The organism is Phenylobacterium sp., from assembly GCF_004297125.1.
GTDB lineage: Bacteria > Pseudomonadota > Alphaproteobacteria > Caulobacterales > Caulobacteraceae > Phenylobacterium.
This window is the reverse complement of record NZ_SCVD01000006.1, coordinates 112433-169746: the sequence shown is the minus strand read 5'-3', so window position 1 is coordinate 169746 and position 57314 is coordinate 112433. Positions and strand designations below refer to the sequence as shown.

Annotated in this window: 49 protein-coding genes and 1 pseudogene (2 of these 50 running past the window's edge); 34 read left to right on the top strand and 16 right to left on the bottom strand. The window is 69.4% G+C overall.

What is annotated here, in order from left to right; all coding sequences use genetic code 11:
* From EPO51_RS03810 to EPO51_RS03775, 8 genes and pseudogenes are all read left to right on the top strand, one after another.
* Positions 1-1715 carry the 3' portion of a heme lyase CcmF/NrfE family subunit gene (locus EPO51_RS03810; protein WP_293346128.1) on the top strand. Its footprint begins 253 nt before the window's first position, so only the last 1715 of its 1968 coding nucleotides appear in the window; its start codon lies off the left edge, out of view; its stop codon occupies positions 1713-1715.
* Positions 1712-2248, top strand: a complete 537-nt coding sequence (locus tag EPO51_RS03805; protein WP_293346127.1) for a DsbE family thiol:disulfide interchange protein — start codon at positions 1712-1714, stop codon at positions 2246-2248. The genes EPO51_RS03810 and EPO51_RS03805 overlap by 4 nt, the downstream gene beginning before the upstream one ends.
* The gene (locus tag EPO51_RS03800; RefSeq protein WP_293346126.1) at positions 2245-2709 is read left to right on the top strand and encodes a cytochrome c-type biogenesis protein; all 465 of its coding nucleotides are present in this window, start codon (positions 2245-2247) and stop codon (positions 2707-2709) included. Before EPO51_RS03805 ends, EPO51_RS03800 begins: the two co-directional genes overlap by 4 nt.
* Positions 2710-3903, top strand: a complete 1194-nt coding sequence (gene ccmI, locus EPO51_RS03795) for a c-type cytochrome biogenesis protein CcmI (protein ID WP_293346125.1) — start codon at positions 2710-2712, stop codon at positions 3901-3903.
* Entirely contained in the window at positions 3903-5042 is a 1140-nt protein-coding gene (locus EPO51_RS03790) for an ATP-binding protein (RefSeq protein WP_293346124.1), read from the top strand. Before ccmI ends, EPO51_RS03790 begins: the two co-directional genes overlap by 1 nt.
* An 83-nt stretch (positions 5043-5125) precedes the next feature.
* Positions 5126-5827 (top strand): phosphate signaling complex protein PhoU, encoded by a 702-nt coding sequence (gene phoU, locus EPO51_RS03785; RefSeq protein WP_293346123.1) that lies wholly within the window; start codon positions 5126-5128, stop codon positions 5825-5827.
* Entirely contained in the window at positions 5824-6513 is a 690-nt protein-coding gene (phoB, locus tag EPO51_RS03780) for a phosphate regulon transcriptional regulator PhoB (protein WP_293346122.1), read from the top strand. Before phoU (EPO51_RS03785) ends, phoB begins: the two co-directional genes overlap by 4 nt.
* Before the next feature lie 74 nt (positions 6514-6587).
* Positions 6588-7340, top strand: a pseudogene (locus EPO51_RS03775) (UDP-2,3-diacylglucosamine diphosphatase); the annotation flags it as partial.
* A gap of 254 nt (positions 7341-7594) precedes the next feature.
* Here EPO51_RS03775 and EPO51_RS03770 read toward each other — a convergent pair.
* Positions 7595-9181, bottom strand: coding sequence for a porin (locus EPO51_RS03770; RefSeq protein WP_293346121.1), 1587 nt, complete (start codon positions 9179-9181; stop codon positions 7595-7597).
* Between the two features lie 234 nt (positions 9182-9415).
* Between EPO51_RS03770 and pstS (EPO51_RS03765) the strand changes: the two genes are divergently transcribed.
* Positions 9416-10453, top strand: coding sequence for a phosphate ABC transporter substrate-binding protein PstS (gene pstS / locus EPO51_RS03765; protein ID WP_293346120.1), 1038 nt, complete (start codon positions 9416-9418; stop codon positions 10451-10453).
* 59 nt (positions 10454-10512) lie between these two features.
* Here pstS (EPO51_RS03765) and EPO51_RS03760 read toward each other — a convergent pair whose 3' ends face one another.
* Together EPO51_RS03760 and EPO51_RS03755 are read right to left on the bottom strand one after the other, a co-directional pair.
* Positions 10513-11529, bottom strand: coding sequence for an inorganic phosphate transporter (locus EPO51_RS03760; protein ID WP_293346119.1), 1017 nt, complete (start codon positions 11527-11529; stop codon positions 10513-10515).
* Positions 11530-11533: 4 nt separating this feature from the next.
* On the bottom strand, positions 11534-12175 hold the full coding sequence (locus tag EPO51_RS03755; RefSeq protein ID WP_293346118.1) for a DUF47 domain-containing protein: 642 nt from the start codon (positions 12173-12175) through the stop codon (positions 11534-11536).
* 175 nt (positions 12176-12350) lie between these two features.
* Here EPO51_RS03755 and pstS (EPO51_RS03750) point away from each other — a divergent pair, with 175 nt between their 5' ends.
* The 6 genes from pstS (EPO51_RS03750) to EPO51_RS03725 are packed head-to-tail and all read left to right on the top strand — an operon-like array spanning position 12351 to position 17981.
* Positions 12351-13433 (top strand): phosphate ABC transporter substrate-binding protein PstS, encoded by a 1083-nt coding sequence (pstS, locus tag EPO51_RS03750; protein WP_293346117.1) that lies wholly within the window; start codon positions 12351-12353, stop codon positions 13431-13433.
* Complete coding sequence (gene pstC / locus EPO51_RS03745; protein WP_293346116.1) at positions 13430-14401, top strand: phosphate ABC transporter permease subunit PstC; 972 nt, start codon at positions 13430-13432, stop codon at positions 14399-14401. Before pstS (EPO51_RS03750) ends, pstC begins: the two co-directional genes overlap by 4 nt.
* The gene (pstA, locus tag EPO51_RS03740) at positions 14398-15252 is read left to right on the top strand and encodes a phosphate ABC transporter permease PstA (RefSeq protein ID WP_293346115.1); all 855 of its coding nucleotides are present in this window, start codon (positions 14398-14400) and stop codon (positions 15250-15252) included. Before pstC ends, pstA begins: the two co-directional genes overlap by 4 nt.
* On the top strand, positions 15249-16058 hold the full coding sequence (pstB, locus tag EPO51_RS03735) for a phosphate ABC transporter ATP-binding protein PstB (RefSeq protein WP_293346114.1): 810 nt from the start codon (positions 15249-15251) through the stop codon (positions 16056-16058). Before pstA ends, pstB begins: the two co-directional genes overlap by 4 nt.
* Positions 16059-16068: 10 nt before the next feature.
* Positions 16069-16737 carry a phosphate signaling complex protein PhoU gene (phoU, locus tag EPO51_RS03730; RefSeq protein ID WP_293346113.1) on the top strand — a complete coding sequence of 223 codons (669 nt, stop codon included), beginning with the start codon at positions 16069-16071 and terminating at the stop codon, positions 16735-16737.
* 59 nt (positions 16738-16796) lie between these two features.
* Positions 16797-17981 carry an FAD-dependent oxidoreductase gene (locus EPO51_RS03725; RefSeq protein WP_293346112.1) on the top strand — a complete coding sequence of 395 codons (1185 nt, stop codon included), beginning with the start codon at positions 16797-16799 and terminating at the stop codon, positions 17979-17981.
* Positions 17982-18098: 117 nt separating this feature from the next.
* Here the strand turns inward: EPO51_RS03725 and EPO51_RS03720 are convergent, their stop codons facing one another.
* From EPO51_RS03720 to EPO51_RS03710, 3 genes are read right to left on the bottom strand one after another with little or no spacing between them, the layout of a single operon-like run.
* Positions 18099-19094, bottom strand: coding sequence for a transglutaminase family protein (locus EPO51_RS03720; protein WP_363200046.1), 996 nt, complete (start codon positions 19092-19094; stop codon positions 18099-18101).
* Between the two features lie 14 nt (positions 19095-19108).
* On the bottom strand, positions 19109-20056 hold the full coding sequence (locus EPO51_RS03715; RefSeq protein WP_293346111.1) for an alpha-E domain-containing protein: 948 nt from the start codon (positions 20054-20056) through the stop codon (positions 19109-19111).
* A gap of 31 nt (positions 20057-20087) precedes the next feature.
* A complete protein-coding gene (locus tag EPO51_RS03710) occupies positions 20088-21497 on the bottom strand; it encodes a circularly permuted type 2 ATP-grasp protein (protein WP_363200065.1) in 1410 nt (469 codons plus the stop codon).
* 265 nt (positions 21498-21762) lie between these two features.
* Here EPO51_RS03710 and EPO51_RS03705 point away from each other — a divergent pair, with 265 nt between their 5' ends.
* Together EPO51_RS03705 and EPO51_RS03700 are read left to right on the top strand one after the other, a co-directional pair.
* A complete protein-coding gene (locus EPO51_RS03705) occupies positions 21763-23547 on the top strand; it encodes an autotransporter assembly complex protein TamA (protein WP_293346110.1) in 1785 nt (594 codons plus the stop codon).
* Positions 23544-27743 (top strand): translocation/assembly module TamB domain-containing protein, encoded by a 4200-nt coding sequence (locus EPO51_RS03700; RefSeq protein ID WP_293346109.1) that lies wholly within the window; start codon positions 23544-23546, stop codon positions 27741-27743. The genes EPO51_RS03705 and EPO51_RS03700 overlap by 4 nt, the downstream gene beginning before the upstream one ends.
* Here the strand turns inward: EPO51_RS03700 and phhA are convergent.
* Complete coding sequence (gene phhA / locus EPO51_RS03695; RefSeq protein ID WP_293346203.1) at positions 27740-28612, bottom strand: phenylalanine 4-monooxygenase; 873 nt, start codon at positions 28610-28612, stop codon at positions 27740-27742. The two genes, EPO51_RS03700 and phhA, sit on opposite strands and share 4 nt — an antisense overlap.
* A gap of 153 nt (positions 28613-28765) precedes the next feature.
* Between phhA and EPO51_RS03690 the strand changes: the two genes are divergently transcribed.
* A complete protein-coding gene (locus tag EPO51_RS03690; protein WP_293346108.1) occupies positions 28766-30076 on the top strand; it encodes a tetratricopeptide repeat protein in 1311 nt (436 codons plus the stop codon).
* 26 nt (positions 30077-30102) lie between these two features.
* Here the strand turns inward: EPO51_RS03690 and hspQ are convergent, their stop codons facing one another.
* A complete protein-coding gene (gene hspQ / locus EPO51_RS03685) occupies positions 30103-30432 on the bottom strand; it encodes a heat shock protein HspQ (protein ID WP_293346107.1) in 330 nt (109 codons plus the stop codon).
* 164 nt (positions 30433-30596) lie between these two features.
* Here hspQ and EPO51_RS03680 point away from each other — a divergent pair, with 164 nt between their 5' ends.
* On the top strand, positions 30597-31682 hold the full coding sequence (locus tag EPO51_RS03680) for a Ppx/GppA phosphatase family protein (protein WP_293346106.1): 1086 nt from the start codon (positions 30597-30599) through the stop codon (positions 31680-31682).
* A complete protein-coding gene (locus EPO51_RS03675; protein ID WP_293346105.1) occupies positions 31679-32386 on the top strand; it encodes an RlmE family RNA methyltransferase in 708 nt (235 codons plus the stop codon). Before EPO51_RS03680 ends, EPO51_RS03675 begins: the two co-directional genes overlap by 4 nt.
* Here the strand turns inward: EPO51_RS03675 and EPO51_RS03670 are convergent.
* Positions 32373-33266: a LysR family transcriptional regulator gene (locus tag EPO51_RS03670; RefSeq protein ID WP_293346104.1), complete on the bottom strand. Its 894-nt coding sequence runs from the start codon at positions 33264-33266 to the stop codon at positions 32373-32375. The two genes, EPO51_RS03675 and EPO51_RS03670, sit on opposite strands and share 14 nt — an antisense overlap.
* Positions 33267-33320: 54 nt before the next feature.
* On the opposite strand from EPO51_RS03670, the gene EPO51_RS03665 reads away from it, so the two are divergent.
* The 5 genes from EPO51_RS03665 (at position 33321) to guaA (ending at position 39332) form a co-directional block, all read left to right on the top strand.
* Complete coding sequence (locus EPO51_RS03665) at positions 33321-34511, top strand: MFS transporter (protein ID WP_293346103.1); 1191 nt, start codon at positions 33321-33323, stop codon at positions 34509-34511.
* A 71-nt stretch (positions 34512-34582) separates the two neighbouring features.
* Positions 34583-36046, top strand: coding sequence for an IMP dehydrogenase (guaB, locus tag EPO51_RS03660; RefSeq protein WP_293346101.1), 1464 nt, complete (start codon positions 34583-34585; stop codon positions 36044-36046).
* A gap of 24 nt (positions 36047-36070) precedes the next feature.
* Positions 36071-36475, top strand: a complete 405-nt coding sequence (locus tag EPO51_RS03655; RefSeq protein ID WP_293346099.1) for an MAPEG family protein — start codon at positions 36071-36073, stop codon at positions 36473-36475.
* A gap of 4 nt (positions 36476-36479) precedes the next feature.
* A complete protein-coding gene (locus EPO51_RS03650) occupies positions 36480-37757 on the top strand; it encodes an RsmB/NOP family class I SAM-dependent RNA methyltransferase (protein ID WP_293346097.1) in 1278 nt (425 codons plus the stop codon).
* Positions 37758-37766: 9 nt separating this feature from the next.
* Positions 37767-39332: a glutamine-hydrolyzing GMP synthase gene (guaA, locus tag EPO51_RS03645; RefSeq protein WP_293346095.1), complete on the top strand. Its 1566-nt coding sequence runs from the start codon at positions 37767-37769 to the stop codon at positions 39330-39332.
* Between the two features lie 249 nt (positions 39333-39581).
* Here guaA and EPO51_RS03640 read toward each other — a convergent pair whose 3' ends face one another.
* The gene (locus EPO51_RS03640) at positions 39582-40472 is read right to left on the bottom strand and encodes a phytanoyl-CoA dioxygenase family protein (protein WP_293346093.1); all 891 of its coding nucleotides are present in this window, start codon (positions 40470-40472) and stop codon (positions 39582-39584) included.
* Between the two features lie 223 nt (positions 40473-40695).
* On the opposite strand from EPO51_RS03640, the gene EPO51_RS03635 reads away from it, so the two are divergent.
* Both EPO51_RS03635 and EPO51_RS03630 read left to right on the top strand, forming a co-directional pair.
* Entirely contained in the window at positions 40696-43254 is a 2559-nt protein-coding gene (locus tag EPO51_RS03635) for a TonB-dependent receptor (RefSeq protein WP_293346091.1), read from the top strand.
* Positions 43251-43679 (top strand): hypothetical protein, encoded by a 429-nt coding sequence (locus EPO51_RS03630; protein ID WP_293346089.1) that lies wholly within the window; start codon positions 43251-43253, stop codon positions 43677-43679. Before EPO51_RS03635 ends, EPO51_RS03630 begins: the two co-directional genes overlap by 4 nt.
* Here EPO51_RS03630 and EPO51_RS03625 read toward each other — a convergent pair.
* Positions 43676-44275 (bottom strand): TetR/AcrR family transcriptional regulator, encoded by a 600-nt coding sequence (locus EPO51_RS03625; RefSeq protein ID WP_293346087.1) that lies wholly within the window; start codon positions 44273-44275, stop codon positions 43676-43678. The two genes, EPO51_RS03630 and EPO51_RS03625, sit on opposite strands and share 4 nt — an antisense overlap.
* A gap of 129 nt (positions 44276-44404) precedes the next feature.
* On the opposite strand from EPO51_RS03625, the gene EPO51_RS03620 reads away from it, so the two are divergent.
* Positions 44405-45895, top strand: coding sequence for an MFS transporter (locus tag EPO51_RS03620; protein WP_293346085.1), 1491 nt, complete (start codon positions 44405-44407; stop codon positions 45893-45895).
* Between the two features lie 38 nt (positions 45896-45933).
* Here the strand turns inward: EPO51_RS03620 and EPO51_RS03615 are convergent, their stop codons facing one another.
* Positions 45934-46440, bottom strand: coding sequence for an AMP-binding protein (locus tag EPO51_RS03615; RefSeq protein WP_293346083.1), 507 nt, complete (start codon positions 46438-46440; stop codon positions 45934-45936).
* 164 nt (positions 46441-46604) lie between these two features.
* A complete protein-coding gene (locus EPO51_RS03610; protein ID WP_293346081.1) occupies positions 46605-47060 on the bottom strand; it encodes a BON domain-containing protein in 456 nt (151 codons plus the stop codon).
* A 23-nt stretch (positions 47061-47083) separates the two neighbouring features.
* Here EPO51_RS03610 and EPO51_RS03605 point away from each other — a divergent pair, with 23 nt between their 5' ends.
* From EPO51_RS03605 to EPO51_RS03595, 3 genes are all read left to right on the top strand, one after another.
* Positions 47084-48175 (top strand): lysylphosphatidylglycerol synthase domain-containing protein, encoded by a 1092-nt coding sequence (locus EPO51_RS03605; protein WP_363200038.1) that lies wholly within the window; start codon positions 47084-47086, stop codon positions 48173-48175.
* Entirely contained in the window at positions 48172-50748 is a 2577-nt protein-coding gene (mgtA, locus tag EPO51_RS03600; protein ID WP_293346077.1) for a magnesium-translocating P-type ATPase, read from the top strand. Before EPO51_RS03605 ends, mgtA begins: the two co-directional genes overlap by 4 nt.
* A 419-nt stretch (positions 50749-51167) precedes the next feature.
* The gene (locus EPO51_RS03595; protein WP_293346075.1) at positions 51168-51746 is read left to right on the top strand and encodes a hypothetical protein; all 579 of its coding nucleotides are present in this window, start codon (positions 51168-51170) and stop codon (positions 51744-51746) included.
* Between the two features lie 106 nt (positions 51747-51852).
* On the opposite strand, the gene EPO51_RS03590 is transcribed toward EPO51_RS03595, so the two are convergent.
* The gene (locus tag EPO51_RS03590; RefSeq protein WP_293346073.1) at positions 51853-52812 is read right to left on the bottom strand and encodes a 1-phosphofructokinase family hexose kinase; all 960 of its coding nucleotides are present in this window, start codon (positions 52810-52812) and stop codon (positions 51853-51855) included.
* 167 nt (positions 52813-52979) lie between these two features.
* Here EPO51_RS03590 and EPO51_RS03585 point away from each other — a divergent pair, with 167 nt between their 5' ends.
* Both EPO51_RS03585 and tpiA read left to right on the top strand, forming a co-directional pair.
* Positions 52980-53411: a PAS domain-containing protein gene (locus tag EPO51_RS03585; protein ID WP_293346071.1), complete on the top strand. Its 432-nt coding sequence runs from the start codon at positions 52980-52982 to the stop codon at positions 53409-53411.
* A 9-nt stretch (positions 53412-53420) separates the two neighbouring features.
* Complete coding sequence (gene tpiA / locus EPO51_RS03580; RefSeq protein WP_293346069.1) at positions 53421-54215, top strand: triose-phosphate isomerase; 795 nt, start codon at positions 53421-53423, stop codon at positions 54213-54215.
* 5 nt (positions 54216-54220) lie between these two features.
* Here the strand turns inward: tpiA and EPO51_RS03575 are convergent, their stop codons facing one another.
* Positions 54221-54877, bottom strand: coding sequence for a BON domain-containing protein (locus tag EPO51_RS03575; RefSeq protein WP_293346067.1), 657 nt, complete (start codon positions 54875-54877; stop codon positions 54221-54223).
* Positions 54878-54935: 58 nt separating this feature from the next.
* On the opposite strand from EPO51_RS03575, the gene EPO51_RS03570 reads away from it, so the two are divergent.
* On the top strand, positions 54936-55574 hold the full coding sequence (locus tag EPO51_RS03570) for a TCP-1/cpn60 chaperonin family protein (protein ID WP_293346065.1): 639 nt from the start codon (positions 54936-54938) through the stop codon (positions 55572-55574).
* 296 nt (positions 55575-55870) lie between these two features.
* Here EPO51_RS03570 and EPO51_RS03565 read toward each other — a convergent pair whose 3' ends face one another.
* Positions 55871-57314, bottom strand: partial view of a TonB-dependent receptor gene (locus EPO51_RS03565; RefSeq protein ID WP_293346063.1) — the 3' portion only. 962 nt of this gene lie beyond the right edge of the window; only the last 1444 of its 2406 coding nucleotides appear in the window; its start codon lies beyond the right edge, outside the window — the gene reads right to left on this strand; the stop codon is at positions 55871-55873.

Below are 57314 nucleotides of genomic sequence, written 5' to 3'. Positions count from 1 at the left end.
TCGCCGCCACCTGGGGCAGTCACGAAGGCTCGATGCTGTTGTGGGTGCTGATCCTGGCGATCTACGGCGGCGGGGTCGCGGCCTTCGGCGGCACGCTGCGCGAGACGCTGCAGGCGCGGGTGCTGGGCGTCCAGGGCGTGCTGGCCGCGGCCTTCCTGGGCTTTCTGCTCTTCACCTCGAACCCCTTCCTGCGGTTGTCGCCGGCCCCCGTCGAGGGGACCGAGCTCAACCCACTGCTCCAGGACCCGGGCCTCGTCTTCCACCCGCCGCTGCTCTACCTGGGCTACGTCGGCTTCTCGGTGGCGTTCTGCTTCGCCGTGGCCGCGCTCATCGAGGGCCGCGTGGACGCGGCGTGGGCCAGGTGGGTGCGGCCGTGGGTGCTCGCCGCCTGGATCCCGCTCACCGCCGGCATCACGCTCGGCAGCGCCTGGGCCTATTACGAACTGGGCTGGGGTGGCTGGTGGTTCTGGGATCCGGTGGAGAACGCCTCCCTGATGCCCTGGCTGCTGGGCACGGCCCTGCTGCATTCCGCCTTGGTGCTGGAGCGCCGCGGGGCGCTGGCGAGCTGGACGATCCTGCTGGCCATCCTGACCTTCTCGCTCAGCCTGGTGGGCACCTTCCTGGTGCGCTCGGGCATCCTGACCAGCGTCCACGCCTTCGCGGTGGATCCGAAGCGAGGCGTCTACATCCTGGGTATCCTCGCCGCGACCACCGGCCTGTCGCTGGCGCTCTATGGCTGGCGGGCCCCGGGGCTGCGCTCGGGCGCCCTGTTCCAGCCGCTGTCGCGCGAAGGCGGCATCACGCTCAACAACCTGTTCCTGACCGCGCTGACGGCCACCGTCTTCCTGGGCACTTTCAGCCCGGTGTTCATCGAGATGGTCAACAACGACAAGATCTCGGTCGGCCCGCCGTACTACGCCCGCACCTTCGCGCCCCTGGCGATCCCGCTGCTGGCTCTGGTGGTGTTCGGGCCGATGCTGAACTGGAAGCGGGACGAGGCGCGCAAGATCCTGGCGCGCGTGCGCCTGCCCGCCATCGCGGCCGGCCTGGCCCTGCTGGTCGCCCTGCCGTTCGTCGGGCTCAAGGGCGTCGGAACCGCCGGAGGCCTGGCGCTGGCGGCTTGGCTGATCGCCGGGTCGGTGATGATCCTGGGCCGCCGGTGGTGGTCGGGCCGCGCCTACCTGGGCCGCGCGATCCGCACGACGCCGCGCTCCATCGTGGGCCTGGTGGTGGCGCACGCGGGCCTGGGGCTGCTGACGCTCGGGATCACGGGCGTGACCGCCTGGGACTCCGACAAGGTGCTGAACATGAAGGTCGGCGACAGCGTCGCCTTCGCCGGCCGCACCGTGACCATGACGGGCTACGAACTGGTCGAGGGTGTCAACTACCAGGCCAAGCAGGCGCGCTTCTCCATCAAGGGCCCGACCGGCGCCTATGAGCTGCGCAGCGAGAAGCGCTGGTTCCCCTCCGCCCAGTCGCAGACGACCGAGGCCGGCATCCGCGTCGGGCCGCTGGGCAACCTCTACGTCTCGGTGGGCGAGGAGTCGGAGGCCGGCGTGATCGTACGGATGTGGAACCACCCGCTGATCATCTGGATCTGGATCGGCGGGTTCGCCATGTCGATCGGCGGCGCGATCTCGCTCAGCGACCGGCGCGTGCGGGTTGGCGCGGCGGTGAAGACCCAACCTCTCGCGCAACCGGTGGCCGCGGAATGAGGCGTCTGCTGTTCGTCCTGCCCGTCCTGGGCTTCGTAATCCTGCTGGGGGTGTTCTTCGCCGGCCTCGGCCGCGACCCGCGCGCCCTGCCGTCCGCCTTCATCGGCAAGCCGCTGCCCCCCTTCACCACCGCCCCGGTGCGCCCGGGCGACACGGGGCTCTCGAACACCGATTTCGACCGCGGCGAGCCGGTGCTGCTGAATGTCTTCGCCTCCTGGTGCGGGCCGTGCCGGGTCGAGCACCCGGTGCTGATGCGCCTGCGCCAGCAGGGCGTGGCGATCCATGGCCTGGACTGGAAGGAGGACGCGCCCGCCGGCCTGAAGTGGCTGACCGAGCACGGCGACCCCTACATCCGCGTCGGCAACGACGAGACCGGCCGCACGGGTATCGAGTTCGGCGTGGCCGGCGTGCCCGAGACCTTCGTCATCGATAAGAAGGGCAAGGTCCGCTATCGGCACGTAGGCGCTCTCACGCCCGACGATTGGGAGCAGAAGATCGGCCCGCTGATGGAACAGCTGAGGAAGGAATCGTGAGGCGCTTCCTGTCCCTGGCGCTCGCGTTCGCCCTGGTGGCCGGTCCGGCCGCCGCGGTGAACCCGGACGAACAGCTTCCCGACCCGGCGCTGGAGGCCCGCGCCCACAAGCTTTCGAAGGAACTGCGCTGCGTCGTCTGTCAGAACCAGTCGATCGACGATTCCGACGCCGCCCTGGCCCGCGACCTGCGCATCATCCTGCGCGAGCGGATCAGCGCGGGCGACACCGACGCCCAGGCGGTGGACTATCTGGTCGCCCGCTACGGCAGCTTCGTGCAGCTGAAGCCGCCCATGCGGCTGGACACGCTCGCACTGTGGTTCGGACCGTTGGCGGTGCTGCTGGTGGGCGGCATCGGCGCGGTGGTCTACATGCGGGGCCGCTCGCCCGCCAAGGCGGGCGCGCTGACGGCCGAGGAAGAAGCCGAATTGGCCGAGATGCTAGACTCCGACGAGGTCCGCTGAATGCTCTGGATGATCCTGACCCTGATGACGGTCCTGGCGGCCGTGGGCCTGGCCATCCCGCTCGTGCGCCGGCGCGACGCCGCCCGCACCCAGCGCGCGGACGCCGTCACCGTGCTGAAGGACCAGTTGGACGAGATCGAGGCCCAGGCCGCCGCGGGCGCGCTGCCGCAGCCGGAAGCCGAGGCGCTGAAGACCGACCTGAAGCGCCGCGTGCTGGCCGAAGGCCGCCGGCCCGAGGCCGCCGCCCGCCCGCTGTCGGAGCGCACGCTGCTGATCGTGGCGCTGGGGATCGTGGCGGTGGTCACCCTGGCCGGCACCGGCCTCTACCTGAAGATCGGCCGCCCCGACGTGCCGGGGACGTCGGCGCTGAAGGCCGGTCCCGCCGCCATGGCGACGACCGCCGAGGGCCATCCCCAGGGCGAGGTGGGCGCGATGATCGCCCAGCTCGAGGCGCAGATGCAGCAGCGGCCGGACAACGCCGAAGGCTGGCGGATGCTGGGTTGGTCCTACATGCAGACCGGCCGCAACGCCGAGGCCGCGGCGGCCTATGGCAAGGCCGCCGCGCTGGACCCGAAGAACGCCGAATATCTGTCGGCCCAGGGTGAGGCCACGGTCCTGGCCTCGGACGGGGCGGTGACGCCTGCCGCGGAGGAGGTCTTCCGCCGGGCGGTCGCCGCCGACCCCGGCGACCCGCGCGCCCGCTACTATCTGGCCGTCGCCAAGGATCAGCGGGGGGACCAGGAAGGCGCGATGGACGATTGGGTCGCCCTGCTGAAGTCCGCGCCGCCGGACGCGCCATGGGCGGCCGAGGTGCGCACCTTCGTCGAGAAGGTCGCGGCCGACCGCAAGATCGACCTGTCCGGACGGCTGCCGCCGATGCGGACGGCGCAGGCCCCGATGGCGGAGCCCGCGCGCGGTCCCAGCCAGCAGCAGATGGCCGAGGCCCAATCCATGAGCGAGGGCGATCGCCAGCAGATGATCCAGGGCATGGTCTCGGGCCTGGCCGAGCGCCTGAAGCAGAATCCGAAGGACCGCGCCGGCTGGGAACGCCTGATCCGCGCGCGGATGGTGCTCGGCCAGACGCAGCAGGCCGCGGCGGACTACCGCGACGCCAGCCGCGCTTTCGCGGGCTCGCCGGCGGACCAGCAGGCCCTGCGCAACACCGCCTCTCAACTCGGCGTTCCGGTGGGCTGATGGCTGATCTCTTGGAAAAGGGCGGGGCGGGGACCGCGGCGCAGCTCATCCTGGAACTGTTGCCCGAGCCGGTGATCCTGGTGCAGGGCCGGGAGGGTGAGGCGCCCGAGATCGCCTACGGCAACCGGGCCGCGCGCGAGGTCTTCCGCATAGACCTGGCGGGGGCGCCCCTGGGGGCGGCGCTGCGCCGTCCGGAGGTGCTGGAGACCATCGAGGCCGCCCTGGAGATGGGCGGCTCGGCCGAGGTGGCCTTCGAGACCATCGGCGTGCAGCCGCGATTCTGGCGCGCCTTCGCCCGACCGCTGGAGACCGAAGGGAAGGGGCCTCGCCGATTGGTGGTCATGCTGCGCGACGAAACCGACGCGCGTCGCACCGAGCGCATGCGCGCCGACTTCCTCGCCAACGCCAGCCACGAGCTGCGCACGCCGCTGGCCTCGCTGGCCGGCTTCGTCGAGACCCTTCGCACTCACGCCAAGGACGATCCCGAGGCGCGCGACAAGTTCCTCGGCATCATGGCCCAGCAGGCCACCCGCATGGCCCGCCTGGTGGACGATCTGCTGTCGCTGAGCCGCATCGAGCTGAACGAGCACATCGCCCCGTCCGGCAAGGTCGACCTGGCCCGCACGATCCAGGACGTCACGGACGCCATCCGTCCGCTGACGGAGGAGCGCGACGTCAGCGTGGCGACCAAGTCGGAGCCGGGCGTGAACTCGGTCGTCGGGGATCGCGACCAGCTCGTGCAGGTCATCCAGAACCTGGTCGACAACGCGGTGAAGTACACGCCGCGGGGCGGCAAGGTCTGCGTCAGCCTGGAGGCGGCGCCCAGCCTGGAAGCGGCGCGCGCGTCCAGCCGCTCCGGCGTCGGCCTGTCGCTGCTCTCGCCGGACAGCGGCGAGGGCCAGGCCTATGTGGTGCTCCGTGTCACCGACGAAGGGCCCGGGATCGCCCGCCAGCACCTGCCGCGCCTTTCCGAGCGCTTCTACCGGGTCGAGGGCCAGCGGAGCGGCGGAACCGGGCTCGGTCTCGCCATCGTCAAGCACGTGGTCAACCGCCATCGCGGCGGCCTGATCGTCGAAAGCGCCGAGGGCGAAGGCAGCACCTTCAGCGTCTATCTACCGGCGGCCGGCCCCAGTTCGTGACGCCGCGGGCGGCAAACCGCCGTCGCTGTCGCAAAACTGTCGCGAGATCGCATTAGTTTGCGCCGCAACGGATCGAGGGCTGAGTGACACGTTCTTATCAAGCCGAGTTGCGGCAACTGGTGGCCGAGGTCATTCGCATGGGCGGCCTCGCCGAGGCCCAGGTGGTGGATGCGGTCGACGCCGTCGTGCGCCGCGACGTGCCCCTGGCCCAGGCGCTGATCGTCCGCGACCTGCGTCTCGACACCTTGCAGAGCGAGGTGGAGCGCCGCGCGCTCAGCCTGATCGCCCACCATCATCCTGGCGAGACGGACCTGCGCCGCGCCATCTCGACCCTCAAGCTGGCCATGAACCTGGAACGCTGCGGGGACCTGGCGCGCAACATCGCCAAGCGCAGCCTGGTGCTCTCCGCCGGCGAGCCGCTGCTGCCGCTGACCGGCGCGATCGAACGCATGGGCCGCCTGGTTTCGGCTCGCCTGCGCGAGGTGCTGGACGCCTATGCCGCCGGCGACGTGGAGCCCGCGCTGGACGTCTGGCGCCGCGACGGCGAGGTGGACGAGCACTACGAAAGCCTGTTCCGCGAGCTGCTGGCGCTGATGACCAACCATCCGGGGTCCGTGGCCGCCGGCGCGCACCTGCTGTTCATCGCCAAGAACCTCGAACGCATCGGCGACCACGCCACCAACATCGCCGAAATCCTGCACTTCCAGATGACCGGTCAGGAGCTGACCGGCGAAAGGCCCAAGGTGAGTCTGCCTAGCGTCGAAGTGGAGGGCGCGCCATCGTGACCCCGTACGTCCTGGTGGTGGAGGATGAGGACGCGCTGGCGACCCTCCTCGACTACAACCTCATGAAGGAAGGCTTCCGCGTCGAGCGGGCCGCCGACGGCGAAGAGGCCCTGTTGCGGGTCGCCGAGGAGCCGCCGGATCTGGTGGTCCTCGACTGGATGCTGCCCAAGGTGTCGGGCGTCGAGGTCTGCCGCCAGCTCCGCGCCGGCGCCGAGACCCGCCGCACGCCGGTCCTGATGCTGACCGCCCGCGGCGAGGAAGCCGACAAGGTCCGCGGCCTCGACACCGGCGCCGACGACTACGTCGTCAAGCCCTTCGCGATGAGCGAACTGGTCGCCCGTATCCGCGCCCTGCTGCGCCGGACGCGGCCCGAGCTGGTGGAAGAGCGCCTGGAGTACGCCGACCTGGTCCTCGACCGCGGCCGCCACCGGGTGACCCGCGCCGGCAAAGACGTGCACCTGGGTCCGACCGAGTACCGGCTGCTGGACTTCCTGATGCAGCGGCCCGGCCGGGTGTTCAGTCGCGAGCGCCTGCTGGACGCCGTCTGGGGCGCGAACACCTATGTCGAGGTCCGCACCGTCGACGTCCATGTGGGCCGCCTGCGCAAGGCCTTGCGCCAGACGGACTCGCCGGACCTGATCCGGACGGTGCGGTCGGCCGGCTATGCCCTCGATACCGAGGGCTAGCCGGATACCGCCGTCATCCGAGCGTCACAGACTCGGCTGACGCTCGTCTGCGTCTTTCGCCGTTGGGGGCAGCGATGCACGAGACTTCTCCCGCCGTCCGCTGCCGGACGGCCTTCATCTCCGACATCCATCTGGGCACGCGGGGCTGCCAGGCCGAGCTGCTCCTGGAGTTCATCCGCGAGCTCGAGTGCGAGACGCTCTACCTGGTCGGCGACATCGTCGACGGGTGGAAGCTGCGTTCGGGCTGGTTCTGGCCCCAGGCCCACAACGACGTGGTCCAGAAGATCCTGCGGCTCGCCCGCAAGGGCGTGAAGGTCGTCTACGTCCCCGGCAATCACGACGAGGTGGTCCGTGACTTCTGCGGCGTCCACTTCGGCGGGGTGATCGTGGCGCGCGACGCCGTCCACGAGGCCGCCGACGGCCGGCGCTACCTCGTCACCCATGGCGACGAGTTCGACGGGGTGGTGCAGAACGCCCGCTGGCTGGCCTTCCTGGGCGACTGGAGCTACCGCGCCCTGATCGCCCTCAACACCCACTTCAACCGCGTGCGCCGGATGATGGGCCTGGGCTACTGGAGCCTGTCGGCTTACCTGAAGCACAAGGTGAAGGACGCCGTGGCCTTCATCGACAAGTTCGAGGGCGCCATGGCCGACGAGGCCCGCCGGCGTGGCGTCCACGGCGTGATCTGCGGCCACATCCACAAGGCCGAGATGCGCGACATCGACGGCGTCGCCTACCTCAACGACGGCGATTGGGTCGAAAGCTGCACCGCCATCGTCGAAGGCTTCGACGGGACGTTCGAGATCGTCCACTGGCTGGAGGCGCGCAAGGCGCTGTCCGGCGTCCCCATCCTGCTCCGCGCGCCCATCGCCGCCTGACGACCGGCAAAAAAGGGGCCGCGACCGGGGGGCGGTCGCGGCCGAAACGCGGCCTTCGGGGCGGCCGACTGGAGATTTACGCGAGGGGTTACTGCGCGCGACGCTAGCCGCGCCTCGTGTCGTCCCCATGACGGTCCCGCGACCCAGGAGAAAAAGCCGCCGCGGCGAAACCGCGACGGCCTGAAGTCTCCGGGGGAGGAGCTTTAGAAGGCCACCTGCGCGCGCGCGGCGACGGCGTCGTAGGTCTGGCCGATTTGCACGCCGGTGGCGTTCAGCCGGTCGATCTCGACGTGCTGATAGCCGAGCATCATCCGCATGGCCGGGTTCCAATACCAGTTGACGCCCACGTTCCAGATCTTCTGCTCGCCGCCGCGGACGCCGCCGACCGGCGTGGCGCCCGTCAGGCCCTCGCGATAGTTGAGGTCGAGCACCGAATAGCGTGCGGCCAGCTCGAAGGCGCCCCAGGTGCCGGCCTTCGGATTGAAATTGTAGTTCATGCGCGGCGCGCCGAAGCGGGCCTCGACCGGGTCATACGGCCGGGTTTCGCCCGTCAGCACCCACGACGCCTGCGCGTACCAGCCGTTGAAGTGCGGGTTGGCCAGCGCGCTGTTGCGGCGCTCGATCTTGTATTTGAAGTACTCGCCCTCGACCAGGAAGCTGCCGAAGCCGAACGCCGCTTCGCCGCCATAGACTGTGGCGTGGTCGGCGTCGATCGCGCCGGCGTCCACGAGCCGGGTTCCGTCGAGCCGGAGCTCGGGACGGTCGCGGATCTGGATGGGATACCGCGTCCCGGCGACGCCGGGGCCGACCGCGTCGTTCGGCTGGATCACGTACTGGTAGTTGGCGCCGAAGTGCGCCTGCCAGGTCGTGCCGGAGTAGGGCGCCAGCGCGGCGCGCGCGACCCAGGCGGTCTGCTCGTCGAACTGCTGCGTGCCGCCCAGAGTATTGCCGGTGAAGGCGGTGGCGCCGAACCAGCGGGTGGCGATGCCGGTGTCGTCGTCACCGAACACGCCGGCGGCGGAGAGCTGGATGGCCGTCCGAGAGTCACCGGCCGCCACGTTCCGCGCCGCTTCGGCGGGGGCCGGGCGTTCCAGGATAGGCATGGCGCTGGTCGAGGTCGCCGCGGCCAGGTTCACGTTCGGCTCGAAGGCCCCGACCTTGATCCGCAGCGGCTTCAGCGCCGTGTAGGTGACCGAGGCCTCGTAGAGCCTGCCGGCCTCCTCGGCGCCCGACCCGCCGAACTCGTAGACGAACGAATAGTCGAAGTCCTGGAACAGGCGCCCGTCGAAGCCGATCCGTGCGCGGCGGAAGTTCACGCCTTCGTTCAGGTCGCGGCCGACTACCGCCGGGCCCAGGTCGTTGTCCTGGAAGTACTTGCCGGCGTCCATCATCAGGATCGCGCGGACGTTGGCCGTAAACCGGCCGTCGGCGGTCGCGAAGGTTGGCTTGCCGTTGGGCAGGGTGACGGTGACCGACGTGCCGGCGGGGGCCTGCTTCAGGGTGGCGATGTCGGTGTTGACCGTCTCCTGGCTGGTCTTCATCTCCGCGAGCTGCGCGGCCATCGCGTCGAGCTGCTGCTGGATGGCGGAGAGCTGCGGCGACGGCTGCTGGCCGGCCGCCCTCATGGCGTCCAGCTGGGCGCGCATGTCGTCGAGCTGGCGTTGCATCGTCTGCAGCTTGGTGTCGTTGGCCGACGCCGGGGCGGCCAGGGCGCTGGTCGCGACGCTGCACATGAGCGCGCCGGCCATGGTCGCGGAAAGCCACGCGGTGGCGCCGCGTTTGAGAGACATTCCCATCGTGGAGTCCTTGCTCTTGGCCGCCAGGAGGGCGACGTCGACGGGCCGGTCTCTAGGCCTCGATTGCGACGGTACGGCAAAATTGGCGAGACAGATTCGTGACAGTCGCCGAGCGCTCAGCGATGTCACTCAACTGACATGCAAACGTCACTGCACCTTCGCCGGGGCTCCGTACACCGGCCTCGACCGGGCGCCCGAAGCGCGCCCACGACGAGGGGGTTTCCCAAAATGTTCAAACGCTATCTCACCGCGATCGTGGCCGCCGCGACCCTGGCCGGCCCGGGCGCCGCCCAGGCCGCCGACATTTCGGGCGCGGGCGCGACCTTCCCGGCGCCGGTCTATGCCAAGTGGGCCGAGCTCTATCGGGCGCAGACCAACAACCGCCTGAACTACCAGGCCATCGGGTCGGGCGGCGGCATCCGCCAGATCACCGCCGGCACCGTCGACTTCGGCGCCAGCGACAAGCCGCTGAAGCCGGACGACCTGGCCACCGGCGGCTTCTCGATGTTCCCCACCGTGATCGGCGGCGTCGTGCCGGTGGTCAATATCCCGGGGATCAAGTCGGGCGAGATCAAGCTGACAGGGGCGCTCACCGCCGACATCTTCCGCGGCGTGCTCAAGCGCTGGAACGACCCGCTGATCGCCAAGTACAACCCGGGCGTCCAGCTTCCCAACCTGCCGATCACGGTGGTTCACCGTTCGGACGGCTCAGGCACGACCTTCCTCTTCACCAGCTACCTGTCCATGAAAGCCCCGCGCTGGGCCAGCGAAGTGGGCGCGAACGACGCGGTGAAGTGGCCGACCGGCCTGGGCGGCAAGGGCAACGACGGCGTCGCGGCCTATGTGAAGCAGACGCCGGGCGCCATCGGCTACGTCGAGTACGCCTTCGCCAAGCAGAACAACCTCACTTACACCCTGCTGCAGAACAAGGCGGGCAAGTACGTGGCCCCGGCCGCGGCGAACTTCAGCGCCGCCGCCGCCAACGCCAAGTGGAGCGCCGCCCCCGGCTTCTACCTGCTGCTCCTGGACCAGCCGGGCGGCGAAGCCTGGCCGATCACGGGCGCCACCTTCATCCTGGTGAAGACCAAGCAGGAAGACGCCGCCAAGGGCAAAGAGGTCCTGGCCTTCTTCGACTGGGCCTACAAGAACGGGGACGCCGCCGCCGTCCAGCTGGACTATCTGCCGATGCCGGCCTCGGTGAAGGAGCTGGTGCGCAAGTCGTGGTCCAAGGTCGTCGGGCCGGACGGCAAGCCCGTCTACCGCTAGATCCTGCCTTCCCTTCGGGACGTCGTGGCCGGCCTCGCGCCGGCCACGTGCGTTTCGGCTTAGCCGAACGTCCGGTCGGCCAGGCGGGCCATGGCGTAGAAGGCCGCGGCGATCAGGCCCGAGGCGGGCATGGTGATCACCCAGGCCCAGACGATCCGCCCGGCGATGTTCCAGCGCACCGCCGAAACCCGTCGCGACGCGCCCACGCCGACGATCGCGCCGGTGATGGTGTGGGTGGTCGAGACCGGCACGCCGATATGGGTGGCCAGGAAGATGGTGATGGCCCCGGCGGTCTCGGCGCAGAAGCCCTGCTGGGGCGACAGCCGTGTGATCTTGGACCCCATCGTGTGGACGATCCGCCAGCCCCCGAACAGGGTGCCCAAGCCCAGCGCCGCCTGGCAGGAGATCACCACCCAGAAAGGCACGTGGAATTCGGGCCCCAGTTGGCCGTGCGAAAAGAGCAGGACGGCGATGATCCCCATGGTCTTCTGGGCGTCGTTGCCGCCGTGGCCCAACGAGAACATCGCCGCCGAGACGAACTGCAGCTTGCGGAACGCGGAGTCGGCGATCGACGGCGTCGCCTTCACGAACGCCCAGGACACGATCAGGACCAGGATCAGCGCGAGGCCGAAGCCCAGGGCGGGCGACACCACGATCCCGGCCACAGTCTTCAGAACCCCCGACCAGACGACGCCCTCGAAGCCCGCCTTGCTGATGCCGGCGCCCAGCAGGCCGCCGATCAGGGCGTGGGACGACGACGAGGGGATCCCCGCCAGCCAGGTGATGATGTTCCAGCTGATCGCGCCGCCGAGCGCTCCGAAGATCACCGCATCGGAGATGATGTCGGCGCTGATGATGCCCTTGCCGACCGTGTTGGCCACGTGGAGGCCGAAGAAAAGGAAGGCGATGAAGTTGAAGAAGGCGGCCCAGACCACCGCCCAACGCGGCGACAACACGCGCGTGGAGACGATGGTGGCGATCGAGTTCGCGGCGTCGTGCAGGCCGTTCAGGAAATCGAACGCCAGCGCCACGAAGATCAGGAAGATGAGCAGGTAGCTCGCGCCTGCGAGATCCATGGGCTTAGAGGTGCTCGATCAGCACGCCGCTGATCCGGTTGGCCACGTCCTCGAAGCGGTCGACCACCTTCTCCAGGTGATCGTAGATCTCGGCGCCGACGATGTAGGCCATTGGGTCGGTCTTGCCGACGTTGCGGTAGAGGGCGGCGATCCCGGCATCGTAGAGATGGTCCGACTCTTCCTCCAGCTTCGTCACCTGGTCGGTGAGGCTGTTGAGCTTGGCGGCGTTGTTCTTCATCGACCGCAGCAGGGGCACGGCCTGGAATGTCAGGTCGGCGGTCTTCACGATCACCTCGCCCAGCCGCAGCATGTCGGGCTGGAACTCGCGCTGTTCGAACAGGGCCGTGACCTTGGAGGTCTTGTGCATCTGGTCGATGGCGTCGTCCATCGAGGTGATCAGGTCGATGATGTCGGCCCGGTCGAACGGGGTGATGAAGGTGCGGCGGACCAGCAGCATCACCTCGCGGGTGATGTCGTCGGCCTCGTTCTCGTGCTTGGCCACCGCGGCGCAGTGCTCGGGCACGCCAGGGCCGCCCTCCAGAAGCCTGTGGAGCGACTGGGCCCCGGCGCACAGCGTCCCCGCGTGGCGCTCGAACAGGTCGAAGAACCCACCCTCCTTGGGCATGAGGGCCTGGAACCAGTTCACATTCGACCTCTATAATGGCGTCGCGACAGGGGTGCGGCGGGGTCCATAGCGTGATCCGCGCCGTGCGTCATCGAACTGTCATGCGTACGTCGCAAAACCTTCGGCCAATTGTCGTCCAACTGTCATGCGCGCCGCGTAGAGCGAAGCCAGGATCGCCCGAAAGCGGAGATGGCGCGTGTATCGGAAAATCGTTCTTGGCCTGGCGGCATGCCTGGCTCTTTCGGCCTGCGGACAGAAGACCGACAAGACGGGCGAGGGCGCGGCCCCGGCCGCCTCGGGTGTCCAGATCTCGGGCGCCGGCGCGACATTCCCCGCGCCGCTCTACGCCAAATGGGCTGAACTGCAGAAGGCCGAGACGGGCCTGGCGCTGAACTACCAGGCGATCGGCTCCGGTGGCGGCATCAAGCAGATCAAGGCCAAGACCGTGGCGTTCGGCGCCAGCGACAAGCCCCTGAAGCCCGAGGAGCTGGAGGCCGACGGCCTTGCCCAGTTTCCGACCGTGATCGGCGGCGTGGTTCCGATCGTGAACCTGCCCGACATCCAGCCGGGCCAGCTCAAGCTGACCGGACCCCTGCTGGCCGACATCTTCCTGGGCACGGTCAAGAAGTGGAACGACCCGGCCATCGCGGGGCTGAACCCCGGCGTGAAGCTGCCCAACCTGCCGATCACCGTGGTGCATCGTTCGGACGGGTCGGGCACCACCTTCCTGTTCACCAGCTACCTGACCGCCGTCGCTCCGAAGTGGGGCGTCGTGGGCGCGAGCGACGCGGTGAAGTGGCCGGCCGGCCAGGGCGGCAAGGGTAACGATGGCGTCTCCGGCTATGTGAAGCAGACCCCGGGCGCTATCGGCTACGTCGAATATGCCTACGCCAAGCAGAACAGCATGCCGCATGCCAGCCTGCAGAACGCCGCCGGGCAGTTCGTCAACCCGACGGCCGAGAGCTTCTCCGCCGCCGCGGCGGGCGCCGACTGGACCAAGGCGCCGGGCTTCTACCTGCTGCTGATCAACCAGGCTGGCGCGGGCGCCTGGCCGATCACCGGGGCGACGTTCATCCTGATGCACAAGCAACAGACCGACGCGGCCAACGGCAAGGCCGTGCTCAGCTTCTTCGACCGCGCCTATTCCACGGGCGACGCGGCCGCCGACGAGTTGGCCTATGTGCCGCTGCCGGCCGCGCTCAAGGCTCAGGTGCGGGCCAGCTGGTCGGCCATCGTCGGCCCCGACGGCAAGCCGGTCTTCACGCCGGCCGCCCAATGACCGCCGTCGCCGACAGGCCTCACGCCGCCGCGGCCGCTCCGCCGCGGTCGGCGTTCGGAGCCGCCTTCGACAAGGGCTTCGAGATCCTGTGCTTCTCGGCGGCCACCTTCCTGTTGACCGCGCTGGGGGGGATCGTCGTGTCCCTGGCGATTGGCGGCTGGCCGGCGTTCCAGGCCTTTGGCTTCGGCTTCTTCACCAGCGCCGAGTGGGATCCGGTGCAGGAGGTCTACGGTTCCGCGGGCGCGGTCGCCGGCACCCTGATCAGCGCCGGGCTCGCCCTGCTGTTCGCCCTGCCGCTGTCGTTCGGGATCGCGATCTTCCTCGTGGAGTTGTGCCCGCCGATCCTGCGCCGTCCCATCGGCACGGCCGTGGAGCTTCTCGCCGGCATTCCCTCGATCGTCTACGGCATGTGGGGCCTTTTCGTCTTCGCGCCCTGGTTCGCCAAGCATGTCCAGATGCCGATCATGATGTCGGCCCAGCCCGGCACCCTCTGGGAGAAGATCACCACCGGCGTCCCGAATGGGGCCGGCATCCTGTCGGCCTCGATCATCCTGGCGATCATGATCCTGCCGTTCATCGCGGCCACCATGCGCGAGCTGCTGCTGACCATTCCCGCCCAGGTGCGCGAGAGCGCCTACGGCCTCGGCTCGACCACCTTCGAGGTCGTCCGCAAGGTCAGCATCCCCTATGTCCGCACGGGCGCCATCGGCGCCGTCATGCTGGGCCTGGGCCGCGCGCTGGGCGAGACCATGGCGGTGACCTTCATCATCGGCAACGCCCATGGCTTCCCGACCTCGGTGTTCGCATCGGGCTCCACCATCGCCTCGACCATCGCCAACGAGTTCGCCGAGGCGACCGGCGTGCTGCACACCTCGTCGCTGATCGCGCTCGGCCTGGTGCTCTTCATCATCACCTTCGTAGTCCTGGCCCTGGCCCGGCTGCTCATCGGACGGCAGGCGAACCTATGACCGCTGTTATTGGCGCCCCGCGCCTCTCCCGCCGGATCGGCGAGGGCGCCTTCCTGACCTTCTGCTGGCTGGCGACCGGGATCGCGATCCTGGCGCTGGCGGCGATCCTCTGGTCGCTGCTGAGCCAGGGCATCGGCGGCCTGGATCTCGACATCTTCACCAAGTCGACCCCGGCGCCGGGGTCCGAGGGGGGCCTGCTGAACGCCATCCTGGGGTCGCTTATGATGTGCATCGTGGCCATGATCGGCGCCGTGTTCATCGGCGTCCTGGCCGGGACCTGGCTTTCCGAATTCGCCCGCGACAGCCAATACGGCAAGGTCATCCGCTTCCTGAACGACGTCCTGCTGTCAGCGCCGTCCATCCTGATCGGCCTGTTCATCTATGAGATCCTCGTCGCGCCACTGGGAGGCTTCTCCGGGCTGGCCGGCTCCGTGGCGCTCGCCCTCATCGCGGCGCCCGTGATCACCCGGACGACCGAGGACGTGCTCCGCCTCCAGCCGATCGCGTTGCGCGAAGCCAGCGTCGCCTTGGGCGCGCCGGTCTGGAGCACGATCCTCACGGTGATCTGGAAGGCGGCCCAGGGCGGCATGCTCACGGGCGCGCTCCTGGCCTTCGCCCGCATCAGCGGCGAGACCGCGCCGCTGCTGTTCACCGCCCTGAACAACCAGTTCCTCAGCCTCGACATGACCAAGCCCACCGCCAACCTGCCGGTGGTGATCTTCAACTTCGCGCTTTCCGCCTACGACGATTGGCGCCGCCTGGCCTGGGCCGGCGCGCTGCTGATCGCCGCCACCGTGCTGACGGTCACCATCGTCGCCCGCATCCTCGCCCGGGAGCCCCGCCGCTCATGAACGCCCAATTGGACAACCCGCCGGAAACGGCGGTCCTCGAGCTGCCGCCCGAGGTCGTCAAGCTGGCGATCAAGGACCTCAGCTTCTTCTACGGCCAGAAGCAGGCCCTGTTCGATGTCAGCGTCTCCTTCGCGGCCAACGCCGTGACCGCGCTGATCGGTCCGTCGGGCTGCGGGAAGTCGACGCTGCTCCGGGTCCTCAATCGCATGTACAGCCTCTATCCGGGCCAGCGGGCCCAGGGTCAGGTGCTGCTGGACGGCGAGGACATGCTGTCGCCCCGTGTGGACGTCGCCACCCTGCGCGCCCGCGTCGGCATGGTGTTCCAGAAACCGACCCCGTTCCCGATGTCGATCTTCGACAACGTGGCCTACGGCGTGAAGCTGTACGAGAAGCTCTCGAAGGCCGAGATGGCCAACCGCGTCGAGGACAGCCTGCGCCGCGCCGCCCTCTGGGACGAGGTGAAGGACAAGCTCAAGGAATCGGGCCTCAGCCTCTCCGGCGGCCAGCAGCAGCGCCTGTGCGTCGCCCGCGGCATCGCCGTGAAGCCCGAGGTGCTGCTGCTCGACGAGCCCGCCTCGGCGCTGGACCCGATCTCGACGGCACGGCTGGAAGAGACCATCGCCGAGCTGAAGCGCGACTACACGATCGTCATCGTGACGCACAACATGGGCCAGGCGGCGCGCCTCTCCGACCACACCGGGTTCATGTACCTGGGCAAGCTGATCGAGTTCGGCGAGACGGAACAGCTCTTCACTAACCCGGTGACCACCCGGGCCCGCGACTACATCACCGGCCGGTTCGGCTAGGAGGTCACAAGTGGATCACACCCTCAAAGCGGTCGATCTCGACCTCGGCTCCCTTTCCCACGCCGTCGCCGCCATGGGCGATCTCGCGGTGGCCCAGGTGCGGGCGGCGGTGGACGTCTTCGTGCGCCACGACCTGCCGGCGGCCGAGAAGGTGGTGCGCGCGGACAACGCCGTCGACCTCCAGGACATCGAGATCGAGAAGAACGCGGTGCGCTTCATCGCGCTGCGCCAGCCCATGGCCGACGACCTGCGCCGGCCCATCGCGGCCATGAAGATCGCCATGCAGCTCGAGCGCTGCGGCGACCTGGCCAAGAACATCGCCAAGCGGGTGCCGCGCCTCGACACCGCACCCACCGAGGCGCACTCGGCCAGCGTCGCCGAGCTGGGCCGCATGGCGTCGGAACGTCTGGGGGCGGTGATCAACGCCTACCGCAACGACGACGCCCAGGGCGCCTACAACGTCTGGCTCAAGGACACCGACATCGACGAGCGGCACGAGGGCGTCGTCCGCGAGATCGTCGCCACCATGGCGGCCGAACCCGATCTGGTCGGCGACTCGATCCACCTGCTGTTCATCGCCAAGAACCTCGAGCGGATCGGCGACCACGCCACCAACATCGCCGAACTCGTCCACTATCAGATCACCGGGACCGATCTGTCGAACCGGCCGAAGCTCTAGGGTTGCGTCCCGACCCCGACGCCGCCGAACATGGCGGCGTCGATGGGTGAGGGCAGGGCGTGACATCTGAAATCGCAAGGCTGGCGGATCGCCGCGCGTTCCTGCAGCGGTCTGCGGCGCTGGGCGGCCTCGGGCTCCTGGGCGGCTGCGCCACGACCGGAAGCGCCGCGCTGGCGGGCCCGGGCTTCCGCGCCCCGCCGCCGCTGGCCCCGATCAAGGCCCGCGCCGACCGGATCATGGGCATCACCGTCTGCCTGCGTCCGTTCCGCGCCGCGGGGCCGCGCCTGGAGGGCGAGACGGTGGGCGACAAGCTGGTGGTCCACAACTACGGCCACGGCGGCAGCGGCTGGTCGCTGTCGTGGGGCTCGGGCTTGCTGGCCGTGAAGATGGCCCTGGCGGGCGGCGAGAAGGACATCGCCGTCATCGGCGGCGGCGCCCTTGGCCTGACAGCCGCCACGATCGCGCAGCGCGCCGGCGCGCGGGTGACCATCTACGCCAAGGACCGCCTGCCTGAGGCGCGCTCCGCGCGGGCCACCGGCATCTGGTCGCCCGACAGCCGCATCGCGCTGGCGGGCTCCGTGGGCGTGGGTTTCCCCGCCTATTGGGAAGAGATGGCGCGCAAGTCGTTCCGCATCCACCAGCAGTACCTGGGCCTGGCGGACCGGCCGGTGGAATGGATCGACCGCTACGCCCTGCTCGACACGCCGAACCGGGCCCGCGCGCCCGAGCCCATGGAATTCGCCCACTACGAGTCGCGAATCCGCGACCTGACGCCGCCGTCCGAGGCCCTGGAGGCGGGGCAGCACCCGTTCCCCGTGCCCTATGTGCGCAAGGCCAGCCTGCCGATGTTCAACATCGCAGCCTACGGCCACGTCCTGACCAACGACTTCCTGCTGAACGGCGGCAGGTTCGAGATGGCGGAGTTTCGCACGCCCGCCGACCTGGGCGTCCTGAAGCAGAAGGTCGTGATCAACTGCACCGGCTACGGCGCGCGGGCGCTGTGGAAGGACGAGAGCATCGTGCCGGTCCGCGGCCAGATCGCCTGGCTGATCCCGCAGGAAGAGGTCACCTACAGCCTCTACTATCGTGGTATCGGCACGACGCCGCGCCGCGACGGCATGGCCGTCCAGAACTCCGGGCCGGACGAGTCCTACGGCTACAACGACGACAACGAGGCGCCCGACCGGGCCGAGGCCGAGGCGGCGGTCGCCACCATCGCCCCGCTGTTCCAGCCGCGCGCCTGACCTATATTAAGGCCGCTGCGGCGGGCTACGACGGCCCATCGGCGCGCCGGTCCTCGGCCCCAGTCAGGACGTTGGGTCAAAGCGTCATCGCAAGAGCGCTTTCCCGCCGCAGCAGCCCTACTGCTGCTGTTGCTGCATCTGGTGCAGGCGCTGCTGGTGCTGGTAGGCGGCCGCGCCGCTGGCCCGGCGGCCGGCGGGCATGCTGCGGGCGGTCGAGCTCGAGACCCGCAGGAATTCCGGATCGCTCAGCGCCGCGCGCGCCTTGCGCACGGACACCCCGACCGCGAGCTGGCTCTCGGCCTCGCCCTTGTAGACCCCGCGCGACGGCGGCACGTCGGAATAGTCCCGCCCCACGGCGCAGGCCACGTGGCGCTCGGTGGCCGGGGTGTTGTTGGTGGGGTCGAAGCCGATCCAGCGCAGGCTGGGCAGGAACACCTCAACCCAGGCGTGGGTGGCGTCGGGATCGGACCGGTCGCCGTGCTTGCGGTCGGTGAACAGGTAGCCCGAGACATAGCGGGCCGGAATCCCCCACAGGCGGCAGATGGTGATCATCACGTGGGCGAAGTCCTGGCAGACGCCCTTCCTGGCCTTCAGCACGTCGTCGATCGGGCTGTCGGCGCGGGTGACCCCGGCCTCGTAGCCGAAGGAATCGTAGATCAGCTTGCTAAGCGCCCGCACCGCGGTCAGCGGATCGGCGCCGCGCATGGCGTCGATCTGGTGCTCGGCCATGTAGGCGTGAAGCGCCTCCGTTTCCCGCGCGAAGCCATGGGGGTGAAGGAAGTCGAAGTTCTCGCCGCGCAGGAACTCCGAGCGCAGGCGATCCCATTCGCCACGATCCAGGTGATCGGGCTGTGGCGGCGCGGGCTGGGTCTCCACCGCCGAGCGGGCGGTGATGGTCAGCTTGTCGTGCGGCTGTGGCACGTCGAAATGGTAGACGGCGTTGCCGAAGCTGTCGGGGTAGGGGAACACCTGGGCTGGCGGGTCGAGGTCGAGGTCGAAGCTGACCAGCCGCTGCCGCGCGCTCTTCTGCGGTTGCATCCACACCTCCATGACGCTTTCGCGCACGAGGGAGGCGTAGCGGTACTGGGTGACGTGGCGGATCTCGAGCAGCACTGGGGTTCGCGTCCTTACGCCGGCAGGCGGTCTTCGAGGGGATAGGCGACGAAGGTGTCGTAGAGGCTGCGGTGGATCGCGGCGCACTCGTCCAGCACGGTCTTCAGGAAGGCGCTGGGGCCCTGGGCGTGGATCTCGTCCATGTCGGCGTACTGCATCCGCGCGCGCAGGCGCCCGGCCAGGCGGTCCGGCCCGACGCTGCCCGCCATGCCGGCGTGACGGATGATCGCCGACAGGTGGCTCTCGATCTCCTGGGTGCAGAAGCGGATGGAGCGCGGGAAGTCCTCGTCCAGCATCAGGAACTGCAGGATCAGGCGCGGCTGCATCTCGGCGGTGTAGGCTCGCAGGTAGGGCTCCAGCGCGCAGCCCATCCGCAGCACGCTGGTGAGCGCGAAGTGGTCCGAGATCGGCCGGCGCCGCCGACCCTCGCCGAAGACCACCTCCAGCAGGGATCCGATGAGCTGGGCGCGTTCGAGATACACGCCCAGCAGCAGGAAGCTCCAGCCTTCGCCGTGGCTCATGGTGGCGTCGCCGGCCCCCTTGAACAGGTGCAGGTCGGCGATGGTGTCGTGCAGGAAAAGCTGCGAGCCATCCTCGAAGGAGCGGCCCGCCTCGGGGTCGCTCATGCGCAGGTAGATGAGGTTGAGCCGCTCCCAGGTCTCGGTGGTGATCTGGTCGCGCACCTGCCGCGCGTTCTCACGGGCCAGCGCGATGGACGAGAAGATCGAGCCCTCGTCGCCGCGGTCCAGGGCCAGGGCGCGGGCGGCGTCATAGGGGTTCTTGGCCTTGGCCACGTCGGGGTCGCCGACCGCGGCCAGGGCGATCCGGGCCACCTGGGAGGCCGCTTCCGACCGGTCCAGGGTGGCGTTCAGCATCACGTCGGAGAGCCGGCACATGTGCTCGGCCCGCTCAACGTAGCGCCCGATCCAGTAGAGGCTGTCCGCCACCCGAGCGAGCATCATGCGGGCGATCCTTTGCTTGAAACCGCGAGCATCATTTCGGGTCGCCCTTGGTCTCGGACAGCACCCAGGTGTCCTTCGATCCGCCGCCCTGGCTGGAGTTCACCACCAGGGACCCCTTCCGCAGCGCCACCCGGGTCAGGGCGCCGGGCGTCACCACGATCTTCTCGCCGGAGAGGATGAACGGCCGCAGGTCTACGTGCCGGGCCTCGACGGCATGGTCGATCAGGCAGGGCGCGGTGGAGAGCTGGATCGTCGGCTGGGCGATGTAGTTGCCGGGATCGGCCCGCAGCGCGTCGGCGAACTCCGCCTGCTGGGCCTTGGTGGAGTGTGGGCCGACCAGCATGCCGTAGCCGCCCGATGCGCCCACGGCCTTGACCACCAGCTTGTCCAGGTTGCCCAGCACGTGGCTCAACTGAGCCGGCTCGCGGCAGAGGAAGGTCTCGATGTTGGGCAGGATCGCGTCCTCGCCCAGGTAGTATTTGATGATCTCCGGGACGTAGGCGTAGACCGCCTTGTCGTCGGCGACCCCGGTGCCCGGCGCGTTGCAGATCACCACGTTGCCGGCCCGATAGGCGTTGAACAGTCCCGCCGCGCCCAGCGAGGAATCCCGCCGGAAGGTGAGGGGGTCGATGAAGTCGTCGTCCACCCGGCGGTAGATCACGTCGATCCGGCGCAGGCCCGTGGTGGTGCGCATGTAGACCATGTTGTCATGGACCACGAGGTCGCGGCCCTCGACCAGCGGCACGCCCATCAGCCGCGCCAGGTAGGCGTGTTCGTAGTAGGCGGAGTTGTAGACCCCGGGGGTCAGCACGACGACCTGCGGGTTCGGCCGCCAGTCGGCCGCCATGCTCTTCAGCGTGGTCAGCAGCAGGTCGGGGTAGCGGTCGATCGAGCGCACGCCAGCGCCCCGGAACGTGCCCGGGAACACGCGGCGGGACGCCTCGCGGTTGGCGAGCATGTACGAGACCCCCGACGGGACCCGCAGATTGTCCTCGAGCACCGCGAACGCGCCGTCCGGCTGGCGGATCAGGTCCGAGCCGCAGACGTTGGCGTAGGCCTTGTGGGGCACGTAGAGATTCTGCATCTCCCGCCGGTAGGAGGGGGCCTGCAGCACCAGCTCGCGCGGCACCACCCCGTCCATCAGGATCTGCTGTTCCGAATAGATGTCGGCCAGGAACATGTTCAGCGCGCGCAGGCGCTGGGTCAGACCGGCCTCGATGCGGGCCCATTCCGCCGCCGCGATAATCCGCGGCAGGATATCGCTGGGGATGATCCGCTCGGTGGAGCTTTCGGCGCCATAGACCGTGAAGGTGATGCCCTGGAGCAGGAAGAACCGCTCTTGCGTCCGCTGCCGCTCGGCCAGCTCCTCGGTGCTCAGCGTCGAGAGCCGGGCGTCCAGGGCGGCGTAGTGCGGTCTGACTTCGCCATCCGGCGTGAGCATTTCGTCGTAGGGGGCCACAATCGGGGCCGCCACGTTCAAGGCCGGTTCGTCCCGCCTGACGCTCACGATGGAATCCACGCCTTCCCGCCACTCAGCATGTTGAATCTGTAGGACGCTTAAGGTCCCGCCGGAAGCCGTGGTTCGAAATTCATCGCCCAGAAGCCCGGCGATCTGCGACTGCCCAGCATTTGGGCGCCCGGCTCGGATGACAGGAATGAGCCGCCCGGCTACACCCGGAGCTGGGGGCGCCAGCGAGGATTCGGGCTTGGGTCGACTGCTCTACGCCGTCGCCGCCTCGGCGGCCTTATGTGCGCCCGGCCTGGCCGACGCGGCGGAGCCGAAGGCGGTCGTCCAGGGCGACATGGATTCCGAGCTGCGGGCTACGATCCAGCGCGTGATCGGCGACACCGATCGGCCGATCGAGAACCGGTTCGAGGCGCGCCGCCGCGCCCGGGCTGCGGCCGAGGACGCGATCGCGGTCCTGCGCTCGGAGGGCTACTACGCTAACCAGGTCGAGGCCGACGTCAGCGAGGCCGAGCCGCCGCGCCCGATCGTCCAGATCACCCCCGGCCAGCGATTCATGATCGGCGGCGCCGCCATCGCCTGGCAGGGCGAGACGCCCGATCCCGCCTCCGAGGCCGCCGCGCGCGAGGCCATGTCGCTGACCACCGGCGCGCCAGGCCGGGCCGTGGACGTGATCGCCGCAGAGGGCCGCGTCGTGGCTGCGGTGCAGAAACGCGGCTATGCCGACGCCGCCGCCGAACCCCGCGAGGTGATCGTCGACCACGCCGACCACACCGTGCGCCCGACCTACCACATCGCCGCGGGGATGCTGGTCAGGCTGGACGGCCTGGACATCACCCCCGGCGGCCGGACGAACCCCGAGTGGCTGCGGCGCCTCGCGCCCTGGAACTCGGGCGAGGCCTACGACCCCGACGAGGTGGCCGAGCTGGAGCGCCGGCTGCTGGACACCAGCGTCTACGATTCGGTCACCGTGGCCCTGGCCCCGCCCGAAAAGGCCACGGCCGACGGTCTGCGCCCGGTCGTGGTCAGCCTGTCGGAACGCAAGCCGCGCACCATCGAGGGTGGCGCCAGCTACGCCACCGTCGACGGGATCGGCGTCAACGCCCGATGGACTCACTACAACCGGCTCCGCCGCGCCGACACCATAGCCCTCTACGGCCAGGTCTCGACCCGCGACAGCCGCGTGGGCGCCGAACTGAGCCTGCCGCACTGGCTGCGCCCGGCGCAGACCCTGAAGACGGGCGCGGCAGTCTACAAGGTCCGCACGGACGCCTATGACGAGACCGGCTTCGGCGTGAACGCGGACGTCACCCGCCGCTACGGCAAGACGTCCTACGTCACCGCCGGCGTGTCGGCCGACTACAGCCAGACGGAGGAGCTCAGCGAGGCCACGCCAGGGATGCTGACCACCCTCGGCCGCGACCTGATCACCCTGCAGGCCCTGGGCGATGTCCTGCTGGACCGCTCCAACGACCCGCTCAGCCCGACCCGGGGCTGGCGGCTGAGCGCGCGCCTGGAGCCCACCCTGATCCTGGGCGACACGAACCTGCCGTACCTGCGGGCCCTCGCGCAGGGCACCTACTACCTGCCGCTCGACAAGCAGGCGCGCACTGTGGTGGCCGCCCGCCTGCGCCTGGGCCGCATCCTGAACGGCACGGTCGACCAGATCCCGGCGTCGCAGCGGTTCTATGCGGGCGGCGGCGGCTCGGTGCGCGGTTTCTCGTACCAGGCCGTCGGCCCTCGGCTGGACGACGACACGCCGCGCGGCGGCGTATTCCTGTTCGAGTCCTCGCTCGAGGTCCGGCGGGACCTGACGGCGAAATGGGGCATGGCCGCCTTCGTGGACGCCGGCGCCGTGGGCTCCAGCGGCCCGATCGACTTCCAGGACCTGGCGGTCGGCGTCGGCCTGGGCGTGCGCTACAATCTTGGCTTCGCGCCGATCCGCGTGGACATCGCCACGCCCGTCGCGCGCCGCAAGGGCGAGCAGCCGATCCAGGTCTACCTCAGCATCGGGCAGAGCTTTTGAGCGAACCCGTCGACATGCCGCCTGAAGGCGAGGGGGCCGTCCCGGAGGTCCTGAAGCGCTCGGCGCTGCCCAAGACGATCACCGCGGTGGCGGTGACCCTGCTGCTGCTGCTGGTCGGCGCGTTGGCGATCACCCGCTACGGCGTGCTGATCCCCCAGGTCCGGCTGCTGATCGAGGCGCGCACCGACGGCCTGAAGCTGGGCCGTATCGGGCGGCTGAAGGTCGAAGGCCTTTCCGGAGACATCTGGCGCGACGCGCGGGCCCGCCGGATCACGATCCGTGACGAGAAGGGCGTCTGGCTGGAGGCGAATAATGTCCATGTCTCATGGCGTTACCTCGAACTCCTGAGGAGACGTTTCGACGCCGACCTGATCGAGGCCCAAAACATCCGGGTGCTTCGCCGGCCTACCCTGGCGCCGAAGGGCAAGGACCGTGGCCTGCCGCTCTCCTTTCACATCGACAAGGCGACGACCCGGCTGATCCTGGAACCGGCGTTCAGCAACGCCCGCGGGGTCTACGACCTCCGCTTCAACGTCGATGTCGAGCGCAAGGGCGGGCGCAGCGGCAAGGTCAGCGCGGCCAGCGTGCTGCACGCCGGCGACCGCCTGGACCTGGATTTCTCGGTCGGCCACGCCGGGCCGATGCGCATCGTCGCCGACGCCGTGGAGGCGAAGGGCGGAGCCCTGGCCGGCGCGGCGGGCCTCTCGCCCGACCAGCCGTTCAGGCTGTCGGTCCGCGCCAACGGCGCCGTCTCGCAAGGGCGCTTCTCAGCCGAGGCGACGACCGGGACGGTGACGCCGCTCCACGCCCGCGGCGCGTGGAACCCGCAGGGCGGGCAGGCGGGCGGGCGGCTGCTGCTGACCGCCTCCACCCTGACGGCGCCCTACGCGCAACGTTTCGGCCGCGACGTGCTGTTCGGGATCGCCGGCCGCAAGGCGCGCGAGGGCGCCTATGCCCTGGACGCCCGGCTCCGCTCCGACGCCATGAGCTTGCGCGCCTGGGGCGAGGGCGACCTGGGCAAGCGCCAGCTTGGGCCGCGGGGGGTGCGCTTGGACGCCCAGGCCGCCTCGCTGTCGAAGATCGTCGGCGCCGGCCCGAAGCTGGGCGCCACGCGTGTGGTGGGCGTGGTCACCGGCGATGCGGCCGCCTGGAAGTTCGCCGGCTCGGCCAATGTCGCCGACGTGGAGCTCGGCAGCTATGGCCTGGCCCGCATCTCGGGGCCTTTGGAGTTCGGGCGGAGCAAGGCCGGTTTCGCGGTGAAGGCCAAGGCCACGGGCGCCGGCGGGCGCGGCGAGGGCTTCGCGGCGGCCCTGCTCGGCGGTGCGCCGGTCGCGGTCCTGGACGGCGAACGGCTCTCCAACGGCCAACTCCTGGTGCGTCGCCTGGACGTGACGGGCCGCGGGCTCAAGGTGCAGGCCAGCGGCGGGCGCAGCCTGCTGGGCGCGGTGAACCTCAAGGGCAAAGCCGACCTCTCCAACCTATCGGAGGCTCGCCTGGGGGCCAATGGCGCCGCCAGCATCGCCTTCCAGGCGTCCCAGGCCCGCTCGGCCGCGCCCTGGACCTTCACCCTGGACGCCCGCGGCGACCGCTTCGCCGTGGGCCTGGCCGAGCTGGACCGCCTGTTGGGCGGCAAGCCCAGGCTGCAGGTCCAGGCCAACTGGCAGGCCGGCAAGCTGTCCGTGGCCAAGGCCAATCTCGACGGCGCCGCGCTGGATGCGAACGCCGCGGGCGTCATGGAAGCCAACGGCGCGCTCGCCTTCAAGGCCGACTGGAGCGCCACGGGCCCGGTCCGCGCCGGTCCGGTCGAGATCACCGGGCGCATCAACGGGACCGGCGGCGTCACCGGCGCGCTGACCGCGCCGCGCCTGGACCTGGTGGCCGACCTCGAACAGCTCGACGTGCCGCGCCTGCCGCTCAAGGACGCGAAGCTGGCGCTGACCTTCCAGCGCCAGGCGGACGGCTCCAACGGCACTGTCGCCCTCACGGCCGCCAGCCAGTACGGCCCAGCCAAGGCTCGATCCGACTTCCGCTTCCCCGCGGGGGGCGTCGATCTGACCGAGCTGTCGGTGGACGCCGGCGGGATCAAGGCGGCCGGATCGCTGTCGCTGCGCCGCAGCAGCCCCTCCGCCGCCGACCTGACCCTCGACATCGGCCGCGGCGCCTTGCTGGACGCGGGCCGCGTCACCGGGAGCGCGAAGATCGCCGACGCCGCCGGCGGCGCCCGCGCGGTGCTCGACCTGCGCGCCGAGGGCGTCCGCGCCAAGGGTTCCGCCATCACCGTCCGCAGCGCCCGGCTCAGCGCCGATGGTCCGCTGGCCCGCCTTCCATTCGTCGCCAGCGCCCGAGGCGCGTCCGGGCAGGGGCCCTGGACGATCGACGGCAAGGGCGTGCTGAACGACGTCGACCCCGGCTACCAGCTCGCCTTCGACGGCAAGGGAACGCTGGGCAAGCGCGACCTGCACACCATCGAGACCGCCTCCTTCCGCTTCGGCGGCCCGGAGCAGAGCGCGCGCGTGCGGCTGGCCGGCTCGGACGGCGGCAAGCTCGACCTGGACGGGACCCTGCGCGGCGAGGCGGCGGACATCCGCGCCAAGTTGGTCGGCATGGGGCTCAACCTGTTCAACCCCGACTTCGACGGCCGCATCGACGCGACCCTGGCGGTCCAGGGCCAGGGAGACCGGCTGCAGGGCGCGCTGGACGCCCAGCTGGAGGACGCCCGCGGCAAGGGCACGCCGGCCAACCAGGGCATGGACGGGACGCTGAAGGCGCGGCTGGCCGACTCCACCCTGACCCTCGACGTGGCCACGCTGAACGAACAGGGCCTGAAGGCCAACGCCAGCTTCGTGCTGCCGGCCGAGGCCTCGGCCAAGCCGTTCCGAGTGGCGATCGCCCGGCAGCGGCCGATGCGCGGTCGGTTCTTCGCCGAGGGCGAGGTGCGGCCGCTCTGGGAGCTGGCGATCGGGGGCGAGCGCGCCTTGGCCGGCTTCGTGCGCACCGAGGGCGTGATCGGGGGCACCCTGGCCAATCCGAACGCCTCGGGCCAGATTTCCGTGGAGCGTGGCCGGTTCGACGACGGCGGGACCGGCCTGTCCCTGCGCGAGGTGACCCTGAAGGCCGCGTTCACCCAGGACGCGGTCAACGTCACGGAGGCCCAGGGCGTCGACGGCCACGGCGGCCAGCTCAGCGGCCAGGGCCGGGTCAGCCTGCTGCGCGAAGGCGCCTCCAGCTTCCGGCTGGACCTCAAGTCCTTCCGCCTGATCGACAACGAGACGGCCACGGCCTCCGCCACCGGCGAGGCCACCATCAACCGCGGGGCCGACGGCAAGGTGAAGCTGACCGGCGACCTCACCATCGACCGCGCCGACGTGGCCGCCGACCCGCCGATCCCGTCGGGCGTGGTGGCCATGGACGTCAAGGAGGTCAACCGCCCCGACGACCTGCCCGCCGCCCTGCCGCCCAGCCTGAAGCGCGGCGACGGCTGGGCCCTGGACGTCAAGCTGCGGGCGCCGCGGCGCATCTTCCTGCGCGGCCGGGGCCTGGACGTGGAGCTGTCGCTGGACGCCCACGTGGGCGGCACCACCACCGCGCCCGACCTGAGCGGCACGGCCCGCGTGGTGCGCGGCGACTACGACTTCGCCGGCAAGCGCTTCGAGTTCGACGACCGCAGCGTGGTCTATCTCTCCACCCGGCCGCAGAACATCCGCCTGCAGCTGGACGCGGTGCGGGAGGATCCGTCGCTGACGGTCACCGTCCGAATCCGCGGCACGGCGGCGCGGCCTGAGATCACCCTGGTCTCCTCGCCCAGCCTGCCGAACGACGAGGTGCTGGCCAAGGTGCTGTTCGAGCGCTCCGCCTCGCAGCTCTCGCCGGTGGAAGCCGCCCAGCTGGCCTCGGCCCTGTCGGCGCTGGCCGGGGGCGGGGGCTTCGACGTGATCGGCAACCTGCGCAACTTCGCGGGCCTGGACCGGCTGGCGTTCGGCGGCGGCGACCAGTCGGGCGTGACCGTGTCGGGCGGCAAGTACCTGACCGACGACGTCTATCTCGAACTGACCGGCGGCGGCCGGGAGGGGCCCTCGGCGCAGGTCGAATGGCGGATCCGCAAGAACCTCTCGATCCTGTCGCGGCTCGCCACCCAGAGCTCCGGAACGACCGGCACGGGCAACCGCATCGCCGTCCGCTGGCGCAAGGACTACTAGGCCGCGGTCCGTCCGCCGCGGCGGGCATAGGCCTGAGTTCCCCGTGTGAAGACCTTGTCGGTGGGCAAGACGGCCTCGATTGGGATGTCCTTCTGTCCCGCCAGGTAGGCGTAGAGCGCGCCAAAGTCCGACAGCGTGGCGTCCAGCAGGGCCTGCAGCGACGGGATCACGAAATAGACCTGCTGGAAGTCGTCGATCCGGTAGGGCGTGCGCATGGTCCGGTCGAGCTCGAAGCCCAGGCGGTTGGGGGAGGGGTCGTCCAGCGCGAAGATGGATTCCGCGTGGCTGGAGACGATGCCCGCGCCGTAGATCCTGAGGCCGGCCGGCGTCTCCAGCAGGCCGAACTCCACCGTGTACCAGTAGAGCCGCGCCAGGTTGTGGAGCTGGCCCAGGCCCAGCGCCCGCAAGCCGCCCTCGCCATAGGCCTGCATATAGTCGGCGAAGGTGGGGTCGGTCAGCATGGGTACATGGCCGAACACGTCGTGGAAGATGTCGGGTTCCTGAAGATAATCAAGCTGATCGGCGCGTCTGATGAACTGCCCCGCCGGGAATCGCCGGTTGGCCAGGTGCTCGAAGAACACCTCGTCCGGCACGAGGCCCGGCACGGCCACCACCGTCCAGCCCGTCAGCCGCTTCAATTCCTCGTTGATGCGGTTGAAATCGGGGATGCCGGCCCGGTGCAGATCCAGCGAGTCCAGCCCCTTCAGGAACGGGTCGCACGCTCGGTTCGGCAACAGGGCGCGCTGGCGTTCGTACAGGGTGATCCAGACCTCGTGCTCCGCCTGCGTATAGGCGTCCCAGTCCTGGTCGATGGTCCAGTCCTCGCGGGCGCTGGGCGGACGGGTCAGGGATGTGTGGTCGTGAGCCATGGCGCCGAGAATGAAGCGCCTGCGCCGCAAGTTCCCGCCTCTTTGCGCCTCCAGACAACCGCTCGTAGAAACAAACTTGCGCGCACCCACGGCTTTACGCATGGAAACTGTAGCGCTAGCCTGTTCGGGTTTTGTTTCGGGTCGGGGGCTGCGATGCGTTTCAGTGTGTTCGGGGCGGCGGCGGCCGCCCTTTGTCTGGCGTCTCCGGCGATCGCGGCCGATTGCGCTCGCGGCGAGGCGGACGCGGCGGGCCGCGTCGCGGCGTGCGAGCGGATCCTTGCGGCGCCCGGCGTGGACGATGACACGGCCGCCCAGGCCCGTGTGATCCTGGCCGAGACCTATATGCGCGCCGACAAGCTGGACGCCGCGCTGGCCCAGGCGGAAGCGGCCGTGAAGCTCGCGCCGAAGCAGCCGGTCGCCCTGGTCACTCGCGGACACATCCTGGAACTGATGAAGCGCACGGATGCGGCCCTGGCGGACTACGACGCCGCCATCGGCATCGACCCCAAGAACACCATGGCGCGCGTCAGCCGTGGCCTGGTGCGCTTCGACCGCAAGGACTACGAGGGCGCCCGGCGCGACTATGACGCGGCCCTGGCGGTCATGACGGACGATCCCTCGATCTACCTCGCCCGCGCCCGCGCCCTCTACGCGCTGCAGGAGGATGAGGGCGCGCTCGACGACCTTCGCAAGGCCGAGCGTCTCGAGAAGCCGGATCTGAACCAAGTCTACTTCAAGGCGCAGGTCCTCGAGGCCCTGGAGCGATATCCCGAGGCGCTGGGGGCCTACAACGCCGCGCTGAAGGCGAAGCCGAACGACGCTGAGCTCCTGGTCCGGCGCGGCGACGTGTTGAAGGCGATGGAGCTGACCGACGAGGCGCTGGCCAGCTATCGCGCCGCCCAGCGCGCGGATCCCGACCTGGCCGTCGCCTACTACGACCAGGCCTTCATCCACATGGACGCCAACGCCTACGACAAGGCGACGGCGGTGCTTCAAGCCCTGCTCAAGCGCCAGCCAACCGATCGCGGCGCCCGCCAGGGCCTGGCCCGGGTGGCGGCCCTGCAGCAGCGCTACGACGAAGCCATCGCGATCCTGGACGGCGTGGTGCGGTCGTTCCCGGACGAGGCCTCGCCCTACTACGACCGGGGCCTGCTGTGGGAGGCGCGGGGTGACGCCGCGCGCGCCGTCGCCGACTTCGACAAGGCCGTGGCGCTGGACGGCAGCTTCTGGGACGCCCGCTTCGCCCGTGGGCGCGCCCACATCGAGGGCAAAAGCTACGACAAGGCGATCAAGGATTTCGATGTCGTGGTGGAGCGCCATCCCGAGCTGGCCGGCGTGTGGTGGTGGCGCGCGCGCGCCAAGTCGCTCGCCGGCGACGCGACAGGGGCCGAGAGCGATCGCGCCAAGGCGACCGAGATCTCGCCCGAGGTGGTGAAGGCGCTGGACGCCGAAGTCGCGGCCTAGCCGTTAGCCGTCGGGGCCTACGGGGCCTAGTGGCCGATGCCGGGACGCAGCTTGTACTGGCCCTCGTTGAACGCGTCGAAGATCAGCGCGGCCTGCGGGTGGCCCACGGGTTGCCCCGTCTCGTCGATCTCGAGGTTCTGTTCCGAGACATAGGCCACGTAGGCGCTTTCATCGTTCTCGGCGAGCAGGTGGTAGAACGGCTGGTCCTTGTGCGGCCGGATATGTTCCGGGATCGACAGCCAGTACTCCTCGGTGTTCGAGAAGATGGGATCGACGTCGAAGATCACGCCCCGGAACGGGTAGACGCGGTGGCGGACGACCTGGCCGATGGTGAATTTGGCGAGTCGCGTGCTCATGACCGCGAATCTAATCCTTCGCTCCTGACTGGAAGGTGAACGTAGCGTCGGAAAGTCGTCATTCAACCGTCGTCGTCTTCCTGGCGCCTGTCCCGCTTGCTACAGTCGCCGCGAAATGAGGCGCTCACGGGGGGTGCGCGCCTGCGTTAGGACGGACGATGTCCATGAGTGAGGCGCCGCGCGCGCTACCGCCGCCGAGTCGCGGGCGAGAGAGACCTGTGGGCGATCCGCCCTGCTATGCGGCCCTCGACCTGGGCACCAATAACTGCCGCCTGCTGATCGCCACGCCCACCCAACACGGCGGCTTCCGCGTCGTGGAGGCCTATTCACGCATCGTGCGCCTGGGCGAGGGGCTGACGGCGAGCGGGCGGCTGTCGGACGAGGCTATGGAGCGCGCCATGGCGGCGCTCAAGGTCAGCGGCGAGAAGGTGCGTCGCCGCCGGGTGGTCAAGTTCCGCGCCATCGCGACGCAGGCCTGCCGCATCGCCCAGAACGGCCAGGCCTTCGTCAACCGAGTGGCCAACGAGACCGGCGTGAAGCTGCAGATCATCAGCCCGCAGGAAGAAGCGCGGCTATCGGTCACAGGATGCCTCAACCTGCTGGATGACCGCCATGAGGCGGCCCTGGTCGTCGACGTGGGCGGCGGCTCCACCGAGCTGTCGTGGGTGGACCTCAAGGGCGTGGTTCCCGGCGCGACGCCGCCGGTGCGGGCGTGGCTGTCGGTGCCGATCGGCGTGGTCACCCTGGCCGAGCGGTTCCCGGAGGGCGAGGTCGCCACCGAGGGCTGGTTCCGCCAGATGGTCGACCATGTGAAGGCGGAGATCGCCGCCTTCAAGCGCGCCGACCCCATGAAGCCGATCTTCGACGCCGACCGCGCCCATCTGGTCGGGACGTCCGGCGCCATCACCAGCCTGGCCGGCATGCACCTGCGCCTGCCGCGCTACGACCGCAACCGGGTGGACGGCATCTGGATGAGCCGCGGCGAGTGCGAGGCGGCCGCGGGCGGCCTGCTGGCGCTCAGCTCGACGGAGCGGGCGGCCCAGCCCTGCATCGGTCCGGACCGCGCCGATCTGGTGCTGGCGGGCGCGGCGATCCTTCAGGCGGTGCAGGAACAGTGGCCCTGCAACCGCGTCCGGGTGGCTGACCGAGGCCTCCGCGAAGGCATTCTCCTGTCCCTGATGGCCGAGCGCAGCCATCGCCGACGGCGCAAGCGCCGGCGCGGCCGAGGTGGTACGAAGGCCGCCGCATGACCGACGATCCCCCCCGCAAGCGCATGGTGAAACTGCCGACCGGCGGCCAGGAAGGCGGCCGCGGCAAGCCCGCGCGCCTGAAGACCGCCAAGCAGCGCACACCCTCCCAGCAGGCGTGGCTGGAGCGCCAGGTCAACGACCCGTTCTCGGCCAAGGCCCGCGCCCTGGGCTACCGCAGCCGCGCGGCGTTCAAGATCACCGAGATCGACGACCGCTTCCATTTTCTGAAGCCCGGCGCCCGCGTGGTCGACCTGGGGTTGGCCCCCGGCGGCTGGACCCAGATCGCCATCCTGCGCGGCGTGACCAACATCGTCGGCGTCGACCTCCTGCCGGTCGACCCGCTGCCTCCTGCCCAGATCCTGCAGATGGATTTCACCGACCCAGCCTGCGGCCCGAAGTTGATGGAACTGCTGGGCGGGGCGCCGGACGTGGTGCTGTCCGACATGGCCCCAAACACCGTCGGCCACCGCGAAACCGACCACCTGCGCATCGTGGGCCTGATCGAGGCCGCCATCGCGTTTGCGCTGGAGGTGCTGCGACCGGGCGGGACCTTCGTGGCCAAGTCCTTCCAGGGCGGCGGATCCGATCAGCTCATCGCCGGCCTGAAGCGCCACTTCACCGAGGTGAAGAACGTGAAGCCCAAGGCGAGTCGGCAGGATTCGTCCGAGGTCTTCCTCGTCGCGACGGGCTTCAAGGGGCGATAGGCGCCGGCGTCCTAGCGCCCTCGGCCACCAGCCAGTCGCGGAACCGGTCCAGCGCCCGGCTCTCGGCTCCGGGCGCGGTCAGCATCGCGAAAGCGCTCTCCGACCTGCGGAACCCCAGCGGCGCCACGAGCTGCCCCGCCTGGACCTCCTTCACGCACAGCGGCCAGGACACCACCGCGGCCCCCAGGCCGGCGAGGGCCGCGTCCATAGCGAAGTGGACGTGCGCAAAGGGCCGGTCGTTCGCGGGCGCCAGCTCCACCCCCGCCAGCTCCGCGAAGATCGGCCAGGCCTCCGGGTGGGTGGTGGCGGCCAGGCGAGGGGCCTTCAGCACGTCGCCGCCGGTCCGCTCGACCAGCTCCGGCGACATCACCGCGCCCAGGGCGTTGCGGATGAACGGCCTGCAGTGTGGGTCCGACAGCCGGCTGGTCGGGACGATCCGCACCACCGCCTGGGCCCCGCGATGCGAGGTGGCGTGGGCCGCCAGCTCCGACAGGTGCAGCCGGATCTCCGGATAGGCCGCCTGGAACCCGGCCAGCCGCGGGATCAGCCACTTTACCGAGATCGAGGCGTTCACCGCCACGTGCAGGTCTTCGCCGCCGGTCCGCACCCGCCGAACGGCCCCGGCGATCTGGTCGAAGGCCTCGGTCAGCGCCGGCAACAGCTCGCGTCCCGCCGCCGTCAGCTCCAGCCGGTTCTTCGGCCCGGCGAACAGCCGCACGCCCAGCGCGGCCTCCAGCGCCTTCACCTGCCGGCTCACCGCCGAGTGGGTCACATGCAACTCGTCGGCCGCCAGCGTGACCCGTCCCGTGCGCGCCATCGCCTCAAAGGCCCGCAGCGCGTTCAGCGATGGCAACGGCCCTGATGTGAGATTTCCGAACATTGGAGATCGAATAAGTCGATTTCCTCAAATCGACAATCCGGGCACTAGCTCGCCATGGAAGCCCGCACCTCCCCCAAACCGCCCCAGGCCCTCGTGGTCGGCGGCTTCGGCCTGGGCCAGAGCGCGGCCTTCGCCTCCAGCTTCTACCTGATGGGCGTGCTGGGCGACGCCATCGGCCGCGACCTCGACCTCTCCACCACCTTCGTCTTCGCCATGGTCTCGCTGTCACTGGCGGTTCCGGCCCTGATCGCGCCTCGCGTGGCGAGGCGCATCGACCGCCACGGCGGCAAGCAGGTGCTGCTGGCCAGCCATGTCGCCCTGGCGGCGGGTCTGGTCCTCGTGGGTTTCGCCCGCGACGGCCTGGGCCTGGCCGTAGGTATGGCGGTGATCGGGTTCGGCCAGGCGCTGGGCCTCTCGCCGACCCCGTTCGCGATCCTGGTCTCGCTCTACGGCGAGGCGGCGCGCAGGCCGATCACGGCGGTGGCGCTGATCGGTGGGCTGGGCTCCGTGGTCGGCTGGCCGCTGACCGGCTGGCTGGCCGAGCAGGTCGGCTGGCGCGGGACTCACTTTGTCTGGGCGGCCGCGCAGATCCTGGTCTGCCTGCCGCTCACCGCCTGGGTCTGCCCGAGGACGCCCGGCCATGGCCCCCGGCCGGACGCCGCACACGCCCCCGTCCGGTGGGACCGGCCGATGGCGCAGCTCGCGGTTCTGTTCGCCTGCGCGTGGTTCGTCTCGACCTGCATGAGCGCCCACCTGCCGCGCCTGCTCGCCGCCTTCGGCCTGTCGCCGCACGCCGCCACCGCCGCCGCGGGCCTGATGGGGATCGCCGCCGTCACCGTGCGGTTCCTGGAGTTCACGGTGCTGCGCAGGCTGCCGCCGCTGGCCACCACCCGCCTCGCGACCCTCATGCACCCGACCGGGACTGCGGCCCTGCTCATCTTCGGCGGTCCCGCCGGGGCGGTCATGGCGATGGGGCAGGGGGCCGGCAACGGAATGCTCACCGTGGCCAAGGGCGTCCTGCCGCTCAGCCTGTACGGGCCGGCCAACTACGCCTACCGCTCCGCCCTGATCGGCCGCCCGGCGCTGTTCGCCCAGATCTTCGGTCCGGCGGTGTTCGCGGTGGCGCTGGAGCGCTCGGCGAGCCTCGCCATCCTCGGCACATCCGCCCTCTGCCTGGTCATGTTCGCCATGACCTTCGGTCTCATCCGCCGCCCCCAAGTCTCCCCGGAGCCCGTAATCGCATGAACGCCCCCTTCACGCCCCTTGCCCCGAGCGCCGCCGAGCCCCTATACGCGGACCGCAAAACGGAGAGTCTCATGGAGATCCGCGAAGGTCTCACCTTCGACGATGTTTTGCTCGAACCCGGCCCGTCCGACGTCATGCCCACGCAGGTGGACGTCTCGACCCGGTTCACGCGTGAAATCAGTCTGAATATCCCGCTCGTGTCCGCGGCCATGGACACGGTCACCGAAAGCCGGCTGGCCATCGCCATGGCCCAGTCGGGCGGCATCGGCGTCCTGCACCGCAACCTGACGGTCGATGAACAGGCCGACCAGGTGCGCGAGGTGAAGCGCTACGAGAGCGGCATGGTCATCAACCCGCTGACCATCAATCCGGACACCCCGCTGAGCGAGGTCCGGGCGATCAAGGAGCGGCGCAAGATCTCGGGCTTCCCCGTGGTGGATCCGCGGACCGGCAAGCTGTGCGGCATCCTCACCAACCGCGACATGCGATTCGAAGGCAGTGGAGATATCCCGGCCAAGGCCTTGATGACGCACGAGAACCTGGTCACGGTGAAGGAAGGGGTGACGCAGGCCGAGGCCCGCGACCTCCTGCGCCGGCACAAGATCGAGCGCCTGATCGTGGTCGATGACGCCTACCGCGCCGTCGGCCTGATCACCGTCAAGGACATGGAGAAGTCCCAGGCTCACCCTCACGCCGCCAAGGACGCGCAGGGCCGCCTGCTGGTCGCCGCCGCCTCCACGGTGGGCGACGCGGGCTACGAGCGCTCCATGGCCCTGGTGGACGCCGGGGTTGACGTGGTGGTGATCGACACCGCCCACGGCCACAACGCCAGCGTCGCCGAAGCCGTCCAGCGGGTGAAGCGCGAGAGCAACCGCGTACAGATCGTCGCCGGCAACGTGGCCACCTATGATGGCGCCCGCGCCCTGATCGACGCCGGCGCCGACGCGGTGAAGGTGGGCATCGGCCCCGGCTCCATCTGCACCACCCGCATCGTGGCCGGCGTGGGCGTGCCTCAGCTGACCGCCATCGCCGACGCCGTGCGCGCGGCCAAGGGCTCCGACGTGCCGGTCGTGGCCGACGGCGGGATCAAGTACTCGGGCGACCTGGCCAAGGCGCTCGCCATGGGCGCCTCCGTGGCCATGATGGGCTCGGTCTTCGCCGGAGTGGATGAGGCGCCCGGTGAGGTGTTCCTCTACCAGGGCCGCTCCTACAAGTCGTACCGCGGCATGGGCTCGGTGGGCGCCATGGGCCAAGGCTCGGCGGACCGCTACTTCCAGAAGGACGTGAAGGACGCGCTGAAGCTGGTGCCGGAGGGCATCGAGGGCCAGGTGCCCTACAAGGGCCCGATCGCGCCGATCCTGCACCAGATGGTGGGCGGCCTGCGGGCGGCCATGGGCTATGTCGGTGCGCCGACCCTGGAGCTGTTCCGCGAGCGCGCCCGGTTCATCCGCATCACCAACGCGGGCCTGCGCGAGAGCCACGTCCACGACGTGATGATCACGCGGGAAGCCCCGAACTATCCGAGCGCCGGCTGATCGGCGCCGAGACGGGAGGCCGAGATGGGTGGGGAAGTGGCTGTGGAGCTGAAGCTCCTGGCGGCGGCGGTCGTGGTGGGGCTGGTCCAGCTCCTCTGGGCTGCCGGGGCCGCGCGGGCGCAGCAGGACATGAAGTGGGCCGCCGGCCCCCGCGACACGCCGATGCCGATCACCGGCGCGGCGGCGCGGCTGGAGCGGGCCTTCTGGAACTTCGCCGAGACCTTCCCCTTCTTCGCCGCGGCCGTCCTGGCCTGCGCGGTGGCGGGCAAGCTGGGCACGCCGCTCACGATCTGGGGCGCCGGGCTCTATGTGATCGGGCGCACCCTCTATGCGCCCCTCTACGCCAGCGGAATCCCGCTGGTGCGTACGCTGGTGTGGTTCGTGGCGATGATCGGGCTCGTCATGGTGCTCGCGGCCCTTTTCAGGTGACTTGATGCGCGACGGCGGACGTCTGACGGCGGCCATAGAGGTTCTGACCGAGATCGAGACGCGGCATAAGCCCGTCCGCCTCGCCATGAAGAACTGGGGCGAGGGCGCGCGCTACGCGGGCTCCAAGGACCGGGCCTTCATCTCCGGCCTGGTGCTGGACGTCCTGCGCCGCAAGCGCTCCCTGGCCTGGAAGATGGGCGACGACAGCCTGCGGTCCGCGGTGCTGGGCACCCTGCATTTCGAGTGGGACTGGTCGATCGAGCGGCTGGCCGAGGCGGCGGGCGACGAGGTCCACGGCCATGGCCCGCTCACCGAGGCCGAGCGAGCGGCCCTGGCCGCGCCTCGCGACCTCGCCGACGCCCCCGCCGCCGTGCGCGGCGATTACCCCGACTGGCTGGACGCGTCGTTCGCCCGCGTGTTCGGCGACGATCGGGCGGCGGAGGCCGCCGCTCTGGCCGAACGCGCGCCCGTCGACCTGCGCGTCAACACGATCAAGACCGACGCCGCCCGCGCCCTCAAGGCGCTCACCCCCTTCGACGCCCAGCCGCCCGGACTGCTGCCCAACGCCCTGCGCGTCGCCGCGCCGGCTGCGGCCGAGCGCAGCGGCGCCGTCGAGGCCATCCCGCAATTCTCCAAGGGCTGGTTCGAGATCCAGGACCTGGGCAGCCAGGTGGCCGCCTCAGCCGCTGGAGACGTCAAGGGCAAGCAGGTGCTCGACCTCTGCGCCGGGGGCGGGGGCAAGACCCTCGCGCTGGCGGCCGCCATGGCCAACACTGGCCAGATCTACGCCTACGACAGCGACGCGCGCCGGCTGACCGACACCATCCGCCGAGGCGACCGCGCGGGGGTCCGCAACCTGCAGGTCCGCACGCCGCTCAACCCCGAGCCCCTCAAGGACCTCACGGCCAGGATGGACGTGGTCTTCATCGACGCGCCGTGCAGCGGCACGGGCTCGTGGCGCCGCCATCCCGACACCAAGTGGCGCCTGACGCCCGAGACCCTGGCCAAGCGCCAGGCCGACCAGGATCTGGTGCTCAACGACGGGGCGGGCTTCGTGAAGGCCGGCGGCCGGATGGTCTACGTCACCTGCTCGGTGCTGCCGGAAGAGGACGAGGACCGCGTCGCCGCCTTCCTGGAAACGCACCCCGAGTTCTCCCGGCAGCCGGCGAGCGCCGAGCCCGATCTCGCCAAGTTCCTCACCGCCGACGGCGACCTGCGCCTGACCCCCCGATCCTCCGGCACCGACGGCTTCTACGTCTCAGTGCTGGAGAAAGCCCGCTAACGGAGCCCCATGACCGACGCCGCCAACGCCCACGAAAAGGTCCTGATCGTCGACTTCGGCAGCCAGGTGACCCAGCTCATCGCGCGCCGGCTGCGCGAGGCGGGCGTCTATTGCGAGATCCATCCGTTCGACAAGGTCGACGCGATCCTGGACGCCTTCGGGCCCAAGGCGGTGATCCTGTCCGGCGGCCCGGCCAGCGTGCATGAGGCTGAGAGCCCCTCGGCGCCGCAGCGGATCTTCGAGCTGGGCGTGCCGGTGCTGGGCATCTGCTACGGCGAGATGACCATGTGCGCCCAGCTGGGCGGGGCGGTGGAGGGCGGCCACGACCGGGAGTTCGGCCGCGCCGAGATCCACATCCAGCAGGAGAGCCCGCTGCTCGAGGGGCTGGGCGACCTGGGCCACACCGAGACCGTCTGGATGAGCCACGGCGACAAGATCACCGCCATCCCTCAGGGCTTCGACGTCGTCGCCACCTCGGAAGGCAGCCCCTACGCCGTGATCGCCGACGAGGGCCGCCGCTTCTACGGCATCCAGTTCCATCCGGAGGTGGCCCACACCCCGCGCGGCGCGCTCATCCTGCGCAACTTCACCCACCGCATCGCCGGGTTGAAGGGGGACTGGACCATGGCGTCGTATCGCCAGGAGCAGGTGGCCAAGATTCGCGCCCAGGTCGGCGACGCCAAGGTGATCTGCGGGCTGTCGGGCGGCGTCGACTCCTCGGTGGCCGCGGTCCTGATCCACGAGGCGATCGGCGACCAGCTCACCTGCGTGTTCGTCGACACCGGCCTGCTCAGGAAGGACGAGGCGACCCAGGTCGTCACCCTGTTCCGCGACCACTACAACATTCCCCTGGTCCACGTGGACGCGGGCGACCTGTTCCTGGGCGAGCTGGCCGGCGTCACCGATCCGGAGACCAAGCGCAAGACCATCGGGCGCCTGTTCATCGAGGTGTTCGACAGGGAGAGCGCCAAGATCGAAGGCGCGGCCTTCCTGGCCCAGGGCACCCTCTATCCCGACGTGATCGAGAGCGTGTCGGCCAGCGGCGGCCCGTCCGCCGTCATCAAGAGCCACCACAACGTCGGCGGCCTGCCGGACTACATGAAACTCAAGCTGGTCGAGCCGCTGCGCGAGCTGTTCAAGGACGAGGTGAGGGCGCTGGGCGTCGAGCTGGGCCTGGCCCCCGCCTTCGTCGGCCGCCATCCGTTCCCGGGGCCGGGCCTGGCCATCCGCATCCCGGGCGAGATCACCCGCGAGAAGGTCGCCGTCCTGCAACAGGCTGACGCCATCTACCTGGAGGAGATCCGCAAGGCGGGCCTCTACGACTCGATCTGGCAGGCCTTCGCCGTGCTGTTGCCGGTGAAGACGGTCGGCGTCATGGGCGACGCCCGCACCTACGAAGACGTCCTGGCCCTGCGCGCCGTCACCTCGACGGACGGCATGACCGCCGACTTCTTCGAATTCCCCTGGGAGGTCCTGGGCCGCTGCGCCACCCGGATCATCAACGAGGTGAGAGGCGTCAATCGCGTGGTCTACGACGTGACAAGCAAGCCGCCCGGGACCATCGAGTGGGAGTAATCCGATAGCCTTCAGCGGCTATCGGGGGCGATCAACTCATCGCCTTAATCACTTGAAACAATATGTGAAATGTCTCTTTGGCCTGTCGAGTGCTAGCTCGCGGGCCCGCCCTTCGTGGCGACGTGCGCCGCCACGTTCTGCGCCTTGCACGCAAGTATGTCCGCCGAGTGGTATCGCCGATTGGCAACCACTGAAACAAAAGGCCCCCGCGTCTAGGACGCAGAGGCCAAGCCGCCCTGGGGAGGGGGGTCAGAATTGCCAGCTGGGAACGCTCATCTCGCGTTCCTTCCGGCGGGCGAAGTGCTTCAGGGGGCCGTCATCGGTCCAGCCATATGCCAGGTCGGAGCCCAGCAGCCGAGCCAGGCGCTTGTCCTTCTCTCCGTCCAGGAAGTCGGATGGCACCGTGTTGCGGTAGTCCTCCTGCGGCGCAATGTACTCGCGGCAGAAGTAGTTCGAGAGGTTGATCCTCAAGCCCGGCGTCTTGCGGGGGAACGATCCGTGCCAAGTGTTGCCGTGCCAGATGATGGCTGAGCCGGCCGGCACCTCGATCGGGATCACGTGCTCGTAGCGTTCGTTCCCGTCTAGCCCCTGCTCGTGCTTCGTGGGTTGACGGAAGTGGCGGTGGCTGCCGGGCACCATCGCGAGCGCGCCGCCCGCCTCGGTATAGTCGGTCAGGGCATAGTTGCAGTTTGCCACGTGGCTGTACGGCGAGAACGGATCGGGGATACCATTGCTGGTGTCGCTATGCAGGAGCAGCCCCTTACCGCCCGGGCCCTTCAGGTGGCAGCCCAGACTGGACAGGATGCAGTGCTGGCCCAGCAGATAGCTGATGAGCGTCAGCGTCTTGGGGTTCGTCACCGACTCCTTGAAGCGCTTGTCCTTATAGAGAAGGTACGGAATGAACGCCGTCTCGGCGTGCTCGGTCTCATTCTCCAGGTCTAGCTTGCGGCCCATGCGGGCTTCCGAGATCTCGATGATCCGGCCGCGGAAATACTCGACCTGCTCAGTCGAGAGCGCATTTTCGACCACCGTGAAGCCAAACGCCTCCAGCTCCGCGAGATTGCTCTCCAGGCCCAGCTCGCGGATGTCGCGATAGATGTTGTTGAGGTCCGGCGTCGCCGACCAGTTGCCGATTTCCATTGGAATTCCTCCCTGATTTTGCGGCATGGAAGCAGTGGGTGTCATTGAGTGTCAAGTGGCACTGAGTGACAAAAAAATCCCCCCGGTCGCAGTCGAGGCTGATTGACAAGTGCGTCTAGTCCGCTTTTGCTACTGAGTGACATAAGCGCCTAGGCGTCAAAAAGATAAGAAGCTGGGAGGAACGGGGAAGATGCTGGTTCAGCAGGCGCGGAAGCGCGCCTTAATGACGGCCCTGCTGTGCGGCGCCGCCGCAGCCGCTATCGCGACCGCGGCTTCGGCGTCCGACGAGCAGGCCGGCACCGATGTGGGCGAAGTCGTCGTCACGGCCCGCAGGGTCGAGGAGAATATCCAGGAGGTGCCGGTCGCCGTCACCGCGCTTAGCGAGTCGGCGATCAAGGAACGGGGCATCGTCACCACTACCGACGTGATGTTCGCCGCGCCCTCCGTGCAGATGACCACCCAGTTCGGGCGCCTGTCCGGCGGCTTCAGCATCCGCGGTCTCGCTGGCGGCACCCAGACCTACTACGCCGAAGTGCCTGGAGGGCCGACTGAGAGCGCCGCGCCCTTGTACGACGTCGGCTCGGTCCAGGTGCTGAACGGCCCGCAGGGCACCCTGTTCGGCCGGGCCAATACGGCGGGTGCGGTCCTGGTCACGCCGAACCGGCCGAAGTTCAACGCGTTCAACGGCTCCTTCGAGGTTCAGCAAGGCAACCTCGGCCTCAGCCGGATCACGGGCGTGCTCAATGTGCCGATTATGGAGGACCAACTGGCCATGCGCCTGGCGGTCCACCGCGACCATCTCGACGGCTACACCAAGGTGCTGGGTTCGTCGCAGCGGTTGAACGAGAACAACAGCCAGGAATTCCGCTTCAGCGTCGACTGGCGGCCGGGAAACGGCAAGTTCCGCAACTACGCTATCCTTGACTACTATGATGTGGATCAGGCCTCGGGCGCGACGTCGCTGTCGGCCATCAACCCGACCCTCGCCATCTACAACCTGCCGGCCAACATCAATGCGCCAAACGGCCTCGCCGCCGGCACGGCTACGTTCGGTTCGGCCTGCAATGCGGCCGTTACCGCCGGGCTGTCGCCGAATCTGACGAGCTGTATCGACCAGCGCCTGCGCATCGCCGCCACGCTGCGGCCCGGGCTGGAGGCGGAGTACGCGCGCATCCAGGCCGGCGGCAAGGATGCGACCCGGTCCGTGCCCGGAGACCCGGCGCTCGACCTGTCCGAGACCCTGCGCAAATGGACCTTCGTGAACCAGACCGAGTATGACTTCGGACAGGTCGGGTTCACCACCCTGACGTTCCGCAACATCTTCGGCTTCCAGGCTGCGAAGGGCGCCACGGGGTGGGACGTCGACGGTCTGGGCGGGCTGATCCAGTCGTCGGTCTCGGTGTCGCAGACCTCGTCCTACGCCTTCAGCGTCTCGGCCCAGCAGCAGGGCGCCCGCGCCGTCTTCGAGGCCGGGCCCTACCAGAAGATCTACACCAACGAGACGCAGCTGCGCGGCGTCGTGGGCGACGATCTGGTCTCCTGGAGCGTCGGCGGCTTCTATCAGCGGACGCCGGCGATCCGGAACCTGGAGGGGATCCGCAACCTGTCGCGGGTGTTCTCGGGCGCCACCGTCCCGACCCTGGGGTACAACCCTTCCTTCCCGTTCGGGGATGGCGGCCGAACCACTCAGCGTGCGGTATATGGCCAGGCGACGGCGGACATCAGCTTCATCGCGCCCTTCCTCCAGGGCCTTCACGCCACCGGCGGTCTGCGGAAGTCCTGGGACAAGTCGGAGATCTTCTCGCGGGCGGTGAGCACGAACCTGCAGACCGGCGCCTATGTGGTCGGCGCGCAGAGCCGCAGCTTCACCAAGAGCGACGGGTACAACTCCACATTGACCCTGGACGCCCAGGTCAACGACGACCTGCTGCTCTACGGCGCGACGCGGAAGGGCTATCGACCGGGCGGCATCAATCTGGTGCTGAACGCCACCGGCCTGCCGAACTACACGCCAAACTATGCGCCGGAGACGGTGCGCGACTACGAACTGGGGTCGAAGTTCGACTTCCGGACCGGGGGCGTGCGGGGGCGACTCAACGCGGCGCTGTACCGGACGGAGTACTCGGACATCCAGCGGACGTTCAACGCGTCCGTCAACGGGATCACCACCACCTACATCGTCAACGCCTCGGCCGCGGTCATCAAGGGCGCGGAGCTGCAGGGGCAGTTTGTCTTCGGCGACTGGGACCTGTCGGCCAACTACGCCTATGCCGACGCCAAGTTCACCGACTGGATCGGGGCCGATCCCCTGGCGCTGATCCGGCCCGGCAATCCGCGCTGCACGCCGCCCCTCACCACAGCGATCTGCCTGATCGATCTCTCCGACAACCCGTTCCCGAACATCTCCAAGCACCAGGGCAGCGTCACCCTGAAATACAACCTGCCTGTCGACCAGGACTGGGGCGAGATGAGCGTCCAGGGCACGATCTACGCCCAGTCGCGCCGCTATTTCAGCGACGCGGCGGCGCGGAACATCGAGCAATACGGGGAAGCGGTGAGGGACGCCCTGTCCCAGAAGGCGTTCGAGCGGATCAATCTGCGCGCCGACTGGAAGAACATTCGCGGCAGCCGGGTGAGCGGGGCCGTGTTCGTCAATAACCTGACGGACGCCAACTACGCCCTGACGACCATCACCCAGTTGCACTCCCTGGGCACCTCGGTCAGCATCTACGGCGAGCCGCGGACCTATGGCATGCAGCTGAGCTACGCGTTCGGCCAATGAGGTATGCGTTCGCGAGCCCGGGCTGGATGGCCTTCATGCACGGCCTGGTCACCGAGCGGGTCCGGCGCTTCCAGACGGAGGCGCCGGAGATCGCCTGGTCGATCTGCGAGGTGTTCACGGACCCGCCCGCGGAGCTGTCTCCCGACGGCTCGGCGCTCGCCTGGCACTGCATCGTCAGGGACGGCGAGGTGATCTTCGAGGCTGCAGAGACCGACGATGTCGCGTTCAAGGTCGTCATCGACTACGACGCGGTTGTGCCGCTAGGCCGCTACGACACCCGCGGCGAGCCCGCGCGGAAGGCCGAGCTCGGGGCCATGGCGCAGGCGCTGCGCGACTCCGGCAAGATGCGGGTGATCGGCGACCGGTCGCTGCGGGACCCGCGGGTGGGCGATTTCCACGACCTCATCGCCCGGGTGACAGTCTAGCCGGCGCGGTCGTCCAGCAGCTTCTCACGGACCAGGCGGACGACCTCCAGCACGGCAGCCTCCAGTTCGTCGTAGGCCTCACGGGCGAAGATGCCGGCGCTGACCGAGTAATTGCCGCCGACAAGGGCGGCGGCGGCCACCGGCGCTATGATGTCGGCGTCGGTGCGGCCGGCGAGGTCTTCGCGCAGGCCGGCGCCGATCAGGGCCTGGTAGGTCGCCTGGATCGACAGATAGGCGCCTTCCAGGGAAGGCTCGGAGCGGGCGATCTTGCGCATGTTGGCGAAACGGCCTCGGCGCATCATGTCTCTGGCATGCCGGATCACGTGGGCCGCCCAAAGGTCCATGATGGCCGTCTCGCCGCGCTTGGCGACCGCTTCGCCGAACTCCTCGATGGCGGCATACTGCTGGTGCAGCACGAGGTGCGCCTTGGTCGGGAAGTAGCGCAACAGGGTGCGCTTGTGGACATCGGCGCGGTCGGCGACTTCCTCGAGGGTGGTGGCCTCATAGCCCTGCTCGACGAACAGATGAATCGCCGCCTCAGCGATCTGATCGCGGGTGCGCGCCATCTTCCGCGCCCGAAGTCCGACGTCGTTCATTTCAACCTCAACCCCCACCAGAACAACCACCTTGACACATGTCGCGCAAGTCCGCCTCGTGGCACTGAGTGGCAATTGTCACTTAATGTCTAAAGGACGCGTAGACGTCCACGTTCTGCGCGAGGAAACATGACCAGCGAGGTTGCCGGCAGCCTGAGTACGCCCGCCCCGTCGACGAGCATTCTCTCGAGACGCACGAAATTGTTCTACGGGCTGGGGGAGGCGGGCGAGGGCGTCAAGACTGCGGCGCTCGAGACATTCCTCTTCTTCTACTACGTGCAGGTCGTAGGGTTGTCGGGCTCTCTGACGGGACTGGCGCTGTTCGTGGCCCTTCTGTTCGACGGCTTCTCAGACCCGTTTGTCGGGGGATGGTCGGACCGGACCCGCAGCCGACTGGGACGGCGCCACCCGTTCCTCTATGCAGCCCCGATCCCGCTCGCGATCGCGTTGTGGTTTCTGTTCCGGCCTCCAGAACAACTGGGGCAGTTCGAGGTGTTCCTCTGGCTCACCGTTCTCACCATCGCGGCGCGGTTTGCCATGACCCTCTACTTCGTGCCGCACATGGCGCTCGGCGCTGAACTCAGCCAGGACTTCAATGAGCGCGTGGCGATCGGCGGCTACCGTGTGCTGTTTGGCTATCTGGGGCGGATCATCGCCCTTGGCTTGGCGTTCTCGGTCTTCTTCGCCGACCGGTCCGGGTTCGAGAACGGCCAGCTGGACCGATCAGCCTACCCGCACTTCGCGGTCGCGGCAGGGGCGCTGGTCATCGCCTTCGTATTCATCTCGGCCCTGGGTACCCAGCGGGCGGCGCTCAGCCTCCCCGGTAGCGGCGAAGCCTTGGCGCGTGGAGCCAACAAGGGCTTGGTAAGGACCCTACGCCTGGCGATGAGCTCGCCGTCGTTCCGGGCGCTCTTCCTCGCCCTGCTGGTCATGTACCTCTACAACGGGGTGCAGTTCGCCCTGGCCCTGCACATGAACACCTATTTCTGGAAGTTGCCGCCAGCGCAGGTGCAGCTCGTCTTCTACGCCAGCATGATGGGCTACATCCTCGGCATCCCGTTGGCGCGCCCTGCGGCCGAAAAGCTCGACAAAAAGGCGGCCTACATGCTGGGCATCGCGGGATCCTGCCTCGTGGGGTCGTCGCCAACCCTGCTCCGTCTTGCGGGCCTGGCGCCTGAAAATGGCGAAGTGACCCTGCTGCCGCTGCTTCTGGGCGCGAGTTTCCTCGCCGGTTTCATCGGCTGCATCCCGGTCGTGCTATCGTCAGCGATGCTGGCGGATGTGGCCGACGAGTACGACCTGACCCATCACGGTCGGGCGGAAGGCCTGTTCTTCGGCGCCAACGCCTTCTGTCGCAAAGCGTCGCTGGGCTTGGGCGGGGCTGTGGCCGGCTTTGTCATCGACCTGATCCGTTTTCCGGCGAAGGTCGATCCCGCCGCAGCGCCCGCGGATGCCGTGCTAAGGCTCGGCGTCACCTATGGACCCATCATGCTGACGGTGCTTTTTGCCGGGCTGGCGATCATGATCCCCTACAGCCTCGACCGTGAGCGGCATGCGTCGATTGCAGAGGCATTGGCGCATCGAAGGCGGAGAGGTGAGCTGGCATCTTCTCAGTCGTGACGACGTCGCTGAGCGGATCTCCGCTCCCGGAGCAGGTGTCAGAATCGGCTTGTGGCGCAGGGCTGACGCTTGGGTGAAATCGCGTTGTCGCGCGGCGTCGACAGCGGCAGAGTTCTCATGTGACCAACCTTCGCAAAGTTGTGCTGGCTTGTGTCGCTCTGGTCGCCGTCGCCTGGAGCGGCGCGGCCCAGGCTGGATGTAGTCCGCGCTGCGGGCTTGCGCCGCGGGAGGCGCCATGACCCGCCGCACAGCACATTGGCTTGGCCGATCTCCATGCGGACGCGGATCGGCTCCGGCTCGAACGCCGAGAACAGGGGCGTAAAGACGGCGCCCGCCTTGAGGGTCCCCAGGGCCGCGAAATAGAGCTCGGGCGAACGGCCAAGCAGGCTGTGGACACGGTCGCCTCGGCCGATCCCGAGGCCCTTCAGCACGTTGGCAAACCGGTTCGCCGCGCCCGTCAGCTCTGCGTAAGTGAAGTCGCGGACCGTATCGTCGCGTCCAAATCCAGCGGAGTGCGAGCTGCGCGCCGCGACCCGCTTCCACATAGCGGTCGAGGGCCTCGTAGGCGATGTTCAGGCCGCCATCCGGGAAACCCGCGAGCTCGCCGCGCGCCGCATCCCAGGAGAATCCCGTGACTTCGGCCTCATAGTCCTTGAGGTTTGCGCCCACCCGGTCTTCCGGCGTCTTGCGGATCAGGGGCAGGCCACGATCAGGCCAGCGGGTCGTCGAAGGCGTCGGTGTCGGGCTGGACCGCGCCGGGTGGCAGGCTGATGCGGTTCTCGACCGAGCGGACGCCTGGCAAGGTCCAGGCCAGCCGCTCGGCCGCGTCGCGGTCGAACCAAGTGGCCGCGGGGCCCGAAAGGATAACCGCGCCGTCTTCCGCTTCGATCCTCAGCCCGGCGGTGGGCACGTCGTCGCGTTCGAGCAGCGCCAGGAGCTGCGTCCGGATATCGCCGATCGGCGTGGCGACATGGAGATGGTTGTGGACGTCGAGGACCTCGGGCCGCCGCAGGAGTTCCTGTTCGATGAGGATCCGTCGGACGTCGTTCTGGACGACGCCGCTGAGGGTCACCACGCCTTCGGAGACCGTGGCGCAGATCGGCGTTCCGCTGCTCAGGCGCTGCATCTCGATGTCGACGATCTCCTGAAGGGTCTGGCTGTCCATGTCGAGCCTCCTGGACGCAAAGCATGGCCCTTTCAGCCTCGGCCGCCTTGCGCTCGGTCAACACGTCGCATCTTGGCGCGTGGTCAGATGCAAAAATGGGCGTGGAACACTCCGGCGCAGATCCCAGCTTCCGGACTCCAGGTGCGGAAGGCGGTTCCGCTCGCGTCGGGCGCGCCCGACGCCTCGTCTCGGCCGCCGTCTTTGCGGTTGCGGTTTGGCTGGTCTGGCGACAGGTGTCGGCGATGTCGCTCAGCGGCTTCCTCGGCGCGCTGGCGGCCACGCCCGCCTGGGCGGTCCTCTTGAGCGTGGCCTTCACGGCTGCGAGCTACGCCTGCCTCTCCGGCACCGAGTGGCTGGCCCTGCAGGCGCTGGGTCACGATCTGTCCTTTCGGCGCGCCGCGGCGGTGGCTGTCCCGGCCTACGCCGTCACCAATAGCGCTGGTTTCAGTCCTGCCACCGGCGCGATCTTTCGGGCGAAGCTGTATGGGCGCGACGGCCTCTCGGCGGGCCAGGGCGCCGCGGTGTCCCTGGTCGCCGGGCTCGCGGTGACGCTGAGCGGCTTGGTCACGGCAGGGCTGGTCATGCTGCTGGCGCCGGCCGCGTTCGGGGCGGCGCTTCGTGGGCCCGCCTGGGCGCCGCCGCTCGTGGGCGCCGCCCTCGCACTCCCTGGCGTCCTCTGGTTCTACGCATTCACCCCCAAGGCGCCGGCGTGGCTGGGCGGCGGTCGCACCTCGCTGCGCAGGTCCAAGCGGGCCCTGGGCCTGTCGGTCGGGCTCGGCGACTGGCTCTTCTCCAGCGCCGCGCTGTTCATTCTGTTGCCCGGTTCGGACCTGGCGGTGTTCCCCACCTTTCTCGCCGCCTACGTTGCGGGGTCTCTTCTGAGCGCCGCGACCGGCGTCCCGGGCGGGATCGGGGTGTTCGAGGCCATCGTGCTGGCCCTCTCGGCCGTGTTCGCACAGGTCCACGAAACCGCGGCCGCGCTACTTCTCTATCGTTGCGTCTACAGCCTCGGCCCGCTCGCGATCTGGGGAGGTGTCGTCCTGATCAGGACCTGGCGCCGGCGGCGCTCGCGCCGCACGCCACCTGCCGCGACGAATCGTGGAGGCCGGCGGTGACCGACGCGGCTGGCGGACAGAAACCCTACTGGTCGCGACCGGTGGACGAGCTGTTCCGGGAGCTGGCCTCATCGCCAGGAGGCATTCCCGCCGTCGGCGCCGAGGAACGGCTGCGCCGCGAGGGCCGCAACCTGGTGCGCGAGGAGGCGGCGGCGTCGGCCGTCGGGCTCCTGGTGCGGCAGTTCCAGAGCCCCCTGGTGCTGATCCTGGTGTTCGCCGGCGTGATCGCCGGCGCGCTGCGCGAATGGATCGACGCTTCGATTATCCTGGCCATGGTGCTCGGCAGCACGCTGCTGGGCTTTGTCCAGGAGTATCGAGCGTCGCGCGCCGTGGCCGAACTCCGTCAACGGCTCGCGCTGACGGCCAGGGTTCGCCGGGACGGCCGGGTCGAGGACATGCCATTCTCGGACCTCGTCCGCGGCGATGTGGTCCTGCTCTCGGCGGGCGCTGTCGTCCCGGCCGACGCCGTGGTGCTGAGCGCCACGGACCTCCTGGTCAGCGAGGCGGCGCTCACGGGCGAGTCCTTCCCGGTGGAGAAGCGGCCGGGCGTCTGTCCCGCCGAGGCGCCGCTCGCCGGCCGTAGCAACTGCGTCTTCCTCGGAACCTCGGTCCGCAGCGGGACCGGTGAGGTGCTGATCGTGGCCACCGGTCGGCGCACGGAATTCGGCGAGATCGCCGAGCGGCTGAAGCAGAAGCCGGTCGAGACGGACTTCGCCCGTGGCCTGCGCCGCTTCGGCTACCTGCTGATCCGCGTGATGGTGGGCATTGTCCTCTTCGTGCTGATCGTGAACCAGCTGCTCGGCCGGCCCTTCGGCGAGTCGCTGCTCTTCGCGGTCGCGCTGGGTCTGGGCATGTCGCCGGAACTGCTGCCGGCCATCGTGATCGTCACCCTGTCGACCGGGGCCACGCAGCTGGCGAAGCGCGGCGTCATCGTCCGCCAGCTGGAGGCCATCGAGAACCTCGGCGGCATGACGGTCTTCTGCACCGACAAGACCGGCACCCTGACCGAAGGACGTATCCGGATGGTCGACGCCCTTGATGCTGAAGGGCGTTCGTCCGAGGCGGTCCGGCGGCTCGGGTTCCTGAACGCCTGCTTCGAGACCGGCATCGACAATCCGCTCGACCAGGCGGTGCTGGAAGACGCCGAGGCGCGCGCCCTGAGCCCGGCCGGATTCCAAAAGAGTGACGAGATCCCCTACGACTTCACGCGCAAGCGGCTGTCCGTCGTGATCGCAGTCGACGATGACCCGGCGTCCCGGACCATGGTGACCAAGGGCGCGTTCGACCACGTGATCGCGCTCTGCGCCGCGGTCGCCGTGGGCGAGGGCGATGCGCCTTTGGATGCTCCGGCCGCGGCGCGGGTGAGGGCATTCTACAAGGCGCAGAGCGAGAAGGGCTTGCGCCTGCTCGCGGTGGCCACGCGCCGGCTCCCCATCCGTGCAAACTACGGCGTCGAGGACGAGGCGGCGATGCGTCTGGAGGGATTTCTGGCCTTCCGGGATCCCCCGAAGGCCGACGCGTCGGCCGCCATCGCGCACCTTCGCGAGATGGGCGTGTCCATCAAGGTCATCAGCGGAGACAACCGCTATGTCCTGCGCCATGTGGCCGAGGCCGTGGGGATCCAGGATGCGGAGTTGATCACCGGCGCCCAACTCGCCCGGCTGAAGGACGAGGCGCTCTGGAACCGGGCGGAACGCGCGACCCTCTTTGCCGAGGTCGATCCGCAACAGAAGGAGCGGATCGTGCGGGCCTTGCAGCGGCGCGGGCATTGCGTGGGCTACCTTGGCGACGGGATCAACGACGCCCCGGCGCTCTACGCCGCCGACGTGGGCGTCTCTGTGGACCAGGCCGTGGACGTGGCGCGCGAGAGCGCCGACGTCGTGCTGCTGCACCGTGACCTGGACGTGCTGCGCGAGGGCGTGGAGGGCGGACGCCGGACGTTCGCGAACACGCTGAAGTACATCCGCATCACGACCAGCGCCAACTTCGGCAACATGGTCTCCATGGCGCTCGCAACGCCGTTCCTGCCGTTCCTGCCGCTGGCGGCCAAGCAGATCCTGCTGAACAACTTCCTGTCCGACCTGCCGGCGATGGCGATCTCCTCCGACGCGGTCGACGGTGATCGCCTGGCCAACCCTCAGAGGATGAGCATCGGAGACCTGCAGCGCTTCATGGTGTTGTTCGGACTGACTAGCTCAGCCTTCGACCTGACGGCTTTCGCCGTGCTGCTTTATGGCTTCAAGGCGACGGAGCCTCTGTTCCAGACGGCCTGGTTCGTCCTCTCGCTGCTGACCGAACTCGCCGCGCTGATGTCGCTGCGGACACAGGGGCCGGCCTGGCGCAGCCGGCCGGGGAAGCTGCTGGTGGGGATCAGCCTGGCCGTAGGCGTGCTGGCGCTCAGCCTGCCATTCATCACGCCCCTGGCCCAGGTGTTTGGTCTAACGCCCTTGCGCGCGATCCTGCTGGGCGTGCTGGTGGCGCTAGTTGTGAGCTACCTCGCGGCCACGGAGGCGGCGAAGCTATGGTATTTCCGCAGGCGCGAGCAGGGCCAGGGCCGCGCTGCGTTCGCTTAGGACGCGGGTCAAACGGTTGAGCAGGATGAAGGCGAACCTTTCGCCGAAGTCGATGCTGCCGAAGTCGCCCGGACCGTCGTCCTGACCAGAGCGCTCGGAGGTCCGCCATGGGCCCACCCCACCACCTGATCACGGCCGCCTGATCGAGGAGCGACCGGGCTACCAGGTCGAGCTCGAGACGGTCATCGCGGGCGCCCGGGATCGCGGCTGCTTCCTCGAGATCAATGCCCACCCGAGCCGTCTCGACCTGGACGACATCCACGTCCGGGCGGCGAAGGCGCCGGACGTCCTCAACACGCGAAGCTGGCCCGAGCTCAAGGCGCTCTTCGCGCGCTGAGCCTCGTTGTCTCTTCGGGCGGCCCAGCCAGCGCCTTGCGCTCCGTCAAGGTGCGGCGCTCCTCGAACGTCTAGGGATCGGCGTGACCCTCGCCCCACCCGAACCGAGCCTGGCCGACAAGGTGGCGTTCCTGCATGACGCGGCCTTTCCGGAGCGCGACGGGCCGATTGCAGCGCGGGAAACCCACATGTCCTGGGTCTTCTTCGTCGACGGCGCCGTCTACAAGCTCAAGAAGCCGGTGCGGCTTGCCTATCTCGACTTCTCGACGCTCGAGCGTCGCGAAGCCGCCTGTCGCGCGGAGTACGACCTGAACCAGCCGCTGGCGCCGGGCGTCTATCTGGGTGTCGTGCCGATTGTGCGCACCCCGGGCGGCCTTCGCCTTGGCGGAGATGGGGAGAGGATCTTGACCCTGATCAATGCCGACGCCCGCCGATCAGGCAGGCTGACTATATGCTGGCGTCCTTCCATGCCCGCCGGGTCAGGGTTGCGACGCGCCTGCACGGATCGGGACGATGGACCAGACAATCAGCTTCCGAGTCGTCAAGGAGCCCTACCGCTGGGCCGTGGGTATGGGGGATGGGATGATGACGCCTTTCCGCTCCAAGCTGCTGGCCGTGCGGCACGCCAATGGTTTCGTGGACGCCCTTCGCCGCTGCGGTGAACCTGTCGAGGTGGTGGTCGAGGAGCGCCCCGCAGAAATCCGCACCATCGCCCGCCGGCGACCCCGCTTCCTGCTCTTCAGCTGAACGCCAGACGCCGCCGGCTCGTCACGCGGCGGTGGAAGACTCTTCAACCGGCTCGATCACGACCTGAGGCAGGAAGCGGCGCACGTTTGCCGTGTCGCAAAGGTCGGTGCCAGGAGCCAGGAGCGCCGCGGCGCCGGCGGCCGCGCCGTACCGAAAAGCCTCTTCCAGGCTGAGCTTCGACGCCAGCGCCCAGACCATCGCGCCCAAGAAGCTGTCGCCGGCGCCGACGGTGCTCAAGGGACGGATCGGCAGGGGCTGCGCGCGCCAGGCCGAGGCCGCCGTCACCAGCAGCGCGCCTTGGGCGCCCAGGGTCAGGGCGACGATCTCCGTCCGGCCGCCCGCGATGAGCGTGCGGCACGCGCCGATCAGGGAACGGTCCTCGTCCAGGGCGCCGCCGACGAGTTCACGGAGCTCGGCCAGGTTGGGTTTGATCAGGTGGACGCGTTCCCGGAGCGCGGACTGGAGCGCGGGGCCGGAGGTGTCCAGGGCGAAGGGCACGCCGCGGCTTTCGACGATCTCTGCGACGCGGGCGTAGAAGTCCTGCGGCGCGCCGGGCGGCAGGCTGCCGCTGGCGCAGACGAAGTCGGGCTTGAAATCCACGTTCGCCAGGACCTTGAGGCACCGCATCCATTCGGCGTCGTGGAGGTGCGGCCCCGGGAGCACGAAGCGGTATTCCTCGTGGGTCGTCTCGTCGAGCACGGTGAGGTCCTCCCGCGTCTCGCCCTGCACGGGAACCACGACGCTCTCGACGCCCTCGCGCCGGACGAGCGACTCCAGCCGCTGACCCACAAGGCCGCCGGCCGGGTAGATGGCGACGGACCGCGCGCCCAACCGCCCCGTGACCCGCGCGACGTTGATCCCCCCGCCGCCGGGATCGCGGCTTTCGGCGCTGCAGCGCAGCTTCCGGGTCGGCTCGACCCGCGCCACAGAGGTGGAGATGTCGACGGCGGGATTGGCGGTCAGGGTCAGGACGATGGGCATGGGTGCGCCTCCAGCCTGGCAGCATGCCCGGACGGCCAGGGACCGCCTTGAGCCTCGTCAAGACGGCGAGGCCGCCGGTTGACCCGCATCAAGGCGCCCGGCGCGCCGTGGGCCGATCGTGCGTGCGATCAGCGCCGCGGCGCGCACTTCACCCCAGGGCGACTGCCATGAAACACCCCTTCGCCGTCCCGGCGCACCTCTCCCCTGACCTAGCGCGCGTCCAGGCCTATTGGCGCGGTCTCCTGCGCGGAGCGGCGACGATGCCCTTCTGGGACGACGCAAAGCTGTCGGATCTGCCGGACCTCACCGAACGGCTGTTCCTGATCGACGCCTTCCAGGATCCCGAGCGCTTCCGGCTCGCGCAGGTGGGGGCGGGGATCGGCGGCCAGGAACTGGAGGGCCTCTTCCTGGACGAAGCCGACCTCGCATGGCCCTTCGCGTTCCTTGGCGCCCAATGCAGCGTCACTCTCGAGTGCGCCGGGCCCACGTGTTTCCGTGGTGACGACGCTGGCGATCGAAAGGCGTACGCGCGGCTTCTGCTCCCCATGTGGGGCGACGGTCGGATTTCGATGCTCCTAGGCGCGGTCGGCGTCGACTGAGGCCTCCGGATGCCGCTTGCCCGCCAGCCGCCGATGATCGTGGGCAACTGGAAGATGCACGGCGTCACGGCGGACCTGGCCGAGATGGGAGTCATCGCCCGCGAGCTGCTCGAACGGCCGACTTCCACGGAAGTGGTCATTTGCCCGCCCGCGACCCTGCTCGCCACGGCAAGCCGGTGCCTCGACGGGACGGGGATCGCCACCGGCGGGCAGGATTGCGACGCGAAAGACCAGGGCGCCCACACGGGCGGCGTGTCGGCGGCCATGCTGGTCGACGCCGGCGCCCGGTACGTCCTCCTCGGCCATTCCGAACGGCGGCGGCTCGACCGCGAAACGAACGTGGACGTGGCGGCCAAGGCCGCCGCCGCCTTTCGCGCGAAGCTTCGTCCGATCCTCTGTGTCGGGGAAAGCGCAGCCCAGCGGCAGGCGGGCCGAACGCTTGCGGTTCTTCGACGGCAGGTGCTGCGTTCCTGTCCGCCCGAGGCCGGCGCGGGGAGGCTCACCGTCGCCTACGAACCCGTCTGGGCCATCGGGGCGGGGGCCACGCCGGCGCCCGCGGACATCGAGGCGGCGCATGCGACGATCCGCGAAGCCCTGTCCCGGCGCTACGGAGACGCCAGCGCGTCGATCCGGGTGCTCTATGGCGGCTCGGTGGACGGTGCGAACGCCCCGCAGCTCCTCCAGATCGCCGGCGTGGACGGCCTCCTGGTCGGCCGCGCGTCCCGGCGGGCGGTTCAATTCCTGCCCGTGGTCCGCGCCGGCGAGACCGCGCCGCCGCCGCTCGACTACCTCCCGACGGACTGACGTCGTCAGCCGATCTCGATCTCGTCGACGACGGACGTGACCCCCGGGGTCGACCAGGCGGCGCGCTCGGCCATGTCCTGCTCGTACCAGGTCTTCACCCGCCCCTTGAGCGTCACCTTCGAGCCGTCGACGTCCACCTTCACCTGCGACCGTTCCAGTTCGGCGTTGCGGTGGAAGGCGCGGGCAATGTGCTCCTCCACGTCTTCCGGCGTCGCATGGGGCGTCACGGCGATCTCGTTGCGAATTCCGCGGACGCCCGCCAAGCCCCGCAGCGCCCGCTCGGCCTCGTCCCGTTGGTAGGCCCACTCAACGTGTCCGGCGAGAGATATCCAGCCATCCTCGACGCTCACGTGGATCGTCGAGACTTGAGGTAGGGCGCTCCAGCCGAGGATGTCGACGGCCCGCGCGGCGATGGTGTCGTCGGTTTGTCCAAGGTCGTCGGGGAGCCGAACATCGATTTCCTGGGCGATGGCGCGGACGCCCTTGACGCGCCTGGCGGCGGCCTCGGCGGCCGTCTTCTGCGCGAGGGCGGGCACGTGCCCCGACAAGGTCACGACGCCGTCCTGCACCGCCACGCCGATGGCGGCCGCGTCGACCTGGGGCTCGAACGCCAGCTCGGCCAGGACGTCCTTTTGGATCTTGAGATCGGAGGGTTCGGTCACGGCTGCGCCTCAGCTTGCACTTAAATTCGCAGTCTGTCGGCAGATCATTGAAGCCGCCGTGATCTTGATCAACGCGGCCATGACCCAGGTGGGCGCCATCTCCGCCAACGGCGACGCCGACATGGGCGCCATGGTCGCCGACGCCATCGAGAAGGTGGGCCAGGAAGGCGCCGTAACCGTCGAAGAGGCCAAAGGTACGGAAACGGCCCTGGAGATCGTGGAAGGCCTGCAGTTCGACCGCGGCTATCTCTCGCCGTACTTCATCGCCGAGGTGGAGGGCATGCGGGCCGAGCTCGAGGAGCCGCTGATCCTGCTGCACGCCCGCGCCCTCGGGGACGTGACGCCGGCCAACGACGACCAGCGAATGGGCGTCGATATCCTACGCCGGGCGCTGACCGCGCCGACCTTCGAGATCGCCAGCAACGCCGGCGTGAACGGCGCCCTGATCGTCGGCCGGTTGCTGGAATGCACCGACAGCAACCACGGCTTCGATGCGCAGAACGGCGTCTACGGCGACCTCTTCGCGGCCGGGGTGATCGACCCGACCAAGGTCGCGCGCCTCGCCCTGCAGAACGCCGCCTCCGTCGCGGGCCTGCTGATCACCACCCAGGTCGTGGTGCACGACAAGCCCAAGCCGGCTGGCCGCGGTCGCGGCGGCGGTCCGGAGGACCTGGAGGGTCTCGAAGCCGACTTCTAGGGATCTCAGGGGCGAGCGCGCCCAACGCCCGCCTCCCTGTGGCGCCTTTGCCGCAGGACCGAAAGCGCCGCTCTCCGCGGCTAGGCCCTGGAGGATCCTCTGATAGTCGACGGCGTGGCCGACATCGCGATGCGCGGGCAGGCCGGCGTGGAACGCGGCGATGACGGCCGCGGCCTGAGCGATGTGGTCTGCTGTCAGCCGGCGGGTCTCGGCCATCTCCTCGAGCAAGGCGCCGTCCGGAAAGCGTCGCATCGCGACGGCCGGTCCTGCGGAACTGATTCCACAGGCGGTTCGGATCAGAAGGTCCGACTCAGGGCGATCGTCGCCGTTCTGGGCCGCTGAGGCGTCGTCTGCAGTTGTTCCCGGAACGTGAAGGGGTTGCCGAAAGCCAAGGTGTCACCCCGACTGTCCAACGCGTTTTCGACAGCTAGCCGAAGGGTCCAAGCACCGCCGCGCGCCCTCGCCGCGAGCCTGAGGTCGCCGTAGCCCCCCATCGACGGGGCGGTCACGGCGTCGAAGGTCAGGCGCGAGTGGCCGACATAGGCGTAGCTCGCCGAGAGGTCCAAGGTTCGATCCCTGCCCAGCGGTGCGGTCCAGATCGCCGTGGCGGCATAGGTGGCGTCGGCGACGCCCGGTAGGCCGGCGTCGGCGCGGCCGGCCAGGCCCGGGGCCGACCGCCGCAGCTCTGGCTCCTGGCGCACGAGGTTGCCGGAGACGGTGAGCGGGCCGCGTTGGTAGGTGGCTTCGAGTTCGACGCCCCGGCTGCGGCCGTCGCCGAGGTTCGCGGTGAAGGGCAGGCCCGAGGGCAGCAACAGGTCGGCTTGGATGTCGGTCCAGTCGGCCTGGAAGACGGCGGCGCGGACGGTCAGACCGAGCGGCTTGGACCGCCAGCGGGCGCCGGCCTCGTAGCTCCAGAGTTCGTCACCGCCATAGCGGCGTAAGGGTTGAGGGCCGCCAGCGTCGGCGAAGGTCTGGCCCGGCGGTCCGCTCGTGTTGAGCCCCGCGGTCCGGTAGCCCTCGGCCGCGGAGGCGTAGACGGTGAGGCCCGGCGCGGGGCGGTAGGCCAGGAGGACCTTCGGGGCGAAGCCGCTATCGGTGGTTCGGCCCGAGAAGCTGCGACCCTGGCCCCCCGTGCCCGCCTCGGATTTGGCTTTCAGTCGCGAATGGAAGGCCCGACCACCCGCCGTGAACGTCAGGCTTGGCGTGAGATCGAAGGACGCCTCGCCGAAGATCGCGCTCTCCAGCAAACGGTCCCGGCGGACTTCAGCATAGGCCGCGCCTGGCGCGGCGGAGATCGTCGTCGCATCCAACCGCTGGTCTCCAAGCGCGTTGAAGGCTCCGACCGTCCAATGCCATCGGCCGGGCCCAGCAGACGTGACACGCAACTCGCTGACCAGGCCGCGGATCTCGTTGTTGTCCTTGAAGGTCTTGCCTGGGCCGCCCCCCGCGACCAGGGCGGGCGGTGCGGCCGAGGCGTCGTAGGTCGTACCCACGTCGTGGTCCAACGCGCCGAGACTCAGCGTGAGATGACCCCAATCCGGGCTCCAGTGGGCCGCCAGCGCCAGGGCCAGGAAGTCGTTGTCGTGAGGTTCGCGGACCGTGGTCGCGTGCGCCAGGGGGCCGGCGACAGGCGTGGCGTAGTGGGCGTCCCGGTTGGCGATCGCCTGGGCCACCAAGGTCGCGTCGAGCGTCAGGTCGTCGATGGGCCGCCATAAGGCCGCCACGCGCACGCCGCGGCGG

Coding starts and splice junctions, on each gene's coding strand:
- EPO51_RS03805 (WP_293346127.1), top strand. CDS start 1,712: ATGAGGCGTCTGCTGTTCGTCCTGCCCGTCCTGGGCTTCGTAATCCTG.
- ccmI (WP_293346125.1), top strand. CDS start 2,710: ATGCTCTGGATGATCCTGACCCTGATGACGGTCCTGGCGGCCGTGGGC.
- EPO51_RS03790 (WP_293346124.1), top strand. CDS start 3,903: ATGGCTGATCTCTTGGAAAAGGGCGGGGCGGGGACCGCGGCGCAGCTC.
- EPO51_RS03770 (WP_293346121.1), bottom strand. CDS start 9,181: ATGTCTCTCAAACGCGGCGCCACCGCGTGGCTTTCCGCGACCATGGCC.
- pstS (WP_293346120.1), top strand. CDS start 9,416: ATGTTCAAACGCTATCTCACCGCGATCGTGGCCGCCGCGACCCTGGCC.
- EPO51_RS03760 (WP_293346119.1), bottom strand. CDS start 11,529: ATGGATCTCGCAGGCGCGAGCTACCTGCTCATCTTCCTGATCTTCGTG.
- pstC (WP_293346116.1), top strand. CDS start 13,430: ATGACCGCCGTCGCCGACAGGCCTCACGCCGCCGCGGCCGCTCCGCCG.
- pstA (WP_293346115.1), top strand. CDS start 14,398: ATGACCGCTGTTATTGGCGCCCCGCGCCTCTCCCGCCGGATCGGCGAG.
- pstB (WP_293346114.1), top strand. CDS start 15,249: ATGAACGCCCAATTGGACAACCCGCCGGAAACGGCGGTCCTCGAGCTG.
- EPO51_RS03715 (WP_293346111.1), bottom strand. CDS start 20,056: ATGATGCTCGCTCGGGTGGCGGACAGCCTCTACTGGATCGGGCGCTAC.
- EPO51_RS03710 (WP_363200065.1), bottom strand. CDS start 21,497: ATGCTCACGCCGGATGGCGAAGTCAGACCGCACTACGCCGCCCTGGAC.
- phhA (WP_293346203.1), bottom strand. CDS start 28,612: ATGGCTCACGACCACACATCCCTGACCCGTCCGCCCAGCGCCCGCGAG.
- EPO51_RS03690 (WP_293346108.1), top strand. CDS start 28,766: ATGCGTTTCAGTGTGTTCGGGGCGGCGGCGGCCGCCCTTTGTCTGGCG.
- hspQ (WP_293346107.1), bottom strand. CDS start 30,432: ATGAGCACGCGACTCGCCAAATTCACCATCGGCCAGGTCGTCCGCCAC.
- EPO51_RS03680 (WP_293346106.1), top strand. CDS start 30,597: ATGAGTGAGGCGCCGCGCGCGCTACCGCCGCCGAGTCGCGGGCGAGAG.
- EPO51_RS03675 (WP_293346105.1), top strand. CDS start 31,679: ATGACCGACGATCCCCCCCGCAAGCGCATGGTGAAACTGCCGACCGGC.
- EPO51_RS03670 (WP_293346104.1), bottom strand. CDS start 33,266: ATGTTCGGAAATCTCACATCAGGGCCGTTGCCATCGCTGAACGCGCTG.
- EPO51_RS03665 (WP_293346103.1), top strand. CDS start 33,321: ATGGAAGCCCGCACCTCCCCCAAACCGCCCCAGGCCCTCGTGGTCGGC.
- guaB (WP_293346101.1), top strand. CDS start 34,583: ATGGAGATCCGCGAAGGTCTCACCTTCGACGATGTTTTGCTCGAACCC.
- EPO51_RS03655 (WP_293346099.1), top strand. CDS start 36,071: ATGGGTGGGGAAGTGGCTGTGGAGCTGAAGCTCCTGGCGGCGGCGGTC.
- EPO51_RS03650 (WP_293346097.1), top strand. CDS start 36,480: ATGCGCGACGGCGGACGTCTGACGGCGGCCATAGAGGTTCTGACCGAG.
- guaA (WP_293346095.1), top strand. CDS start 37,767: ATGACCGACGCCGCCAACGCCCACGAAAAGGTCCTGATCGTCGACTTC.
- EPO51_RS03640 (WP_293346093.1), bottom strand. CDS start 40,472: ATGGAAATCGGCAACTGGTCGGCGACGCCGGACCTCAACAACATCTAT.
- EPO51_RS03635 (WP_293346091.1), top strand. CDS start 40,696: ATGACGGCCCTGCTGTGCGGCGCCGCCGCAGCCGCTATCGCGACCGCG.
- EPO51_RS03630 (WP_293346089.1), top strand. CDS start 43,251: ATGAGGTATGCGTTCGCGAGCCCGGGCTGGATGGCCTTCATGCACGGC.
- EPO51_RS03625 (WP_293346087.1), bottom strand. CDS start 44,275: ATGAACGACGTCGGACTTCGGGCGCGGAAGATGGCGCGCACCCGCGAT.
- EPO51_RS03620 (WP_293346085.1), top strand. CDS start 44,405: ATGACCAGCGAGGTTGCCGGCAGCCTGAGTACGCCCGCCCCGTCGACG.
- EPO51_RS03615 (WP_293346083.1), bottom strand. CDS start 46,440: ATGTGGAAGCGGGTCGCGGCGCGCAGCTCGCACTCCGCTGGATTTGGA.
- EPO51_RS03610 (WP_293346081.1), bottom strand. CDS start 47,060: ATGGACAGCCAGACCCTTCAGGAGATCGTCGACATCGAGATGCAGCGC.
- EPO51_RS03605 (WP_363200038.1), top strand. CDS start 47,084: ATGGCCCTTTCAGCCTCGGCCGCCTTGCGCTCGGTCAACACGTCGCAT.
- EPO51_RS03590 (WP_293346073.1), bottom strand. CDS start 52,812: ATGCCCATCGTCCTGACCCTGACCGCCAATCCCGCCGTCGACATCTCC.
- EPO51_RS03585 (WP_293346071.1), top strand. CDS start 52,980: ATGAAACACCCCTTCGCCGTCCCGGCGCACCTCTCCCCTGACCTAGCG.
- tpiA (WP_293346069.1), top strand. CDS start 53,421: ATGCCGCTTGCCCGCCAGCCGCCGATGATCGTGGGCAACTGGAAGATG.